At 44.1% G+C, this 53,140-nt stretch carries 41 protein-coding genes; 17 read left to right on the top strand and 24 right to left on the bottom strand.

Annotated elements, in window-relative coordinates; translation table 11 throughout:
- Positions 1–174: 174 nt before the first annotated feature.
- Entirely contained in the window at positions 175–2,844 is a 2,670-nt protein-coding gene (locus PSE7429_RS01230) for a DUF3536 domain-containing protein (RefSeq protein WP_009625212.1), read from the bottom strand.
- A gap of 402 nt (positions 2,845–3,246) precedes the next feature.
- Between PSE7429_RS01230 and PSE7429_RS01225 the strand changes: the two genes are divergently transcribed.
- Entirely contained in the window at positions 3,247–4,113 is an 867-nt protein-coding gene (locus tag PSE7429_RS01225; RefSeq protein ID WP_009625211.1) for a shikimate dehydrogenase, read from the top strand.
- 36 nt (positions 4,114–4,149) lie between these two features.
- On the opposite strand, the gene PSE7429_RS01220 is transcribed toward PSE7429_RS01225, so the two are convergent.
- The 4 genes from PSE7429_RS01220 to PSE7429_RS01205 all read right to left on the bottom strand — a co-directional run bounded on the left by PSE7429_RS01220 (position 4,150) and on the right by PSE7429_RS01205 (position 10,838).
- On the bottom strand, positions 4,150–5,424 hold the full coding sequence (locus tag PSE7429_RS01220; RefSeq protein WP_009625210.1) for an FHA domain-containing protein: 1,275 nt from the start codon (positions 5,422–5,424) through the stop codon (positions 4,150–4,152).
- Positions 5,425–5,718: 294 nt separating this feature from the next.
- Complete coding sequence (locus PSE7429_RS23205) at positions 5,719–8,178, bottom strand: ATP-binding protein (protein ID WP_009625209.1); 2,460 nt, start codon at positions 8,176–8,178, stop codon at positions 5,719–5,721.
- Between the two features lie 144 nt (positions 8,179–8,322).
- On the bottom strand, positions 8,323–8,790 hold the full coding sequence (locus PSE7429_RS01210) for a GGDEF domain-containing protein (protein ID WP_144052474.1): 468 nt from the start codon (positions 8,788–8,790) through the stop codon (positions 8,323–8,325).
- 101 nt (positions 8,791–8,891) lie between these two features.
- Positions 8,892–10,838, bottom strand: a complete 1,947-nt coding sequence (locus PSE7429_RS01205) for a response regulator (protein WP_009625207.1) — start codon at positions 10,836–10,838, stop codon at positions 8,892–8,894.
- 439 nt (positions 10,839–11,277) lie between these two features.
- Between PSE7429_RS01205 and PSE7429_RS23200 the strand changes: the two genes are divergently transcribed.
- The 4 genes from PSE7429_RS23200 to PSE7429_RS01185 all read left to right on the top strand — a co-directional run bounded on the left by PSE7429_RS23200 (position 11,278) and on the right by PSE7429_RS01185 (position 16,327).
- Positions 11,278–12,717: a serine/threonine-protein kinase gene (locus tag PSE7429_RS23200; RefSeq protein ID WP_009625205.1), complete on the top strand. Its 1,440-nt coding sequence runs from the start codon at positions 11,278–11,280 to the stop codon at positions 12,715–12,717.
- A 193-nt stretch (positions 12,718–12,910) separates the two neighbouring features.
- Positions 12,911–13,741, top strand: a complete 831-nt coding sequence (gene ntrB / locus PSE7429_RS01195; RefSeq protein WP_407681150.1) for a nitrate ABC transporter permease — start codon at positions 12,911–12,913, stop codon at positions 13,739–13,741.
- Positions 13,742–14,048: 307 nt separating this feature from the next.
- Complete coding sequence (locus PSE7429_RS01190; protein ID WP_009625203.1) at positions 14,049–15,470, top strand: CmpA/NrtA family ABC transporter substrate-binding protein; 1,422 nt, start codon at positions 14,049–14,051, stop codon at positions 15,468–15,470.
- Between the two features lie 41 nt (positions 15,471–15,511).
- Positions 15,512–16,327 carry an ABC transporter ATP-binding protein gene (locus PSE7429_RS01185; protein WP_009625202.1) on the top strand — a complete coding sequence of 272 codons (816 nt, stop codon included), beginning with the start codon at positions 15,512–15,514 and terminating at the stop codon, positions 16,325–16,327.
- A 96-nt stretch (positions 16,328–16,423) separates the two neighbouring features.
- Here PSE7429_RS01185 and PSE7429_RS01180 read toward each other — a convergent pair whose 3' ends face one another.
- Positions 16,424–16,882 (bottom strand): fasciclin domain-containing protein, encoded by a 459-nt coding sequence (locus tag PSE7429_RS01180; RefSeq protein WP_009625201.1) that lies wholly within the window; start codon positions 16,880–16,882, stop codon positions 16,424–16,426.
- A gap of 481 nt (positions 16,883–17,363) precedes the next feature.
- Between PSE7429_RS01180 and PSE7429_RS01175 the strand changes: the two genes are divergently transcribed.
- A complete protein-coding gene (locus PSE7429_RS01175) occupies positions 17,364–18,287 on the top strand; it encodes a peptidoglycan DD-metalloendopeptidase family protein (protein WP_009625200.1) in 924 nt (307 codons plus the stop codon).
- Positions 18,288–18,435: 148 nt separating this feature from the next.
- Here the strand turns inward: PSE7429_RS01175 and PSE7429_RS01170 are convergent, their stop codons facing one another.
- The 7 genes from PSE7429_RS01170 to PSE7429_RS01140 form a co-directional block, all read right to left on the bottom strand.
- Positions 18,436–19,002 (bottom strand): NUDIX hydrolase, encoded by a 567-nt coding sequence (locus PSE7429_RS01170; protein WP_009625199.1) that lies wholly within the window; start codon positions 19,000–19,002, stop codon positions 18,436–18,438.
- A gap of 137 nt (positions 19,003–19,139) precedes the next feature.
- Positions 19,140–20,558: an aminotransferase class I/II-fold pyridoxal phosphate-dependent enzyme gene (locus PSE7429_RS01165; protein WP_100228857.1), complete on the bottom strand. Its 1,419-nt coding sequence runs from the start codon at positions 20,556–20,558 to the stop codon at positions 19,140–19,142.
- Between the two features lie 73 nt (positions 20,559–20,631).
- Entirely contained in the window at positions 20,632–21,975 is a 1,344-nt protein-coding gene (locus PSE7429_RS01160; protein WP_009625197.1) for a methylglyoxal synthase, read from the bottom strand.
- 72 nt (positions 21,976–22,047) lie between these two features.
- Positions 22,048–22,782, bottom strand: coding sequence for a nucleotide exchange factor GrpE (grpE, locus tag PSE7429_RS01155; protein WP_009625196.1), 735 nt, complete (start codon positions 22,780–22,782; stop codon positions 22,048–22,050).
- A 253-nt stretch (positions 22,783–23,035) separates the two neighbouring features.
- Positions 23,036–23,905 carry an acetylglutamate kinase gene (gene argB, locus PSE7429_RS01150; protein WP_009625195.1) on the bottom strand — a complete coding sequence of 290 codons (870 nt, stop codon included), beginning with the start codon at positions 23,903–23,905 and terminating at the stop codon, positions 23,036–23,038.
- A gap of 150 nt (positions 23,906–24,055) precedes the next feature.
- Positions 24,056–25,204: a glycosyltransferase family 4 protein gene (locus PSE7429_RS01145; RefSeq protein ID WP_009625194.1), complete on the bottom strand. Its 1,149-nt coding sequence runs from the start codon at positions 25,202–25,204 to the stop codon at positions 24,056–24,058.
- Positions 25,201–26,217, bottom strand: a complete 1,017-nt coding sequence (locus PSE7429_RS01140) for a DUF928 domain-containing protein (RefSeq protein ID WP_009625193.1) — start codon at positions 26,215–26,217, stop codon at positions 25,201–25,203. The genes PSE7429_RS01145 and PSE7429_RS01140 overlap by 4 nt, the downstream gene beginning before the upstream one ends.
- Positions 26,218–26,283: 66 nt before the next feature.
- Between PSE7429_RS01140 and PSE7429_RS01135 the strand changes: the two genes are divergently transcribed.
- The 3 genes from PSE7429_RS01135 to PSE7429_RS01125 all read left to right on the top strand — a co-directional run bounded on the left by PSE7429_RS01135 (position 26,284) and on the right by PSE7429_RS01125 (position 27,575).
- Positions 26,284–26,877, top strand: coding sequence for a Uma2 family endonuclease (locus tag PSE7429_RS01135; RefSeq protein WP_009625192.1), 594 nt, complete (start codon positions 26,284–26,286; stop codon positions 26,875–26,877).
- 181 nt (positions 26,878–27,058) lie between these two features.
- Positions 27,059–27,328 (top strand): BrnT family toxin, encoded by a 270-nt coding sequence (locus PSE7429_RS01130; protein ID WP_009625191.1) that lies wholly within the window; start codon positions 27,059–27,061, stop codon positions 27,326–27,328.
- A complete protein-coding gene (locus PSE7429_RS01125) occupies positions 27,318–27,575 on the top strand; it encodes a hypothetical protein (protein ID WP_009625190.1) in 258 nt (85 codons plus the stop codon). Before PSE7429_RS01130 ends, PSE7429_RS01125 begins: the two co-directional genes overlap by 11 nt.
- Before the next feature lie 251 nt (positions 27,576–27,826).
- On the opposite strand, the gene PSE7429_RS01120 is transcribed toward PSE7429_RS01125, so the two are convergent.
- The gene (locus PSE7429_RS01120) at positions 27,827–28,393 is read right to left on the bottom strand and encodes a hypothetical protein (protein WP_144052473.1); all 567 of its coding nucleotides are present in this window, start codon (positions 28,391–28,393) and stop codon (positions 27,827–27,829) included.
- Between the two features lie 28 nt (positions 28,394–28,421).
- A complete protein-coding gene (locus tag PSE7429_RS01115) occupies positions 28,422–29,285 on the bottom strand; it encodes a DUF6429 family protein (protein ID WP_009625188.1) in 864 nt (287 codons plus the stop codon).
- Between the two features lie 302 nt (positions 29,286–29,587).
- Here PSE7429_RS01115 and PSE7429_RS01110 point away from each other — a divergent pair, with 302 nt between their 5' ends.
- The 5 genes from PSE7429_RS01110 (at position 29,588) to PSE7429_RS01095 (ending at position 33,725) form a co-directional block, all read left to right on the top strand.
- Positions 29,588–30,484, top strand: a complete 897-nt coding sequence (locus PSE7429_RS01110) for a substrate-binding periplasmic protein (protein WP_009625187.1) — start codon at positions 29,588–29,590, stop codon at positions 30,482–30,484.
- Positions 30,397–31,278, top strand: coding sequence for a J domain-containing protein (locus PSE7429_RS01105; RefSeq protein ID WP_071590095.1), 882 nt, complete (start codon positions 30,397–30,399; stop codon positions 31,276–31,278). The genes PSE7429_RS01110 and PSE7429_RS01105 overlap by 88 nt, the downstream gene beginning before the upstream one ends.
- Positions 31,279–31,383: 105 nt before the next feature.
- The gene (locus PSE7429_RS01100; protein ID WP_009625185.1) at positions 31,384–32,355 is read left to right on the top strand and encodes a GGDEF domain-containing response regulator; all 972 of its coding nucleotides are present in this window, start codon (positions 31,384–31,386) and stop codon (positions 32,353–32,355) included.
- A gap of 52 nt (positions 32,356–32,407) precedes the next feature.
- Positions 32,408–32,575 (top strand): hypothetical protein, encoded by a 168-nt coding sequence (locus PSE7429_RS26140; protein WP_158467600.1) that lies wholly within the window; start codon positions 32,408–32,410, stop codon positions 32,573–32,575.
- A gap of 52 nt (positions 32,576–32,627) precedes the next feature.
- Entirely contained in the window at positions 32,628–33,725 is a 1,098-nt protein-coding gene (locus tag PSE7429_RS01095) for a DUF1517 domain-containing protein (protein ID WP_009625184.1), read from the top strand.
- Between the two features lie 49 nt (positions 33,726–33,774).
- On the opposite strand, the gene PSE7429_RS01090 is transcribed toward PSE7429_RS01095, so the two are convergent.
- Entirely contained in the window at positions 33,775–34,746 is a 972-nt protein-coding gene (locus PSE7429_RS01090; RefSeq protein ID WP_009625183.1) for an ABC transporter ATP-binding protein, read from the bottom strand.
- Between the two features lie 340 nt (positions 34,747–35,086).
- On the opposite strand from PSE7429_RS01090, the gene PSE7429_RS01085 reads away from it, so the two are divergent.
- Complete coding sequence (locus PSE7429_RS01085; protein ID WP_009625182.1) at positions 35,087–36,136, top strand: hypothetical protein; 1,050 nt, start codon at positions 35,087–35,089, stop codon at positions 36,134–36,136.
- Between the two features lie 81 nt (positions 36,137–36,217).
- Here the strand turns inward: PSE7429_RS01085 and PSE7429_RS01080 are convergent, their stop codons facing one another.
- A complete protein-coding gene (locus tag PSE7429_RS01080) occupies positions 36,218–37,132 on the bottom strand; it encodes an ABC transporter ATP-binding protein (protein WP_009625181.1) in 915 nt (304 codons plus the stop codon).
- A 280-nt stretch (positions 37,133–37,412) separates the two neighbouring features.
- On the bottom strand, positions 37,413–39,854 hold the full coding sequence (locus tag PSE7429_RS01075) for an NACHT domain-containing protein (protein ID WP_009625180.1): 2,442 nt from the start codon (positions 39,852–39,854) through the stop codon (positions 37,413–37,415).
- A gap of 301 nt (positions 39,855–40,155) precedes the next feature.
- Between PSE7429_RS01075 and PSE7429_RS01070 the strand changes: the two genes are divergently transcribed.
- Complete coding sequence (locus PSE7429_RS01070; RefSeq protein ID WP_009625179.1) at positions 40,156–40,860, top strand: ROK family protein; 705 nt, start codon at positions 40,156–40,158, stop codon at positions 40,858–40,860.
- Positions 40,861–41,107: 247 nt separating this feature from the next.
- On the opposite strand, the gene PSE7429_RS01065 is transcribed toward PSE7429_RS01070, so the two are convergent.
- The 4 genes from PSE7429_RS01065 to PSE7429_RS01050 all read right to left on the bottom strand — a co-directional run bounded on the left by PSE7429_RS01065 (position 41,108) and on the right by PSE7429_RS01050 (position 45,947).
- Complete coding sequence (locus PSE7429_RS01065) at positions 41,108–41,932, bottom strand: Uma2 family endonuclease (protein ID WP_009625178.1); 825 nt, start codon at positions 41,930–41,932, stop codon at positions 41,108–41,110.
- 208 nt (positions 41,933–42,140) lie between these two features.
- Positions 42,141–42,725, bottom strand: a complete 585-nt coding sequence (locus tag PSE7429_RS01060; protein ID WP_009625177.1) for a Uma2 family endonuclease — start codon at positions 42,723–42,725, stop codon at positions 42,141–42,143.
- A gap of 63 nt (positions 42,726–42,788) precedes the next feature.
- A complete protein-coding gene (locus PSE7429_RS01055) occupies positions 42,789–45,074 on the bottom strand; it encodes a RelA/SpoT family protein (protein ID WP_009625176.1) in 2,286 nt (761 codons plus the stop codon).
- 435 nt (positions 45,075–45,509) lie between these two features.
- Positions 45,510–45,947 carry an ATP-binding protein gene (locus PSE7429_RS01050; protein WP_009625175.1) on the bottom strand — a complete coding sequence of 146 codons (438 nt, stop codon included), beginning with the start codon at positions 45,945–45,947 and terminating at the stop codon, positions 45,510–45,512.
- A 168-nt stretch (positions 45,948–46,115) separates the two neighbouring features.
- Between PSE7429_RS01050 and mrdA the strand changes: the two genes are divergently transcribed.
- A complete protein-coding gene (mrdA, locus tag PSE7429_RS01045; RefSeq protein ID WP_009625174.1) occupies positions 46,116–47,945 on the top strand; it encodes a penicillin-binding protein 2 in 1,830 nt (609 codons plus the stop codon).
- 196 nt (positions 47,946–48,141) lie between these two features.
- Here mrdA and ilvC read toward each other — a convergent pair whose 3' ends face one another.
- Both ilvC and smc read right to left on the bottom strand, forming a co-directional pair.
- Positions 48,142–49,137 (bottom strand): ketol-acid reductoisomerase, encoded by a 996-nt coding sequence (gene ilvC, locus PSE7429_RS01040; protein ID WP_009625173.1) that lies wholly within the window; start codon positions 49,135–49,137, stop codon positions 48,142–48,144.
- 194 nt (positions 49,138–49,331) lie between these two features.
- Positions 49,332–52,928 carry a chromosome segregation protein SMC gene (smc, locus tag PSE7429_RS01035; RefSeq protein WP_009625172.1) on the bottom strand — a complete coding sequence of 1,199 codons (3,597 nt, stop codon included), beginning with the start codon at positions 52,926–52,928 and terminating at the stop codon, positions 49,332–49,334.
- Positions 52,929–53,140: the final 212 nt, after the last annotated feature.

Here is a 53,140-nt window from a genome sequence, read left to right as displayed (position 1 = left end):
TTACTGGGTTTGGTTTTCAATTCCCAAAAGTGTAGCCACACTTTTGGGAATTGGTATTATAAGTAGTTTGGCATCATTAAAAAACAAAACCAGAGAGCATACCGCCCGCTACGCGGACGGTATGCTCTCTGGTTTTAAGTTTACTTATGCCTAGCTACTTAGCTGTTACCTAAATTAGGCATGAAGCCAAGCTTCCGTAGCAATTCCTAACTTACCAGCTGTATCAATCAACTGATGCAATTCTAGATTGGAAATACCTTCGCATAGATTTACCTCAATGTGAATAGGCTGTTTGGCAACCGATTCCAAATCGAGAATTTGTCTAGCCAGAACGCATTGGGGCGCAATCCGTTTGAATAGGTAGTTGAGAAAAGCCTCTTGAGCGAGGTTAAGATTGAGTTTGAGGTTGAGGCGATCGCTGATGATTAAAGCCTGCTCGATTTGATTGAGATAACTAAATAAGGACTTTTCATCCATATCTGGCAATTGACCTAGCTCCTGAATCTGTTTCAGAATATAGTTCTCAATAATCTTCGCATTCTCAACATGGGTGAACTTGCAACCAAGATTGATAGCTTCGATCGCCACGGCATCAAGTCCAATATTCGGCAAAGACGCGCCCGTTTCTAATGCCTTCAGTTCCTCAGAGAGTCGATTATTTAAGACAATATCGGCTGCTACCTGTAGCTCGGGCGGTACTGGCAAATCATCGCGACGGAAAGAAATAAGAATTCCGTAATTATCGCGATAAACCTGCTCGTATAGCTGATCGAGCCGAGTCAGGGTTTCATCGGCAAGCATTTGTAAAATGCGATGGCGTTCCTCAGCAAAGAGGTGATGCAAATTAAACTGCTCGCCACTAAAATTGCTCGCCATGGCGAGAATTACCGCCGCCGTATTCGCTTGTTTGAGAACTTTAAACAGGGTGGCTTTGATTTCCTCATATTCGCGCCTGCCCGTAAAGGGTTGAATGCAGCAATGAAAGTCATCGCCGCCCAGATGCAAGACAGCAAAAATATAATTTACGGATTCTTGAGTGATGCCAGAAACCAGTTGAATCTGCCCGATCGCCAAGGACATCGAGCCAATACGTTGGAGTTGATAATCCTGCTGCTGGATCTGATAGCAATAGATCTGTTGCGATCGCGCGTAATTGCCTAAGGTTGAACTCAGAGCATACTGAGCCGCAACTTGGGCGAGGGTAATGCGATTGGTAACCACCTGTTTGCGATACACACCTTTGCCATCTTTAAACTCAGCTAGATTGCTAGGCGCACCAGACATGCGTTGGATAAATTCCTCCTCTAGCAATACTCCTGCCACATCGGCGGCAAGTTCGAGCGCTCTAGCCGCATAGCGCAGGATCTGCACGGTTTCAGGGCGCGATAATTCCTCAAAGAACCAGCCGCAACTGGTAAACATCAGCAAAGCATGGCGCTGCATTTCTAATAGTCGCAGGGCATCAACTCTTTGGGCAGATGTAGATACTTTGTTGCCCGATTGCTGCTCGAAAAATTTCTCTAGCACCAAGGAAGATTCGGTAAGACCATCGCGTAGCGAATATTTGAGGACATCAATGTAGCGATCGCGGGCTTCCCAAGGATCGTTAAAGTATTTACGCCCAATGTCCACATATACAGCCGCAAGGCGATCGCGCAACCAATTTAAACTATCGCGCAATGGTCGCCGCCATAGTTGCTGATAGCCCGAACCTTCGCCGCCGCAGGTGCAACCACCCTGCCAGCGATCGACTCCGTGGGCACAACTCCAAGCCGTTACCGATTTTAGCTCGGTCTCCCATGTCGGGGGAAACAAGCTTAAATAATGGGCGTAATTGGTGACATGCCAACCCCGACGGGGAAATTCCTCAACGAAGGCATAGGAGAGGGTTTTTTCGGTAAAGTGCTTGTGATGTCCGAAGGTTTCGCCATCGGTTGCCACGGACACAATTTGATGCGTACGGTGATCGCTGCGCACAGCTTGACTCAGTCGTTTAGAAAAGTTGTGCGAACTACCGAGGAGATCACCAAAGCCCATGTCGCGAGAAATGGGACCATCGTAGAAAAATACGTCAATATAAGCGTCAGTATTCGCAGGTAAATGGAACTGACCGAGTTCAGAAACATTGCTGCTGCTGGCATTGTGGCGACGCAGGTGGCAACGATAGGCGCGGTTGGGATCGATCTGTGCGCCACCCACTTCTTGCCATGCGGGATTGGGATTCTCATCCGTCGGCATTGGTCGACAGCGCTGAGCCTGCGATGGCGCAAGGACGATAAATTTGATCCCCTCTAAAGCCAAGGCTTCTAGAGTTTCATAGTCAACCGCCGTCTCCGCCAACCACATGCCCTCAGGTTCGCGCCCAAACCGCGATTTGAAATCCTCCTTACCCCAGCGAATCTGCGTCAATTTGTCGCGCCAATTTGCCAAGGGCATGATGATGTGGTTATACACCTGTGCGATCGCATTGCCGTGACCATTGAGGCGTTCGGCACTGCGTTTATCGGCATCAATTATTGCTTGATAGGTATCGCGATCGTGAAATTCCATCCATGAGAGCAACGTTGGCCCCATGTTGAAACTCATGTACTCGTAGTTATTGACAATCTTAACGATTTTGCCATCATGACGCTCAATCCTTGAGAATGCGTTGGGACGATAGCATTCATGGTGAATCCGCGCATTCCAGTCATGAAAAGGAGCAGCACTTTCTTGCCGCTCAATGGCGTTCAGGTAAGGATTTTCACGAGGAGGCTGATAAAAGTGACCGTGAATTGTAATATAAATTCCCGAATCAGTTTGACTCTGGACATCAGACGAGGAGACAGAAGCAGCAACAGTCACGCAAATCTTCCCTTAATAAGGCAAACGAAATATGTCATCCATCTTGGCAGATTTTTCTAATAGTTCGCAAGGAACTATAGAAAAGTTTTAGAAATTAGAGAAGGCTTAACTTCTCTGCTAATTCCCTTGATTTATCAGCTAGACTAGCATTAAGTAAAAGGTTTATAGGCACTTTCGCAAAAATTCCAGATCCCCAAGTAAGTAGTTCCGCATAATTAAAAACCAAAACCTAGAAGGGCATACCGCCCGCTACGCGGGCGGTATGCCCTTCTAGGTTTTAAGACTACTTAATTGTCTTGATATGGGTTAGATCGGCAAAATATATTAGGGATCGCGATATTGCTTACTCTTTAGGCGAAACATTTGTGTCATAGTTTTCTAACTACTTTAAGGTAAGTAACTATGAGTGGGAGAGTCCTCGGGACAACCAAAATTTTAGGTGTGATGGGTTTTCCTGTCAGTCACAGTCTTTCACCTGTGATGCATAATGCGGCGATCGCAGCTATGGCTATGGACTATGTCTATCTACCATTTCCAATCCCTGTAGATGATTTGCCAACAGCGATCGCAGGGATCAAGAAGATTCAATCGGTACAAGGATTTAATCTAACGATTCCCCATAAAATCGAAATACTCCCCCTATTAGACGAAATTACCCCCATTGCCCAATCTGTCGGCGCAGTTAATACGGTTAAACGGATTGGCGATCGCTGGTTTGGCACAAACACTGATGTGGCAGGTTTTTTGGAGCCCCTCAAGCAACTTGATTGTGATTGGAAAAATATGCCAGCCGTAGTTCTAGGCAGTGGGGGAGCAGCAAAGGCTGTAGTTGCGGCTTGTCTAGATCTGGGTTGTCCCGTAATTCATGTAGTAGGGCGCGACCCAAAAAAAATTAAGAAGTTCCACGGGGCAATGACCAGCCAGTTACATGATTACAACCTGCGCGTCCATCCTTGGACATCTATTCCCTCTTTATTAGAAGTGGCGGGGATCGTGATCAATGCCACCCCAATCGGTATGGCAAGCGATCCGCAAACCCCAATTAGCGAAGCTGAAATGGCGCTCCTAAGTGATCGGGCGATCGTCTATGACCTAATTTATACTCCCCGACCCACCAAATTTTTACAAATTGCTGCCGCAAGAGGGCTAAAGACAATTGATGGGTTGGAGATGCTCATTCATCAAGGGGCGATCGCTCTGGAATTTTGGTTAGAGGAAGAAGTACCGATCGACATCATGCGACAGGCTCTCATTCAACATCTAGGTTAATTTTTACGAGCTATTTTTACGAGCTATTTTTACGAGCTATGACGATACTAGGGCGCGAGCTTGATTTTTATAGATGACTTCCTGCAAGCTTTCGGCGTGGTATTGCGCCATGTCAAATCCCATAGTTTCTAACAAGGACTTTGTGCTTTGTATAAAGCTATCGGAACCACACACAAAGGCTGGGCGATCGCGCCAATCGGGCGCGATCATGGTGAGCATTTCGGATGTAAGTTTGCCGCGTAATCCGAGCCAAGCCGAGCGGGACTTCAGGTGAGTGATGTTGATGGCTAGGCGAAACTTTGGCGATCGCGTTGCCATAATTTCTAATTCTTGGCGAAAGATTATTTCCTGTGGACTACGGGCGCAGTGCAAGAAGGTAATATCGCAGTCAGCATGGGTGTCATAAAGCCAACGGGATATCGATAGCATGGGAGCGCTTCCGATGCCCGCCGATAGCAGTAATAATTTTTGAGAGGGATTGTCCGTACAGTTAAAACTCCCCAAAAATCCATAGGAGCGAATTCGACTACCCACCGTCAGATTGTAATGTAACCAATTGGAAATCAATCTCTCAGACATTGTTGCTTCTGTAGCCTGATTATTATTAGTGGTAGGAGGACGCTTAACAGTAATTTCGAGGTCGTAGGGACGGGATGGGGAGGAAGCGATCGGATAGGAACCCATGAGTTCCACTCCATTTATTTCTAAGGAGAGATTGAGAAACTGTCCCGATTGGTATCGAAATAGTCGCATTGGATTAGCGACAAAGGAGAAGGTTTTCACATCTTCGGTTTCGTCAACAATTCTGGTGCATTCAAGGGCGATCGAACCCTCATTCCAATATTCAATCGGCTGCAACTCATGTTGATGCTCGATCGCTACAGAGCGATCGCTGGACTTCTGAATTGTTACAATGGGTTCCTCTAAGTGGGAAACCGATGGCTCAGTCGGATCTTCTTCCTCTTCTAAGATGCTTATGGGTCGGGTAGGAAGCTTAATCTCCTCAACTAAGATAGCAAAGTCACCTAATTGAATCGTATCGTTCACAGAAAGGCGAAATGGTCTAAATTGTGTAAGTACGAGGTTATTAATTTGGGAACCATTAGTACTTCCCAAATCAAGGTAATGATATTGTTCGTCTTCAAAGAAGATCTTACCGTGGTGTCTGCTAACGGTGCTGTTGTCAAGGAAAACATCGCATTGAGGTGCGCGACCAAAAAGAAAATCATTTTTTTGACTTTTTTCTATGGATAATTCAATCGGTTTCAGTTCTTGGGGAATTTGAATATTAAAAATTCTAAGTTTAATCATAGAAGCACCTTAAATTTTTAAGCATGTTTAGGCATTTTTCAAGCAGCCATTAAACTCTTGAGCCATTACAAAATATTCTTACTCCCTTCCCAGTGAATAATTAGCGTTGCGGCGCGAAGCGCCGCAACGTCTAATTCTTCACTGGGAAGGGAGTAAGGAAGAGCATACCGCCCGCTGCGCGGGCGGTATGCTCTCTGGTTTTAGTTTTTAACTGTGAATTAAAAACCAAACCGAGTCAGTCTATACCAAGTTAAGAAATGGCTACGCCATTTCTTAACTTGGTATAGACTGCTCCTAACCAAGGCGATGGGGAATTGTAAATAGAAATGTACTTCCCTCGGATAACACACTTTCCACCCAGATTTTGCCTCCGTGCTGTTGCACGATACTACGGCAAATGGCTAAACCTAAGCCTGTACCTCCTTTTTGACGAGCATCAGAAGCATCCACCTGATTAAATCGCTCAAAAATATTTTCTAAATATTCTTCAGGGATGCCACGACCATGATCGATGATTTTAAATAGAATTTCTTCAAATTGGGATTCCACAGTAAGGTGTACTTCGCTATGGGGCGGTGAGAACTTAATGGCATTACTAAGCAAATTCACTAAGGTTTGGACTAGGCGATCGCCATCAGTCCAAATCTGGATCGATGACAAATCGCATAATACCGAGATTTGACTTTGATCGGAGAGAGCTTCCATAGTAGCGATCGCCTGTCGGCACAAATCGGCAACATCATGCCAATGGCGATCGAGGGTGACGCGGCTAGAGCTTAACCTTTCTAAGTCGAGAATATCATTTACTAACCGTACTAATCTCTCTGTATCCGAAACTGCAATATCAAGCATATGCTTAGCAGTGTCAGGCTTAGTATCTAATACTCCCGACGCAAGCAATCCCAAGGCTCCACGAATTGAGGCTAAGGGAGTCCGCAACTCATGACTGACAATGGAAATAAACTCGCTTTTAATTTTGTCTACTTTTAATTTGTCCGTGATATCTTCGCCAATACTGATCGTTCCTACGATTTTATTATCGGGATCTCGCAAAACTGTATTATTCCAAGCGATGTCTCGTTCTTCTCCTGATTTGGTAATAATGGGATTTTGATAATGGGGACGAAAATCCTCTAAGAAATTTTCTTCAACCAAAGCTTTGTCAAAAATCTGATCGAGTTCTTCTTGGATATATTCAGGCAAAAAATTACTAAACCAATTTTTCCCAATTACCTCTTCAAGTTTGTAACCTGCTGTCTCTAAAAAGAAGGAATTAGCATATTCTACGCTCCCCTCAGTATTGAGTCCCACCACAATTAAGCGGACGTTATCAAGCAAAGATTGCCAACGACGGTTTGCTTCTCTCAGAGCATTTCCACTAAGCACGTTGGAAGTAATATCGCTAAAAACCATGAGCATCGTGGTGATCGCTCCATTAGCGCCATACTCAGGAATGATATTGATTTTGTAATAGGCTAGCCCTCCCTTGGGCGAAGGGAAGTCTATTTCGTACTCTTGCTGCTCTCCTGTCGCCAGTAATTTGCTGACGCGCTCTTCAGCCATGAGAACATTCTTTTCAGGCATTTTCATTTCGCGAAAAGTTTTGCCTAAAAATTCCGAAGGCGGGATACCAGATGCAGCTTCAGTAGCTGAATTGATGTAAAGAATGCGCGATTGTCGATCGAGGCGCACAATTACATTGGGAGAATTCTCGACGAGGGCGATAAATTCCTGCTGGCGTTTAAACAGTTCGGCAGTGCGCTCGTTGACGCGATTTTCTAATTCGGTATTGCTGATCTGGAGATCACGGTAGAGCTCGGCTTGCTGAAGAGCGATCGCAAATTGGACTGACAACTGCTGAAGTAACCGAATATCAGGCTCTTCCCAAGGGCGCGATTCAAAACATTGATAGGTGCATAGCAATCCCCATAGCGGATTATCTTGGTTATTGGAGCGGAGAATCGGTACGATCAGGCTAGCCCTTGTCGGGAAACTTTCCAGCATTTGCAGGTGGCATTCACTGAGATTTGCGGCATACACATCAGGAGCGATAAAAATCCTCCCCTTGCGATATTCTCCGCCCATAGTTTCAGGGAAGTATTCATCGCTAAGCTGTCGGTGCATACAGCTTTCCCAAGGTGGTAACACTGACTCCGCCACTACTCCCCCACTAAAGTCGGGATTGAACTTATAAATTACGGTGCGATCAGCATTTAAAAAGAGGCGGACTTCTCGGACGATCGCTTGAGATACTTCTTCTAAATCAAGATATTGGCGAATATGGAGCGAGATTCTGGCAATTAATAGCTCCTGTTGCTGCGATCGCTGCAATTGACGATTTAATAAAATGCGATCGCCTAATTGCCCAACGCGATTACATAATGATAAGGGGGTAACCTCTCCCTTCTCGATATAGTCCGCCACACCTAGACGCATTAGCTTTAAGATAACCCTTTCGTCACCCGCCTTTCCCGTCAAAACGATCGCATCTAATTTGGGGAGGAGACCGTCTTTCCCCATCTCGGCAAGTAGTTCCCAACCCTCGCCATCAGGCAAGAAATAATCAGCAAGGACAATATCAGGTTGATAGGTCTTCCACAATTCCAAACCCTCTGCTAAGGTTTCGGCCTCCATAATGTTATAGGTATGGGTAGAGTCTGATTGTAGATACCGAATATAGGTATGGCGATCGCTTTCCGAATCATCTACAAGCAAAATATTAATATTGAATGAAGATGAGTTCCAAGTAACCAATGTTTTGTCCTTCCCGTAAGTTATTTAAGTCCATTTTAGAGCGGATTTGAGAGGGCTTGTTTTAGCTAAAACCAAAACCAGAGAGCGTACCGCTCGCTACGTGAGCGGTGCGCTCGTCTAGGTTTTAAGTTTACTTATGTTTAGCTACTTAACAAATTTGTGTGCATTAACTTCTCCAGCCGCAACTATCCGATTTCTACCCATTGTTTTGGCTTGATATAGAGCTGCATCCATACCCTCATATAGCAAATTTATACTATTGCCATGCTTCGGCCATTCCACTAATCCGCCACTAAAGGTTACATTAAAAGCCTCGCTTGCTGACGATACAAATTCTTGTTGTCTCCAGATGGTCAGTAAATTATTGAGGCGGTCAATACCTTGCTGACAATCAGCTCCATATAATCCCACCACAAATTCTTCACCACCCCAACGCATAGTTATATCCTCACTCCGAAAATGCTGCCGTAAGAGCTTCCCAAATTGCTTGAGAACGAAGTCACCCACAATGTGACCATAGCGATCATTGACCTGTTTAAATAAGTCCAGATCTAAAATTGCCAAACAGAAGGTTTGGTGATTGCGCATCGACAAATGGATGAGTTGGTTCAAGCTGTGAATGCCACGACGATGGGGGTAGTCCTAAAAAGGAAAGGATTTAAACAGGTAAGGATGGGCGGCGCTTTGCGCCGCCCATCCTTACCTGTTTAGCACTACCGACGATGGGTATATAAGCCCGTGAGCCCGTCAAAATCTGCCGCCTGACGAGATACCAGACTGCGTTCTAAACGACTGAGAATCCTTGTTTGTAAATCTTCCTCCACAATAGGTTTGCTGAGATAGTCATCTGCGCCAGCCGCAAATACTTGGTGAATAGTATCGCGATCGCTAGAAGATGAGAGAAAGACGATCGGTAAATATTGCCATAGAGAATCAGTTCTGACCGCACGGCATAGGTCAATACCGTTATAGTCGGGCATACTCAAATCCAGCAGCAGCAGATCGGGAGCAGTCGATTCTAAAACTTGCCAAAATTGCTTGCAATCTTGGAGCAGCGTCACTTCTAAATCCCATTGAGCCAACAAAATTTTCAAGACTTCTAATATATGGGGATCATCATCAACAATCATGACTCTAGGGCGATCGTGCCTCTGGCGATGGATTAATTGCGAAATCACACCTAGGATTTCCTCGGTCAAGGCAGGCTTTTCGATAAAGATATGTCCTCCTTTCTTTGCTGTCATAACGCGATCGCTCAAGTTACCTTTAGCAGTGGTAATCAATGTCGGAATATCCATCTGTCTCCGCGACAGTTCATCTAAGAGCCGCAAGCCATCGCTACTATCAGCGCGACTTTCAGCGTTACTTTCAGCGAGTAAGATATCCAATAGAATTATGTCAGGAGCTTCTTGTTCGAGTTTTGCTTTGGCAGTAGCAAGACTATGAGCTGTTTCTACAACTATGCCCCAAGCTTCGGCATCCCGCTGCATCTCTTGGACGAACTCCACATCGCTATCCACAATCAGCAGCTTAGGGAAACGAGCAAAGTCTATGGGTTTCTGTACCTTAGTAATGTAGTTCTTGGATATCTTGAGAGGTTCGTTAGCACTAGTTTCTAAATCATCGATCAATGTATGGAACTGTCCAACATCGTTATGAGATGGAGAAAAATCATGCTGTAAAAGCTGCTCGATCTGAAGAGCGATCGCTGATCCTTGGGGAAATCCTAGGGTTCCAAGGGAACCTACCAGTCGATGCGCTTCCATACAACCCCGATCACGCATTTTCGGATCCAAACTTCCTGCCTCCAAAGCGATCGCCACTTGCCGAAAAAAAGGAATTAATTTAGCGAGACTCTCTCGAAGTTTTTCGGTAATTTCGGCGATCGCAGCTTTTAATTTGGCTTCAGCAATTTGCTCAGATACTGACTTTACTGGACTATGCCAATCTAGATGCCGATCTGGAGATCGATCTGGAGAAGGCTCATGTCTAAGGCGATAGCCCAAACCATATAAAGTCTCAATGGGATCAGCGCTCATGCCCGCTGTCTTTAATTTTTGACGCAATCCCTTAATATGGGTAGTTACTGACTCCTCACTGGGGAAATCTCCTGCCGCCCATACCAAGTCTAGTATAGAGCTACGACTAAAGATCTGTTGCGGATGCCTGAGAAGTAGTTCTAATATTCCATATTCTTTTTGGGTTAAATGCAAGGGTTTCTGGTTATAGCTAATCGTATTATTACCGAAATCTAAACACAGATTCTCCCAAGTCAATGTTTGTCGCAGTGAATCGCGGTTGTGAGCGCGGCGCAATAACGCCCGAATTCGGGCAATTAGTTCTTGAAATTCGTAGGGTTTCACCACATAGTCATCGGCTCCAGCTTCGAGTCCCATCACGCGATCGCTCATACTATCCTTAGCGGTAAGCAGCAATACTGGAATCATGTAGCCTGAGGTTCTTAACTTGGCACATAAATCTATTCCATTGCTATCGGGTAGCATGATATCGAGAACCATCAAGTCATAGGTATAGGTTTCGATATATTGCCATGCAGCTTTTGCATCAGGAGCAATATCAATGGTGTAGGGAAATTCAGCGAGTAGTTGCACTAGTCTTGCTGCCGAAAAGCCATCATCCTCGACTATTAGAATCTTCAAATCTTTCTCCTCTAAGATACCGATTAGCTAGAGATAAATATCTAAGTAAATTTAGCTATATCGATCCACTTATGCACCTAAAATTATGCACCTAAAACTCAGATTTTTATTTTAGTTTATCGCTTTGCACCTTACTATCCAAAAACATAATGAGGAAATAATGAGGAAACGAATCTTTCAATCACAATATCGTTCCCACAAATACCCACAAATAATAGTCTTACAACGCATTGCGCTCAAACCCAAACCAAAGAAATTTTTGAAAGCGTTGCTTCGCAACGCTTTCAAAAATTTCTTTGTGGTTCGTTTGATCGATAATTGCTGTAATACCAAAGCTCAAAATGGCTACGCCATTTTGAGCTTTGAAATATCGTTGAAATTGGTTAGTTTTTGCGATAATAGCCCTAGAGAATTTCGATAAATTACCCCTTGAGCCAATGTGCTAAACACCATACTTAGAGGACATTACAAAATCATTAGTCACCTTGGTGGCGGCGGTTTTGGGCAAACCTACTTGGCTGAAGACATTGATTTACCTAAACATCCTATCTGTGTGGTCAAGCAACTCAAACCCACCTCAAAAGAGCCGTTTCTTCTGGAAACATCCAAACGCCTCTTCGATCAAGAGGCAGAGGTTCTTTATTCCTTGGGTACTCACGATCGCATTCCACGTTTGCTTGCCCACTTTCAAGAAGGTGAAGAATTTTATTTAGTCCAAGAATTTGCTGATGGCAAAGATCTTACTCAAGAACTGGGTAAGGGGATCAGACTGCCAGAATCGATGGCGATCGCTTTACTTAAAGAGGTTTTAGAAATCTTAGTTTTCGTTCACGGTCATGGTGTGGTTCATCGGGATATCAAACCAGCTAATCTGATTAGGCGGAAGTCCGATCGCAAAATTATACTCATCGATTTTGGGGCAGTTAAAGAAATTGGTGGTCTTGTGGTTGATTCGCAAGGTAACACGAATTTAACGATCTCCATCGGCTCCCCAGGCTATATGCCCACCGAGCAGCTCAATGGCAAACCTCGATTTTGTAGCGATATTTATGCAGTCGGGATGATGGGCATCCAAGCCATCACGGGGGGCGAACCCAGACTATTTCCTGAAAATCCTGATACTGCCGAACTGCAATGGCGAGATCGCTTGCCCGAAGGTGTTTATTCTAGTGAGTTTCTCGACCTTCTCGATCAAATGGTACGTTACGATTTCCGCCAGCGCTATCAGTCAGCATCGCAAGTGCTTGAGGCGATCGCCCAAATACCCAGCATCACCAATCATGAGTTAAATACTGTAGTAAGCAATGCCACGCAACAGCAACCAATAGCAACCCTGCAAAGCAATCCTTCAGGCGATCCTTTAAGCAATCCTCCACCCTCACCTTGGACAAATCCCTTCATTATTGCTGGAAGCGTAATTAGTATTTTAGCGATCGCTTTTGTGGTATTTTCCCAGTTACATCAGCCCAGTCCAGACCCATTGACTAGTGGCTTACCCAAGCCCCCAACTTCTCCCGAATCTCTGATTCCACCAAAGCCTTCAATACCTTTAATCCCAGCACCACCATCGCCTAGCGCCTCAGAAAGTCCTACTCGTAACTCACCCGATGAAAAGCTGATTCAAGAATCGAGAATTCTCGCTACCCTCGGTAAATTCTCCGAAGCTCTCAGTAAGACCGAAGCAGCTATCAAGTTAGATCCCAAAAATCCCAATGCTTGGGAGGCAAAAGGGCGAGTCCTTAGTAGATTGCATCGTGATGAGGAAGCGATCGCCGCTTTTGATAAAACCATCGAATTAAGACCTAATTCACCTATGGCAAAACAATTTCGTGATGCCTTGCTGTCAACCAATCCCAAACTCAAACCCAAAAAAACATAGATTAACAAAGAGCATACTGCCCACATATAGCTGTCGCCAAGTGTATATTGAGTGGCGGCGCGAAGCGCCGCCACTCAATTCTTGGGTTTTATGTTCTAGTACAATTGGCGACAGCTTTAGTTGTTTCGCTAAAAAGTGCTAGGTGCAAACCGCTATATCCCATAGGCGTAGGGAGGAATCTATCTTGCTCAAAATTAATCTAAAGGCGATCGCCAAGTCCGCTTGGCAAATTATCAAAGCGACAATCTTCAGGGATGTGGTGCTATTACCCGCCTTGGGTTTTGTAGGCATTATCCTCCTCTGGTGGTTAGTTGCCCTTTGGCGGAAGGAATTAATGCCTACCCCTATCGAAGCCTTAACCGCCAATTTAGACTATATTCTTAATCCATTTTTTCAACGGGGAGCGGGGAATTTAGGCATAGGATGGCTATTATTAGCTAGTTTGCGAAGAGTTTTGATTGGCTTTGGACTAGGTGCTTTGGTGGCAATTCCCACAGGATTTTTAATCGGGATGTCTCGCCCCGCAATGCTAGCGTTGAATCCGCTCATTCAGATTTTCAAACCAGTTTCTCCTTTAGCTTGGCTCCCAATTGCGTTGGCGATTTTTAACTTAGCCGATCCCTCTGCAATTTTCGTGATTTTTATTACTTCGCTATGGCCGACAATTATCAATACGGCGCTGGGTGTATCCAGCGTTCCCAAAGATTATTTAGAAGTTGCAAGAGTCTTGGAAATGTCGAATTGGCGAAGGATTACGAAGATTATTTTGCCAGCGAGTTTACCCTATATTTTTACGGGATTAAGGATTAGCTTGGGTATTGCTTGGTTAGTAATTGTGGCGGTGGAGATGTTGACAGGAGGAGTGGGGATTGGTTTCTTTGTCTGGGATGAATGGAATCGACTAAACTTGAGTTCGGTGTTTTTGGCAGTGTTGGTAATTGGCGTAACTGGTTTACTGCTCGATTATGGATTAGGTTTGGTGCAAGTTTGGATAACTCGTCGTCCAGCAACAAGAAATCTATAAGCAGTTAAGCATAATTAAAAAACAAAACCAGAGAGCGTAACGCACGCTACACGGGCGTTACGCTCTTCTAGATTTTAAGTTTACTTATGCCTAGCTACTTTGTTGAGAATTACATAATTGAAAAAGTTACTGTAGTCCTAAAAAGGAAAGGATTTAAACAGGTAAGGATGGGCGGCGCTTCGCGCCGCCCATCCTTAACTGTTTAGCACTACCCTCTATGGTTTAGAAATGTTTGGCTTGTCATTGTTAGAATAGAGAGATTGGAACTTCTAACTACTTATTACAATAATTTGAAAAATTATTAGCTATGAATTTACCTCAAGACTGGAGTCGGCGAAAATTTTTGCAAACTACAGGTACTAGCATATTGGGTACTGTGGTTTCTGGTTGCGCGATCGCTGATCGTCAACCCCGCCAACTCTCGGCTGAGGCTTTAGCGATGGAACCTGTGGTTGATTCTAAGACCCTTGAGAAGCCTAACTTAACAGTTGGTTTTGTTCCCGTTAACGACTGCGCTCCTTTTGCGATCGCATGGCAAAAAGGATTCTTTCGCAAATATGGACTTAATGTTTCCCTCAACCGTGAAGCCAGTTGGGCAACCTCTCGCGACGGTGTAATTTTTGGTCGCTTGGATGCTTCTCCCGTCGTTTCTGGAGCCGTAGTCAATGCGCGTACTGGGGCAGAAGGAGCGAGGCACGCTCCCTTATGTGCGGCGATGACTATCCATCGTCATGGTAATGCGATCACAATGAGCCGAGCCATGTGGGAATCGGGTATACGCCCTTGGCAAGAATATAATGGCAATCTATCCGCATTGGGAAAGGATCTGCGCCGCTTTTTTGAAAATTTACCACTGGAGCAAAGAGTTTGGGCAGTTGTGCTTAGCTCGTCAATTTACGAATACTTCGTGCGTTACCTGACGGCAGCAGCGGGGATTAGCCCCGATGAAGATTTTCGATTAATTGTCATCCCACCACCGCAGATGGTTAATAATATGCGAATTGGGGCAATGCAGGCTTACATGGTTGCGGAGCCTTGGAATACGAGAGCAATTACGGGCAATGAAAATATTGGGTTTACCTTTGCACAAGGACGAGAGATTTGGCGTGGACATCCCGATCGCTTGCTAGGAGTGATGGAATCCTTTATTGAATCAAATCCTAAAACATACCGTTCTCTCGTGAAAGCGATGATTGAAGCCTGCCAATATTGTAGCAATCCTAATAATCGGGAAGAAGTAGCTAAACTAATTACCGATCGCGCTTTTACGGGGGCAAAACCAAAACAAGGAGCCATTGATAAGTATACCCGTCCAGGCATTGTGGGAGAATATAACTACGGTGGTTTTGATCGGCAGCAACGCATCGTTAAGAGTTTAGAAACGACTCTATTTTTCGATCTTCCATCAGAATTACAAAGCCAAGCCAACGACCATTCCACTTTCCTATGGCAGTCGGAATGTCTATGGCTGATGACGCAAGCAGCTCGTTGGGGACAAATTAAGGAAATCCCCCAAAATGCCGAACAGATTGCTCGACAAGCATGGAAAACGGATTTGTATCGACAGATTGCGGCGGAGATGAATATTAGTTGCCCCAAAGAAGATTACAAGCTAGAACCTGCGGAGATGTTTATCGATCGCAAAGCCTTTGATCCTAGCGATCCCGTGGGATACCTCAATAGTTTTGAAATTCGCTCAAATCGCCCCCGTTCGTTTGCTTTCCGTTAAGAACTATCACCTTTTTCCTACTCATATTATTGATTAATCCTATGATGCATCCCGAAACCGATCCATCGATAACTAACTTCCTCGAAATTAAGGATCTATACAAATCCTATCGCAAATCTAACGGAGAAGAATATGTGGCTTTGAATGGGATTAACTTATCCGTGAGGGCAAGGGAGTATATATCCATCATTGGACATTCTGGCTGTGGTAAATCTACGCTCTTGCGAATTGTGGCAGGTTTAGAGAGACTAACCAATGGTTCCGTATGTCTAGATGGTCGAGAAATTCGCAAACCGAGCGCTGAGAGAATGATGGTTTTTCAGCAATATTCTTTACTGCCTTGGCTCACGGTACGCGAAAATATTCAACTTGCTGTCGATGAAGTCATGAAAACCGCATCTGCACAAGAGAAAAAGAATATTGTAAGCGAACATTTAGGTATGGTTAACCTTACGGCGGCGGCGGACAAATATCCCGATGAATTATCGGGCGGGATGAAACAACGGGTAGGAATTGCCAGAGCTTTATCAATTCGTCCGAAAATGTTACTGATGGATGAACCCTTTGGCGCGTTAGATGCCTTAACTCGTTACAAGTTACAGCAGCAAGTACTTAATATTTGGGAATTACAAAGGCAGGCGGTGATTATGATTACCCATGATGTGGATGAAGCTATTTTTATGTCCGATCGCATAGTGATGATGACCAATGGTCCCGCTGCTAATATCGGTGAAATTCTATCTATACCTTTTCCGCATCCACGCGATCGCCTTGCGATTCGCGAAAGTACCGAATATTTTGAGCTCCGCAATCATATCCTTGGCTTTTTAGATCGCTACTTTACCCATGATGAATAACTCAAAGCCCAAGAAGATAATGGCGGCGCAAAGCGCCGCCATTATCTTCTTGGGTTACCTGTGCCGATCGCGTAGCAATCGGCACAGGCTTTTAGATTAGCCACTTACTATACCCGTTTTGCCAGATTCCATAATTGGATATACCCAATGGGGACGCATCAGCATGACGGTATCGATTACGTGGATGATTCCATTATCGGCTTCGATGTCTGCGGCAATGACCGTCGCATTATTTGCCTCAAAGCTCTCATGGGAAATATCCAGATCGATTTGAGAACCCTCTAACGAAATGAGAGACTTAACGCCAATTAGATCTTCTCTTTTATATTTGCCTGACACAACATGGTAGGTCAGAATACGGGAGAGTTGAGGAATATTCTGGACTAGCGTTTTAATCGTACCATCGGGAAGCTTGGCAAAGGCTGCATCATTGGGAGCAAAAACCGTAAAAGGTCCTGGGCTTTGTAGGGCTTCGACTAAGTTTGCCACTGATACGGCGGTGACAAGGGTCGAAAATCCTTCATTACTAACGGCAATATCAACAATTGTGGTCATGGTTGTCTTGTGGCGGTGTGGATGTTGCTTGAATGGGGATGAAGTGCCGTGTGCTGAGCGACACTCCCTGAACTCTTTAGGACTGCCCAAAAGGTTAACAATTAAGGTTAATACCAATTCACGAAAGTGTGACAACACTTTTGTGAATTAAAAACTAAACCCAGTAAGGGTTTTCAAAGCTCAAAATGGCGTAGCCATTTTGAGCTTTGGTATTATCTTTTGGGGTTTGCTTATAGGTTCAGAAAATAGCTTTGCTATTTTCTGAACGGGTATTAATTGCTAGCAAAAACAATTTTTTAGCAGATTAATCGTCGCTAGTTGTCACATTTCATCAAAATTGATGTAGAATCTCACTCGTTCTCGTTACGGAAATTTTCAGAGCATCATCCCAGCCTTCTACAAGTCTTCTTACAGGGCTTCTTGTGCATTTATGTACGGCTTGTAGCTTGCTCTCAACCGTCCTACAGCGCATACAAACTTTATGTCTCGCTCCCACCAGTTATTTAATTTGTTTAGTCATCGTCGATTATTCAACAAATCGAGAGCCTTAAATTTTCGTCTATTAGGGCTTACTCTATGTGGATTGACTAGTAGTTTGGCGATCGCTGCTCCCATTGCTCAGGCAAATCGGTTGGAAACTTTTGTATACGATCTGAACGACAGCAAGATCGAATTTTCACTCAAAAATGACATTGAGCCCAAGGGAACGGTAATTAGCAATCCCACTCGCATCGTCATCGATCTTCCAGGCATTATCTATCAAGGACCCACGGTTAGGCGGCGCGTAGGTCGTGGAGTACAGGCGGTTAGAGTCGGACAGGTTGATGCCAATACCACCAGAATGGTAGTCGAACTGTCGCCTGAAATTACGCTCAATCCTCAGGATTTACGCCTAAAATCCTCACAGCCTGGTCGATGGACAATGCAACTTCCTCAAAATATTGCGGCGATCGATCTTAACAGTGTTGCTAATTTCACTCTACCTATCACTGGGGCTGCCATTAGTTCTGGGTTTGGTTGGCGCGTACATCCGATTACTGGCGAAAGAAAGCTCCATAAAGGAGTTGATTTTGCCGCGCCATCGGGCACACCTATTTTTGCTGCTGCCGATGGCGTAGTTAGTGATGCGGGATGGACGGATGGCGGCTATGGCAATATTGTCGAGTTGCAGCATAACAATGGGGCGGTAACCCTTTATGCTCACACCAATCGGGTTTATGTCGCCAAAGGGCAAGTAGTCCGCAAGGGACAAGCGATCGCGGAAGTAGGCTCGACAGGATTTAGCACGGGACCGCATTTACACTTTGAAGTACAGCCCGACGGTAAAACCGCAGTCGATCCGATGGACTATCTACAACTTCGTCAAGTGACGTTAGATCTAGCTTCTAACAGTTTCAAGGATTAGAAAAAACAGCGTTTAGAAAAACAGCGCAAAATGCTGTTTTTTCTAAACCTATAGTTACAGTCACTTGACCTAGGACAAATCAAACCCCAAGAATTGATTGGCGGCGCGGAGCGCCGCCAATCAATTCTTGGGGTTTATGTCCTTCCTATTACATTTGGCGACAGCTATAAATTGCTTGTAGGGCTAGATAAAAAGCCGTGATGGACTTGGCATCAAGTCTTGCGTCAGCACTGGGCGATCGCAATAGAGCCTCGATTTCTTCGCGACTGAGTAAGACCACTTCTATTTCTTCATCTTCATCTTGCGCGGGAGGATGCTCTAGCTTCTCTAAATCTTGGGCTAGATAGGCATGAATGATCTCATCGGAATAACCTGGACAGATGTAAAAACCGCCAAGATATTGCCATTGATTAGCTTTATATCCTGTTTCCTCTTCTATTTCGCGTGCGATCGTGATATCACTATCTTCGCCAATTTCCAAGGTTCCCGCAGGAAATTCTAATAGATAGCGTTGAATCGCAAATCGATATTGCTTGACTAAGACAAATTTGCCATCGGCAGTGATTGGTACTGCCAAACCAGCCCCAGGGTGCTTGATATAGGAATATTCCCCCGTTACACCATTGGGTAGTTTAAGGCGATCGACATGGAAGGAAAACTTACTGCCTTGGTAACTGAGACGGTTTTGCAGGATTTGGGCTGGGGTAGATGACATGAAATTTTTTGTAATCTAAAATCACAACTCATTTTATACCAATTCACAAAATGTCATGGCTATTTTGTGGGTCTTAAAGCTCAAAAGAGAGATGCGGCGCTTCTCGCCGCATCTCTCTTTAAAATAGCGATAGCCACTTACTTAACAACTCTAATTGTGGCAAGACTGGCATCACTTGCTCCATTAACTATCCCGCCCGATCGCGCGATCGCTTGCAAAAGATTTACCGTCTCCGCCGTGATTTCTTCGCCAATGCAAATCAAGGGAATTCCAGGAGGATAAGGGCAGAGAGATTCCGCACTAATTCGCCCGATCGCTTGCGGGAGATCAAGGCGTTCACTTTGAGCAAAATAGGCGACGCGAGGGGTGAGTCTTGGGATTGGCATAGAAATTGGCGAAAATTGGCGATCGGTTCTGAAGGAAGGCTCCTTGATGTGACTGGGCAGTTGCTGAAAAGCAAGTACAAGGCGATCGACATCGGCTTGATGATTGCCTAAACTGAGAATAAAAACTAGTTGGCTTAGGGTCGGCATTTCCGCCATCACCCCTAGCTGAGAATGGAAAAGTGCATCAGCTTCAAAACCCGTAATACCAAGGCGATCGACCATCACGGTTAATCGCGTCGGATCGAGGGTTGATACTTCGGCTTGACTGAGGGTACGTAGGCTAGGCAGTTTACTTAGTTGCGATCGTGCTTCGTTAGATAAGCGCAAGGTTTCTGTTAGCAATTCTCGTCCCTCGATCGCCATCTGTCGCCGCGCTACATCGAGGGAAATCATCAGGAATAGATTGGGACTGCTAGATCGTAATATTTGTAAAGCGCGATCGATGCGATCAATGGCAATGCGATCGCCTTTGACATGCAACATCGAAGATTGGGTAAGACTGCCAGCAACCTTATGGGTGGATTGCACCACCAGATCGGCTCCTGCTTGCAGGGCTGAAATCGGCAGATCGCCATGAAATCCTAAATGCGCTCCATGGGCAGCATCGACTAAGAGGGGAATATTCTTAGCATGGACAATCGCCGCCATTTTTGCCAATTCGCCACAGACCCCAAAATAGTTGGGACTGACCAATAGCACCGCTTTGGTATCGGGATGCTTTTGTAAGAATAGATCTAGGGTTGTAGGACTCACACCCAAGTCCAGATCGAATTCTGGCAAATATTCCGTCGGCAAATAAATAGGCTCAGCTCCCGTTAAAACTAAGGCGGCGATCGCTGATTTATGACAGTTACGCCCAATTAACACCTTGTCTCCCTCCTGACAAGTCGCTAACAGCATCGCTTGCACACCACAGGTAGAGCCATTGGTCAAGAACCAAGTGCGATCGCTCCCGTAGGCTGTGGCAGCCAATATTTCGGCATCAGCGATCGCCTCTTCTATCTCTGGCAGCTCGGGTAAATCCAATTGAAAAACAGACTTACCGAATAGTTCGAGCAATTCGTGGTTAATCCCCCGACTGCGTTTATGTCCTGGGGTATAAAAAGCAGCGTGATCGATGGATAAATATCGTCGCGCTGCCTCTAGTAATGGAACAGAATTTTGATTCAAGGGATTTTGATTCAAGAACTAATACCAAATTAAGAAATGGCTATGCCATTTCTTATACCAAATCACAAAATGGCTACGCCATTTTGTGATTTGGTATTACTAGGCTGTTAAGCAATGGAGCAAAAAGAGTTAATCCATCGGGAATACATACTATTTCCACTGGAGTTGTGCCAATTATCTCGCCATCAACTACCACTTTTTGAGGTGGAGTCGCCGTTACCTTGATTTTGTTCGTTCTAAAACAGGCTAGAACTTCATTCTCAATCGGCGTTTTCACTAATGCAGAAGTAAATAGCTTACCAATAACATCGATCGCTAATAGGCGATCGGAAAGGGTGAGACTTTCGTTTTTGGAAACTGCGATCGTCACATCCAATAATCCATCATTGGGAATCACTTCTCCCAAACCTTGAGCCAATACTGAGGTCGGCGGGGCAGCATTGGCAATAGTCATCGCGCCGCAATGAAACTCAGTAACGGAACCATCAATTTCCACCTCAACTGCAAAGAGTTTTTGTTCCAACAGTTGTTGCGCTCCCGCAATGAGATAGGCAAGAGGCCCTAAGAGATTCTTCATCTCTCGATCAGCACGTTCGACCGTTTCTGCTTCAAAGCCAATACCAGCCAGCAGAATCATGGGAAAACTATTGCAACGAGCCGCATCCACAATGCAAGTATTGCCCGTAAGGATCGTTTCGCAAGCCTGCTTTACCCCTGTGGGAATGCCCAAAGCGACGGAAAAAGCATTAGCAGTACCTCTAGGAATAATCCCAAGGGGAATCCCCGTCCCAATTAGAGCATTGGCAACGGCGGAGATCGTCCCATCGCCACCAGAGGCAATGACAAAATTAGTGTCGGAAATTAGCGATCGCCGCCTTTGAATCGAAGCGATCGCCGCTTTTGCCTGATCGGTCGGATTCAAATCAGGTTTTGTAAAAATAACGTTCAATTGGATCTGCGGCTCCAATATCTGCCGAATCAGAGCCAAATCTGCATCAGGATTCCCCTGTCCAGCCACGGGATTAAATATCAGATGCGCGACGCGACTTTTTTGGAGAGATTGCAACAAAGCGTTAGCGGTCGAGAGATTTGTAGCGAGCGGAACGTTATAGATTTGGCATATCCGCAATAGATTAAGAAGACTAGCAGCGATCGTTTGCAGTTGATCGGGATCGCAGAGCCAAAGAACACAAGCAATCTCCCCCGCAATCACGCGAGCCGTAATTTGAATATCTCCACCATCCCGCTGCGATTTTATTAGTTCTATCGGTAGTCCAGTTGCGGCTTGAACCTGTTTACCAGTATTGGCGGTAGCAATGGTGTGATAACGCGATAAGGTCGTTTGGTACTTTTGGGCTAACGCCATCATGTCAGCTTTTTGGGAGTCATGAGCGATGAGAGCAATGGAAGTTGGCATTGTTTTATGATATTTAAAATTCTTGAGAATCGAGTCAAAAGTCTAGATTTATTCACAACTCATGCATTATTTCTATATCTCACCCCTTGGAGACAATTCTGTGATGATTGCAACCCTAGCTCGATATAGCAATTTCTCACCTTTCCGATAGCCCACATAACGAACGATCGCCAGATCCCCTTCCTCAATACGCTCGCTTCCTTCCATTAATTGATGGTTTTGAGGATCGTAGGCAACCTCTGCCCCAACAGCACCAATTGCCGTAATCCCCCATTTCTGCAATAGCTGCTCTAGAGGTCGCCAGAGAGGCAAAATATTTTTAGCAAGCATATTGGGATTGTTTTGAGCGGCATAAGCTGCTGATGGCAGTTGTAACAGTAACGATTCCAATTGGTAAAAAGTTTCCCTCTCAAACTGCGATCGCAATTCTTGGGTTTGATGCTCTAATTTTTGCTGTAGCCGCTGATATTCAGTCCGTAAATTAGCAATTGTGGAACTAGATGCATCGGCATTATCATTGGGAGCTTGTAGATCTAGATTTAGATTTAGATCTGGATTTCGATCTGGATCTGAACTTAGATCTGACGGAATAAACTGGGCAATCAATTCAGTTACTTCAATGTTTAAAATCTCTGCTAACTTAGCTAAATTGCTATACTTCAAGGTCGCGGCATTGCCTTTACGTAGAGTATCGATCGCTCTCCGAGATACCCCCGCGCGATCGCTGAGGATTTGAAAGCTCGATATATTCGCTAACTTCATGAATTGACGTAATATTTCCGTGCGATCTTCCATAGCTCCGCTCATTTTTATCTGCTCATTTTTGTCCGCTCGTTTTTATTTTATAGCTATATTCACTTAAGTCAGGACATCAAACCCCATAGAGAGTTGCGGCGCTTCGCGCCGCAACTCTCTATTGGGTTTGATTTTTGTCCTAACATTACTGACTATGGCTATACCAGTTTTAATTTTTGGTATTAAGTGGCTGGGCATAATTAAAACCCAGAATCAAAAGCTGTAGCGCACGCTGCGCGTGCGCCGCAGGTTTTATATCTAGATTTTAAAGCAATGTTTCCGAAGCAACGATCATCGAGCCAACGCCACTGTTTGTAAAGATTTCCAATAGAAGTGAGTGCGGTACTCTACCATCAACGATATGAGCTGCTCTTACCCCTTGAGCTAGCGATCGCACGCAGCACTGTACTTTGGGAATCATGCCACCACTAACCACATTACTATTCATGAGCTCTCTTGCTTTTTGGATAGTTAAACTGCGATAGAGAGTACTGGGATCCTTGTAATTATGCAAAATGCCCGCAATATCAGTGAGTAGAATCAATTTTTCAGCTCCTAGCGCCGCCGCGAGTTCACCTGCGACGGTATCCGCATTAATATTGTAGGATTGACCTGTTTCATCGGTGGCAACGCTGGATACAACGGGAATATGTCCTGCCTCTAGTAATGTGGAGAGTAGCCCAATATTAATGCCACTGACTTCGCCGACAAAGCCGATCGCATCATTGCCTTGGGGACGGGCGCGGATCAGGTTGCCATCCTTACCGCATAGTCCCACGCCAGAACCGCCAGCAAGGTTGATCATTTCCACAATTTGCTTGTTAACACGTCCTACTAGTACCATTTCCACAACTTCCATCGTGGCGGCATCGGTAACGCGCAACCCATTAATAAACTGTGGTTCAATATTGAGCTTAGTCAGCCATGTATTGATTTCAGGTCCCCCCCCATGCACTAGCACTGGGCGCAGTCCCATGAATGACATCGTAACGACATCACGAATCACATCCTGTCGCAGATTTTCTTCTTTCATGGCTGCACCACCATATTTAACGACAATAGTGCGTCCTGCAAATTGCTGCATGTAAGGCAGTGCTTCACTGAGAATCTGAACGCGATCGCTGTCTGTGATCATTTAACGCCTCGACTATTCTTAAAAAATACTTTGATTAACCTTACAACCTCAATTACACCAATAGATAAGCGAATCTAGGTATTTATTAATATTTGACAACTTTTACGAAACTCTCCGTAAACCCCAAAGCTGATTACGGGCTGTCGCTACTTATATGCCTGTGATCGCCATTTCAAAAGCTTGGCATACGGAGGGAATCGAAAACTTAGTTTGGGCTTGGATATAGGCTGCCTCAACCATCGCCTTCGTAAATTCGCGATCGCTAAAAATTTTTTGCATCGCCTTGGTAAGTAGATGGGGATCGTTCGGAGGGATCAATAGCCCTGTCACACCATCATCAATAATTTCTCCCGTGCCACCACCCATAGTAGCGATCGCTGGTCTTTTGGCTAACTGAGCCTCGACGATTACTCTTCCAAAGGGTTCGGGGGCGGTCGAGCAATGGGCGATCGCATCACATGCCTTCATTAAGGCAGGAATATCTTGGCGAAAGCCGAGCCAATGGACGCGCCCTTTTAGACTTGGTTGGGCAGCAATATTCTTCAGCTTCTCCGTATATTCTGCTTCACCGAAGAGCGCGTCACCCACCAATAAAACATGGACATCAGGCAATTCACGGACAGCTTCCAGCAAAATATGTTGTCCTTTCCAATAGGACAGACGGCTAAACATCCCCACTAAAGGTCGATCGCGCGGAATGCCCAATTCTTCACGGAGCGTTGCTTGCCGATCATTAATGCGATCGAATTTTGCGCAATCAAAACCGTTATAAACCGTACGGAGCAGTTGCCGCTTACCACCACAGGCGATAAATGCGTCGCCCGTAGCTTGGGAATTAACAATTACTCTGCTAGCAAACCAATTCGCTAACGTAACGGCAATTTTGCGATTGGTCGGACTAAAAATATTCGCGGTCAAAATATCGTGTAAGTGCCAAACGACGGGCGCACCACCGAATAATCTTGCGATCGCTGACACCACAAATCCCTTTTGGTTATTGGCATGAATCAAATCAAAATCTTGACTTTTTTGAGCTATTTGCCTGCCCAATCGCCATAGATCGCCGATGGATTTCCAAGAGGCTAGCCCGCTTGATACTTTTACATCTGCCAGCGATCGCGAAGATGGTAAGACTTCAACCTTCACGCCTAACTCTTCCAGCCGCGTTTTTAAAACACCGTCAGTTAGCAGTACTACCTCACTACTATCGCGATAGGCATGGGCAAAATCGAGTAAGCAAAGCTCTCCACCACCCAAAACTGCGGTATAGCTTACAAATAAAATCCGTTTTTCTATCATGGGTTATTGCTAGGCAAGGAAGTCTCATCGATCTCAAGTTGCTTACTAAAAGACTCAAAGTCCAAATTTTGATTATTAGCCAGCCCTGCCTTTAAAAGTTCACCTGCTTCTCTTAGAGCTTGAATATCATTGGGCTTAAATTTTAACCAACGGGCATAGCCATCGATCGCCTCAAACCAATATCCTGACCGAGCGTAAACCTTGGCGCGATCGCGATCGGTTAAAGCCAGATTCAAGGATCGCTTGAGGTTTTCTTCGGTTGGTGTATACATAATCCAACCGCTGACAGTAACTTTTTGGCAAAGGCGATCTTCCACTACAATCTGCCAATTATAGGGCTGATCTGGCTTTAAAGAAGCAGATTGCGGTAATTTAAAGCTAGACAAACCACCATGCATTTCTATCTCAATTTGAAAAACTGCGATCGGTTCGGAATCGTCCGTAAATAAGGTAAGCTGCCCGTTCAAATCAGCTTTATTAGGCGAATTTGGCGAATCCTTGGCTTCACTGGGATCTTCAGAAATATTCCCATCATTTAAATACCAATACAGCGTCGGTTGAGGACTTGCGGTTTTTGCCCCATCTTCTGGCGTAATCAAGATGATGAAAGGTAATTTTGAAGACGGACTCGTTTCGCTCGGCTTTGGAGAGTTTCCATCTCTAATCGCGTTGGGATTGCAAGGGCGTTTACCTCCACCACTATGCACAGAGGGAAGTCCACGGCTAGGATGGGAGAAGGAGCCATTTTTGATCGTGGTGGCATCGAACAGGCGCGTGCCGCCGCCCGTACTTGCCGTTTTTGGTAGTCCCAATCCATAATTACTTCCGCTAAACTGCGCCAATAACCAAGTTTGAGCGATCGCATCTAATTGCAGTAAGTCGCTAGGTACTACCAAACTCGACAAAGAACAGATCAAGATTGTAAAGGCACTACTGAGACAAGTATGAAAAGTTAGCTTGTTAGTTACAGCAGTCAAAGAATTACTTTGAGGAATAGATTCTTTACATCTCATAAATTTTCAGAGCCATGCGCGTAAAATGGCTAGTAAGTATTTGCTAAGTAATAGCAGTCATAGCATATGAGCATCACTTTATCTAAATCAACTCATATTGAGCTAGAGCAAAAATTACTATTGCCAAGGATCTATAGTTGGCAAGAATTCGAGGTGTTAGAAAACCTGTTAGCCACAGGTGGCTTTCGCATTACTTATCTTGATGGCTGGATTGAGCTAATGACTGTTGGTGAACCCCACGAATTGATTAAGAAATCTCTAGCGATTTTGTTGGAAGCCTATTTCATTATTCAAGGAATTGAGTTTATACCTGTGGGCAGCGCAACTCGTCGTGGTGAAGAAAAGGGGACATCCTTTGAGCCTGATGAGTCTTATTATTTGGGGGAAAAGAAAGCTAATCCTGATCTAGCGATCGAGGTGATCTTGACTAGCGGCAGCTTGAAAAAACTAGAGAAATATCGTCGCTTTGAGATTCCTGAGGTCTGGCTTTGGGAAAATAACCAACTGCAAGTGTATGCTTTCATTTCTTCGGAATACCATCTTGTCCCCCGTAGCCAACTTTTACCTGATCTCGATATTGATCTGTTAGTACGTTGTGTGCAGATGCCATCAAGATTAGAAGCAATGAGAGCTTTTCGGCATGGACTACACCATGAGTGATGGAGATATTGCTATATTTATAGCGATCGCTTGATTAAAGAATAAATGTTTAAGTTTGCTCACAGGCTTGCTGGCTTAGCAATTTATACATGACTATGTCTAGGATTCTTTACCACAATAACGCCCATCACATCATCCGCATTTGCTGAAGATAGGAGTCTATTTATCTTCTAGAAATTACATGAAATTTGATTTCGATCCAGTTAAAGCAACTTCTAACCTACAAAAACATGGTGTATCCTTTGAAGAAGGCGTGACTGTGTTTAGCGATCCTTTAGCATTGACAATTAACGATCCTGTCCATTCAGAGCGAGAGTTTCGTTTTTTGACTATTGGCATGAGCGATCGCTATCGACTTGTTGTTGTATCCCATACAGAGAGAGATGGACAAATTAGATTAATTAGTGTGCGATTAGCAACTCGCCAAGAGAGGAAAGAATATGAATCCTGAAACTCAAATAGACAATGATGAAATGCTTCCTGAATATGATTTCTCAGGAGGTGTTCGAGGTAAATATTATGAGGCATACAAACAAGCTCAAAATATTTCTCAAAACACCATTGTTCTCGATCCAGATGTCGCAAGTGTATTTCGCGATTCTGCCTCTGTTAATGAAGCTCTGCGAATGTTGCTGAAGATCGCTAGTTCTATGAAAACAATTCCAATTAACCAAGATCCACCTCTTGTTAATTCTTAGTGGAAAATCCCGATCGCATATCATAATTACCTTGTCACTAAGCAACACCAGCGAAGATTACTGTGATAGGTCAAAACTTCCACATTTAGTTCATCAGCAAGTCTCTTAGAAATTGCTAAACATTGATCGCTTTATCTCTCATCCAAACATTCGGCGATCGCATTCAACTCGGCTATCCCTTTGACTAAGCGATCTCAACCGTGGGGGCGCTTCCGATGAAGTGGCATGGTCTTAATTATTTTTCGATATATTTACGATTTAGATATTTGTTCTTCTAACCAATTTGGTGAATTCCATTGTTCTGTCCAAAGAATATTTTGCTCACTTTCATATTTGTTTAAACCTAACTTTGACCAGTACTTTTTCATAATTAACTTACCTCTATTATCAGTATATTTGTCTTTTAAATCTTCAATAGGTGAAGGAAAACAACCAACTGTTTCTCCTGCTGCAAATAGTTTTAGAAATATTGACAAAGCCTTTAATCCATAGTCTTTACCTCGGTATTCAGGTTGAATAAAAGCTCTATCTAGATAGAATAAATAAAAAGAAAACTCTATCAAATGTGGATTTTCTTGCAAGAAGAAATTAGCAAAATAATATACGTCTTGCGTTATGTGATCGGCTGCAAGGGTTAAATCTAAGTAGTTGTAAGACAAGTCAAATCTATATGCTTTGATATGTCCAATTTCTAAGCTTTTATATTCTTCAAGATCGTCTTGTTCTAGATATATTTTTATCGATCCTGAAAATGGCGTAATCATTAAATTATTACTATCTGAATACTGTGCTGTAAACTCAAGTTCTAAATCTTTCATGTACTTATGATTTTGTTGAATATGCAAATTACTGATCATTGTCTATTTCTCTATTAAGATCGAGATTTGTTTTATGTTTTATATATTCTTCGTGATAAGTTCTTTCTAAAAGCAATGCATCAACTCCATCTAAATTAATATTCTGTAGATTTTTCCTAGCTTCTTTTATGCCATTTTTAGTTAGTTCTACATATGTTACTTTTTTGGGGTTAGGAGATTTTCTTTGGGGTTGTTCTAGCAGTCCTTCTTTTTCTAGTCGATCTAATATGTCCCATTGCAAACTGATCCAACTACGAACTCCTGTAAATGTTTCTTTACATCTCTCTTTCTCAAAATATTCATCCGAACCTGATAGATAAAGAAACATTAAATAAATAGGTTTAAGAACTCGATAATATTTCGTAAAAAGAACTTCTTTTTCATTTTTGTTATCAAATTGATCGATTAAAGAAAATATATTTTGTTCTGCTTTATGCACCGTATCAAAGAAAGATGAAGTAAGTGGTGTGTTATCTAAGCTAGTTGCCTCTGCGAAATATTTGCCAAACATCTTTGATTCGGGAGATTCAAATAACTTGATAGTCCAAGACTGCCTAGTTTTTTCATACAGCAACCTTTTATTCTCTAAGAGCCTCACTATTTCTGATTGTCTTTCAGTTGCTAGGTTGGCTTCGTGTATTTTTAGTTCTTCTTGCTTTGCGATCAACATTTGCTCATATGCATTATTTGGGATGTTCAGATAACAGTTAACCTCTAGCCAAAAAATATCATCTTTAGCATAAATATGACGAGCCGTTAGAGTGTCTATAAATTCTTGTCCGCAGACTTGAGTAGCATTCTTCTTTAATGGCTGTAAATTAGTCACAGCTTGAAAATTCTTCCTGTTATCCATAATTTAATCTCCTCTAAATAATCTTCATTTCATTAGCCATCAGCCCTACACATGAACTATATCAGATACTTTTCAGTTTTTGTGTAGCAAAAAAGTAATGTTTATGAGGTTGTATAAAGGGATAGGTCACTAACTCGTGCAAAGAGCATAAGGCTTTGAATCACAACCATTTCGATTTTTTCGCCTTTATTTACCCTTACTCATAGTCGAAAGTCTTTAACAATGGACTGCAATTATTGATCAAGATCCAAGAATGATGGAGATATTGCTATATTTATAGCGATCGCTTGATTAAAAAATTAATGTTTAAGTTTGTCAACAAACTTGCTTGTTTAGCAATTTATACAGGGCTAAGTCTAGGTATAGCTAGCACAATATCGCCAGTATTTGCTGAAGACAGCAGCCTTGGCATCGTCATGCGTCGCGGGCAATTACGAGTGGGAATTGATGCCGCGATCGGTGGTCCCTATATGTTTTGGAATGCCAAGACGCAGTTTTATGATGGGTTTGAGCTAGAAATCATTCAAGAAATTGCCGCAAAATTAAACATTGAACCCCGTCCCATTAATATTCCTTGGTCTACCCAGCCTGACAATTTAGCTTCGCGACAGGTCGATGTACTTCTAAGTGCGCGGGAAGAGGGAGCCCTAGAAACGGGCGATACCAAGGGCAAATTCATTGAAACCATTCCCTATTACCGTAGCGCTCAAAGGCTGCTAATCCGTGCCGATGGTACCCAAATCAAATCCCTCCGCGATATGATCGGCAAGCGAGTTGGGGTTGTGGCAAATAGCGGAGGCGCAGCGATCGCAGAAACCTATAATAAAAATAGGGGTAATGCTATCCGCCTGTTCTCCTCACGGGATCTCGATCGGATGGTCATCCAACTGCGCGATCGCCAGCTTGATGCGATGATCCTTGATGAACCAGTAGCCGTATGGCAAGCACGCAACAATCCCAACTTTATAATTGTTGGGGAACCCTTAATTCCGATTCGTCTAGTGGCGATCGTCAATAAGGACGATGTATCCCTGAAAAATGCCGTAGATCGGGCTTTAACAGAGATGCGTCAAGAGGGTAAACTCGAACAGATACTTAAGAGGTGGAACCTGTGGGAAAGCCAGAAAACTTTAAAATCAACAACGGTCTTGCCAGTTACGGTATTAGCGATCATTACGCCGTACTCGGTTTACCAATAACCAGTGATGCGCTCCAAATTCGCAAAAAATTTCTCAAGCTTGCAAAGATTTTGCATCCTGATGTATTTGGTCGAACTCCCGAAGAAAAAGAGTTAGCCACTAAATATTTCTCAAAAATGGTCAGCCCAGCCTACCAAATTCTCAATAGCGATCGCGAACGGGGAGAGTATTTAGCCACCTTAAGAATTTTTGCCCAGAACACCAAGCAAAAAGAACAGATACCGACGATCAGTTCCGAAATTGCCCAAAAACTCTATCGGATGCCCCACGAAATCACCTATCAGCAATATGTAGAACAAATTGCTCCAAAACAATATGAAAGCTTAGATGCCATCTTGGAATACACCACAACTCTCAGCGAGTTAAATTTGGTATATGTCTTGACTCAGCAGACCTTGAGTTTTACCAGCAGCAGCAATGCTTACGCTCCTGCTCCCAGTCAAACCAATAACCCTGAACCTGTAGCTGCCAAACTAGCCCAGTCTCCCGCACTGCGAAATCTCAATATGGCGGAGTTATTTATCAGTAAAAAGCAATGGACTGACGCTCTTAAGGAGTTACTAGGAGCGGAGAAACTCGATCCTAATAACGCTAAAGTCTATGCGCTTAAGGGGTTAGTGCAAATGAATCAAAATGCGGCCGTGATCGCGAAGGCAAGCTTTCAAAAAGCTCTCAAGCTCGATCCGAAAGAGCCTATAGCCCTCAAATATATCAATCAGGTGACTACTGCTAGCAAACCACCAGAAAAAACGCCAGAAAAAAAAGGCGGGTTATTTGGCTGGGGCAAAAAGTAATCTCGTATATTTCTCGCTAGGACTGGATTTCCGCAGACTCAAAAATATGGCGAGGCAACCATCTTGGATTTCCGCAGACTAAAGTATTACCGCCATAATGCGCTCATGCTGATCGTTAGTGCCGATCAGCATATTTTGACGACAATTACCCAATATTTAGGCTCAGAACGTTACAGTTTCATCACGGAAACCAGTGGCGAAAAAGCTTGGGAAATCATTCTTCACAAAAAACCTGCGATCGTTTTAGCTGATTGGCATATCCCCGATGTCTCTGGTGTAGCACTTTGCCATCGGGTCAAGGTAAATCTCGAACATCCCGACCTCATGACGACGTATTTTGTCTTGATTGTCGATGATTTGAACAATCAACAACGTCAAATTGGTTTAGATGCGGGTGTTGATGAATTTCTCAGCAACTCCATTGATAGTTCTGAGCTAAGGGTAAGATTGCGGACGGGGCTAAAGGTCAGTGCGTTAACGCAGTCTTTGATCTGGACTAACCAGAAATTACTCGCTCAAAATGACTTGCTGGATACATTGAACTTAGTCGATCCTTTGACAAAGGCTTTAAGCGAGCAGGCTTTTGTTGAGATCGTGCCAAAAATGATGCAACTGTTTAAGGGCTATGGCCCTTATAAAAGTTATAGTTTTTTGAGCTTGTTGATCATTAATATCGATCGCTTTCAACCGATTGTCGAGTCCTATGGCGAGCAGGTTGGCAATGAGACGCTTAAGGCGATCGTCGGGCGTTTGAGCAATAACTGTGAGGCTAACAGTTTAATTTATCGTTATGGTTTAGATGAGTTTGCTTGCATTACGCCCCATAATGATGCCGCAAGTGGCAAACAACTCTCTCAAAATTTACTGGCAAGCATTAGCAGCCATCCGATTTCTGTCTCTTCGGCATTGTTATTCCCACTGACGATTAGTGTCGGTGGAGTGGTAACAACTTTAGCAAGCCTAAGCCAACAAAATCTTGATCGGAGTTTTGGCAAACTTGTAGCTTTAGCAGAACACTCACTACATCAAGCTCAATGTGCGGGTGGCAATCAGGACTATATCAAAGAACTTATCTAACGTGATGGCACTTATAAAAGTTATAGTTTCTTGAGCTTAAGGCGATCGTCGTGTGTTTGAGCAATATTTGAGCCATAACTGTGAGGCTAACAGTTTAATTTATCGTTATGGTTTAGATGAGTTTGCTTGCATTACGCTCCATAATGATGCTGCAAGTGGCAAACAACTCTCTCAAAATTTACTGACAAGCATTAGCAGCCATCCGATATTTGTAATTTGATATCTGTAATTTGATATTTGTAATTTGATATTTGTAATTTGATATTTGTAATATGTACAAGAAAAAACTTCAGTTCTTTACAACCACATTACTGACCTTCTCCATGATTCAAGCGATCGCTTTGAGCTTTAGCGATCGGCAATACAATCTAGCGATTTTGCAAGATCGGCAAGCCTATGCCAAAAGTAGCGGAGCTCGAAGCGGGGGTGGCTCCTTTAAATCATCACCATCATCGGGTTCTAGCAGTTCTAGCAGCTCTAGTAGCTCTTCTACCAAATCGCCATCAAAATCTACACCCACAAGCACATCTAGCCCTTCTAGCAACGATCGCGACTCCTTAACTAGCCCCAGTCAAACGCAAAAGAATCCAGCCATTGTCCCAGTACCGATTATTATCAATAATTCGTCGAATTATCCCAATTCTCCGTCAAATTCTTTCCGCAGCAGCGACGCGAATAGAGGTTCTTCGGACATGTCGTGGCTGGTTTGGTTGATAATTTTGCTAATCGGTGGAACGATTGTCTATTTCATCATTCGCTCAATTATGATTCCTAGCAAATCAGGGGGAAAAGCTGGAGAGCTTGGGAATGAAACCTTTACCGTCACCAAGTTACAGGTTGCCCTGCTTGCTGAAGCGCGTCAGGTGCAAGCCCAATTAACAGAATTAAGCCTTGAAGTGGATACGGATACGTCAGAAGGTTTAATGACGCTGATGCAAGAGTCTGCATTAGCTTTGATGCGTACCCCCGAAAACTGGACCCATGTTTCATCTAGTTCGCAATCAGTAAATCGCGATCGCGCTGAGTCCCTTTTTAACGAACTATCCCTAGAAGAACGCACTAAGTTTAGTGAAGAAACCTTAGTAAATGTCAAAGGGCGAGTTGTTCAACGTTCAACGGCGATCGCTTCTCCTGACAAGGATCCTTCAGCCTATATTGTCGTAACACTCTTAATTGGCACCGAGCATGACAAGCCAATATTTGGCGAAATCCACAATACCGAGCAATTACAGACAGCCTTAAAGGCGATCGCCGCAATTCCATCTAGCCATTTATTAGTGTTTGAACTGCTGTGGAGTCCGCAGGCAGACACCGATAGCCTCACCTATGACGAGCTACTGACGGAGTATACCCACATGACTCAGATCTAGCCAAAGAGAGGGTTAGAGCAAAGCTCTAACCCTCTCTTTGGCATCGCGATTAGTCCTTGTGCCGCGAAGCTTTGATTTGATCGATAAAAAATTCCTCAAGGGTCTGGCGTGCTAACTCGATTGCGATCGCCTTTGCCCCAATACTAGCAATATAGGTCAAGAATTCAGGTAGATCCTTGGCTAGTTGACCATGCCAAGTATCATTTTGGAAAATGAGATGTTGGAGCCAAGGCTGTAATTCTAGCTCAGTACCACCATGCCCGCTGACTTGATAGGACTGTTCCGTACCTAGTAACTCATTGAGAGTCCCCATCGCGACCAATTCCCCTTTATTGAGAATGCCAATGCGATCGCAGATTAGCTCTACATCCGACAAAATATGACTGTTAAAAAATACCGTTTTGCCTTGATTTTTGAGCATTAAAATAATTTCGCGGACTTGATAGCGACCCACGGGATCTAGTCCTGACATCGGCTCATCGAGAAATACCACTTCGGGATCGTTGATCAAGGCTTGAGCAACACCAATTCTCTGCACCATTCCCTTAGAATATTGGCGCAGTTGCTTTTTCCTCGCTACAGATTGGGACAGTCCGACCAGATCCAATAAATCCGCAATACGCTGGCGGCGCAGTGATGGGGCAACACCAAATAAACTACCGATAAAATCCAGCAATTCCCATCCCGTCAAGTAGTCATAATAATAAGCATTTTCAGGTAAGTACCCAATGGACTGTTTCGCCGTGCGATCGCCAAGAGGGTAACCTAAGATCTCACCCGTACCAGAGGTTGGCTGGACAATACCGAGCAAGATTTTTAATAGAGTCGTTTTACCAGCTCCATTAGGTCCTAACACACCAAAGGTTTCACCCTTGCGAATGGTTAACGAAAAATCCTGTAAAGAACTAATTTTTTGATTTAACCAAAAGCCAGTACGATAGGTTTTGCTCAAGCCACTCGCCACAATAGCGTTGCTGGCAATAATCTGTTGCTGGGGTTCGCTAGTCAAGACTTCTACCATAGTTGCGATCGAAGTTGCAAAATTCATTCTTTAAAACAATATTTTAAAGCACTCGCTACCATACTCAAGCAAACATACTCAAGCAAATAAGTAGCTAGGCATAATTAATTACAAACCAAAAGCCGTAAAGTTGCGCCCCTAAGGGGTGCAACTTTACGGCTTTTGGCAATTTATCAAGTCAGGAAAACAAAAACAATAGAGAGTTGCGGCGCTTAGCGCCGCAACTCTCTATTGTTTTTGTGACTTTTCGACTAGATATTCTTTGCCAGATAAACTATACCCAGATAAACTATACAATGTAGCGACAATGTAGCGAAATGAGGCTAGATAGCGCCCAGCTATGAGTAATATTTTCTTGCTGCCACCAAACCTAGACAAGAGAGAGCGTTTTGCTGCTTCTTGGGAATATTTGCTGAAAAATGTTCATAGTTTAGGTCAAGATTTCGTTAGTTTTCTGACTCAGCGATCGGGAAAGCCCCGTTCAACATTTATTAAAGCGGTTAGCTATCCTTTTTTCTCGTCGGACATCCAGCCCGATATTCTTTTAGAATGCCAAGATTTTGATATCATCTGTGACCATCGTATCGAAAGCGAGTTGAGTGAGTACTCGCTCGCGAGCTTTTTGGCGATCGCTAAGCTTCAAGCCAAACCAACCTATGTAGCGGTGATTAGCAATAGTTACTGCTTGTTCGAGCCCGAAATTTTAGATAGTGAGGAAGCCAAGCTTTACTATCTGCAACCTCACGGTGATATTAATTCCTCAATGCCCTATTTCTGCTGGCAGGATATCTATGCTTTAGTAGCCCAAAAGGAACATCATCTCGCCCATGAGTTTGTGGAATACATGCATTTCATGGACATGCAACCTTGGCAACATCGCATGTGGGGGGATCTATTCCTCAATCCCGATGTGGCAAAATCCTTTAGCGAACAATGGGGGCAAACTATAGATTATTTTGAAGGAATAGCGATCGCCAAACAGAGTGGTTATAGCGCTTTAGAGATTATTTATCCTCTGCCTTGGCTACAATTGCTTTATGTATATGCAGCGAGATCAGTACCTCATCAGGATCTTCAATCTGTAAGCCCCTATCTAGTCGCGACGGTTTGGCTCAAGGGGGATGCTCGGAAGCAAATTCGCGCTTTTCAGGGCATCAATCAGAGCTTTGCCATACCTGAAAATAACGATCTTATTGTCGAAGTCCGCGCCAGTGTTGCCGATGGTCTATGGATAATGAAAGCTGATAGCCGTCCGAAGTTAGCTGCCACCTACTACACCTCACTTGATCGCCTTGTATCTAAAGATATTCCCCAAGTTCAAGCCAATCTGTTAGCTTTTACCAAGGCAGTATTTGCCCATGTAAAAAGTATCGTAAGTAGTTCAGTTTAGACGTTGCGGCGCAAAGCGCCACAACGTCTAATTCTTCTCTGGAACCAATAATTAGACGTTGCGGTGCTTCGCGCCGCAACGCTAATTATTCACTGGGAAGGAAGTAATATTTTGGGTGACTTCGACATAGATATTTTCAAGGCGGACTGGCTGACGCATAATTGAGTCAATTTTGATCCCTTCAAAACATTCCAAAATTTCTTTTAGCTCCATCGCCCTAGGTAGCCAAAAAGCAAGATCTCGCCCATAGTGGCGATAATCAAAGCCGAGTTCGATCGCTCTAGCGATCGCCAAATTCTCGGTTGGCGTACAGATAATGGCAATTTCCTGTGCAGGAATATATTTGCGGAGTTCATCAAGACTCCCTTCAGCCAATAAATTCCCCTTCTTGATAATACCAATCCGCTGACAGAGGCGTTCAGCTTCTTCTAGCATATGAGTAGTCAGTAAAATGGCAGTATCCTGACTACTCAGTTTGCGAATTAATTCCCAAACTTCATAACGGGCTTCGATATCCAGTCCTGTGGTTGGCTCATCTAGTACGACTAATTGCGGCTGATGGACGAGCGCAAGAGCCATACTTAATCGACGCTGCATCCCTCCGCTGAGTGTCTCCGCAATACTTTGAGCGCGATCGCTTAATCCCACTAATTCCAAACAATAATGAGCTTGTTTCTGACAGGCTTGGTTATTCAATCCGTAAAGCTGCCCAAAAAAACGCAGATTTTCTTCACAGGTTAAGCTCTTATAAAAAATATTATCCTGTGGGGCGACTCCGATGAGCGATCGAGTCGATACCGATGGTTTTTGACCATTCATCGTTACCAATCCGCGATCGGCGGCGATCAGCCCACATAAAATACTAATCATAGTAGTTTTGCCAGCTCCATTGGGTCCCAGCAAACCATAGACTTCCCCCGACTGAATAGCAAAGCTTAAGTCATGCAAAACTTGCTTCTTTCCATAAGATTTACAGATTTTGCGAACTTCTAGCACGGAATATCGATCTCTTTAAAGTAATGCCTAAAAGTATAGCAATCGGCATTGATAAGTATCAGTAAACTTACAAACTAAAAGTCATTGTCTGTAGACTATTGCCAAAGTTGATTAAGGAATTGCCAGTGCTTTGCACTGGCAATTCCTTAATCAACTAAATAATTTGAGAGAGGCTTCGACTTTGCTCAGATAAAGTATCCCGCTGGCTGAGCGTGAAGGGTTTGCGTAGCAAACTCTTTACGCTCAGCCAGTTTCAAATTAACCCGAACTCACGTTGAAATTAGTAATGCAACAGGTTGTACTCACCCTGCGGCAGTAGCAAAGTGGACTCAATTTGGTTTTTGATTAAGGGACTGACGTATTCGGCATTATTTAAACATTCGATCAATAACTTGTTCGCATCGTGATAGGTTCGCAATACCTTCAACTGAGTATCGCTAAATTGCCACTCCTGAGAACTTTTCCGATGCTGAACGATTAAATTACGGAGCTTTTTCGACCAATCTAAACCCTTAGCTTGCCACCACTTTGCAAAAACATCTCGGTTTTTGTAAGGATCGGGAAACTTCTGGCGCAAAAATTGTAGGGCTCTAGATAGATCGGGTTCGAGAACGCAGGCTAGCTCTAAAATGGGGTGATTGGCAAAGTATAAGGCTAAGTCAAGATTGAGCGCGAGATTAATGGTGTAATCGATATCAACCTGCGTCTCTGTAATGCTATTGTCAGCCCCCATTGCTTTTGCTAAAGCCCGTTCTAAGGATCGGGAATGGGCAATATCTAAGGCCCGAGCGCGATCGAGGGAACGTGCATTTTCTAGATCGACATCCAAATACAAGGCTCGAATCGTTACTGGCTTGTATGGAGTTTGAATTTGAATCGACTGTTGATTAACCCATGTTAGAAATGACTGCAAGTGTGGGTCTTTACTCACTATCTCGTCAATTTTTCGCTTCATCATCTGTAGGATGTGATCGGCTTGTTGGGAGATGCTAATGGTCATCACGATCACACCATGCCAGCGTCTGAGGTATATCCGTTCTAGCAGGTAGTTTTGCGCGGCACTGGGGGCACTATTGGCGAGTCGATAGGCCGCGAGGTAATCGTGCAAGGTGGTGTAGTTTAAGGAATGAAAACCTTTCGCACATTCAATCAATAAACTATGTTGCCACTTAAAGGACTGCAAGAGCCGATCGCGATCAATGGGAACAGCTAGGCTGCGACTGGTACTAATACAGGCTTGAAAATCATCCTCAAGTTCGTTATTTTGCCATACATAACCATGACGATCGAGGGAGACAATGGCTATATGGGAAAGTAAATCTTGTTTTTGTGAAGTTGATAGTTCGCGATCGCTTTGGATGGGAAAGCATTTAGTCTGATTCCATTTCGTTAGTAGCAGATCGAGAATTTCTTGGTAGAAGTTGGGCTTAAGATATTCGCAACTGTTGAATACATTACAGAGATAGGTTAGTAGTAGGGGATTGCGGGCAATTTCTGCTAGGGGTTTATTGGTTGCTAAAAGCTGTTGAAATTTTTCATTTTTTTTCGGCTTTTCCGAGCAAGTAACTTGAAACCATTTACTGGCAAAGGTGCTAATTTGTAAATCTTGGAAAGGGGCGATCGCAAAGGCGGAAAATGATTCGAGGATATGCCCGTAGATTGGGTTACGAGAAGAGAAGACCATCCGATTTTTGGGATAGCGATCGCTAAAGTTTGTAATTTGTTGTACGATTTCCCCACGGTTGGCTTCTGGCAAGTCATCAATCCCATCCCAAAACAGTAATAGACGACCTTTAATAAGTAACTGTTCTAATAATTGGTTATCAGAGGATTCATCTAGCAATCCATAGATCGTGATTTGTTTCTTTAACCATGTAAAAGGATTACTGTCATTAGGTGACACGAGCGATCGCAATGGCAAAAATACAGGTAGATATTTCGGTAATATTTTGCCCGCAACGCAAGCCATTGCCAAATATTTGAGTAGGGTCGTCTTGCCAGAGCCCAGTCCGCCAACGAGTAAAATTAGCTTAAATTCTTCTAAAGCTCTACTAGCAGGAATTATCGGCGGATGTAGCTTATCTAAATAAAAGCGATCGTATTGTTCGGGAGGGATATTTGCAAAGGTCTCATTGAGATCCAGATATTGACTGCTGGGCAAATTAGTAAAAACACTCAGCTCGGTATATAAATCATGCAGACAGACTGGTACACTCACATCAATTATTTTGAGGCGATCGCATTGACGGATTAGAGCAGCTGAGATTCTTTGCCGTAGGCTATGTACTGATAGGTCAATATTTTCCAGCAAATTTAGAGCGATATTATCACTGGGGTTTTGATTAACGTTTTGCGAAATACGATCCTTACTATCACCGTCAGATAACAACTCGCTCACATTCGCGACATGGCGATTACTTCTACTCGCATTCGTAAATATCGTGGGAGTTTCCATATTTGCATCATCGCTAGGCTCGGACAAATTCTCGCCTGACAATTCCCCTTCTTCCTGCAAAGTTGTTAATGAAATACCTAATTTTTCACAAACCAGATTGTAGGTATGGCGATCAACGATTTCTCCATTCAAAAAATTGTCAACTAGTTGAACGGCAATACTAAGTTCACTTGCCAGATCTAATGGCGTAAAACCCTGACGGGAAATTTCATCTCTTGCTTTACTAAGGATATCTGCTGGAGCTCTTAGCATTAAGGATGCAACCATAGTTCTTATGCCTCTATCGCCGATTTCATTAAAATATAATAAACCTTAATATTTTCATTTAAGGTGTCATTTATTAATACAGTCAATTTAACACTGCTAGTGAAAATATTGGTTTTCTTACAATGCAAAGCACTGTATAGTGCGATCGCAAACTAACTTATACCAAAACACAAAATGGCTACGCCATTTTGTGTTTTTAAAAACCTTACTAGGTTTGGTTTTCAATTCACAAAAGTGTTATTACACTTTTGTGAACTGGTATTAACTTAGTTCTATTATCTAATACAAGAAGTCTATTCCAGTGAGTTTATTAACATTAGCAATCGATGTAGGTGGTAGTACCATCAAGGCGATCATCTTAAAAGATGATGGTACGGCAATCTCTGATCGGTCACTTATTCATACACCACACCCCGCAACGCCAGATGTGATTGTAGCGACATTAATCGATCTGATTTGGACGCAGGGAGAATTTGATCGCCTTTCTATCGGATTTCCAAGTGTTGTCGAAAATGGCATTACAAGAGGAGCCATTAACTTACATCCCGATTGGGATGGATTTCCTTTAGCCGAAGTATTGAGTCAGAAGTTAGGCAAACCCTTTAGGATCGCCAACGATGCCGATGTACAGGGTTGTGGCGCGATCGCGGGTTATGGGGTGGAGTTGGTAATCACGCTAGGCACTGGCTTTGGCTCGTCCCTCTTTCTGAATGGCAAATTATTACCCAACCTTGAAATCGGTCAGCATATTTGGCGCGATCGCCACACCTACGAAGATCTCTTAGGACAAGCGGCTCTCGATCAAGTTGGCGTAGAAATGTGGAATAGCCGATTATCAGAGGCGATCGCTACGCTCTATAAATTATTTAATTTTGACAAAATATATCTCGGTGGTGGCAATTCTCGCTTAGTTAACCTTAGTTTACCCCCCCATTTATTAACTAAAGTAGCGATCGTCTCCAATGATTTAGGGCTAATTGGCGGACTATATTTGTGGAAATCATAGTGGAAATCATAATAAATTAATTTGGGCGATCGCCCCAAGGTCAACAACTTATACCAAAGCTCAAAATGGCATAGCCATTTTGAGCTTTGAAAACCCTTACTAGGTTTGGTTTTTAATTCACAAAAGTGTTGTCACACTTTCGTGAATTGGTATTACTGAAAAATCTGAATTTATCGCAATTTTTTGAGGACTGCAAAATTAGGTGGGTTTCGTGTTTGTGAAGTTAGGCTTTTGGGCTAACACAAGACTAAATTGCTTCAGGGTCAACGCCGATAGACCGCAAATAATTCGCTAATTTCTCTTTTTGTTGACGTTCTTGATCAGCGATCGCCATTTGTTGATCGGCGATCGCTCGTTGTTGATCGGCGATCGCCTCAGCTTGTAAAGCCCGTTCATCACCCGTTAACAACAAATTTCCAGACTCATCCCACCAGCGCAACCAAGATACACCATTCTCTAATATCAATCCCAGTTCTACACCCATCGGCGCGATCGCAAAATGTCCGCGATCATTGGGCTGCATTTTGACATAGCGACCATCAACCAAGTGATAAGCCTCAAGCTCATCTTTCCATGCATCAAAAATCACATAAAAAGGAATCCGAATGGCCTGTTCGTAAACCCAGAATTTACCAGCTTTTTCGGTTTCACTAGGCGGCGTTGTGTCTCTTTCTTCACTCCCATTACCAGAAACAAATTCAATTGCAATTAAGGGGGCAACAAATTCTTTCCACAATACATAGGAACGGCGATATTCACCATCGAGAAGCGGCGATACATTAGGAACGTAAAACCAGTCAGGCGCTTCAGCTCCTTTTTCGGGTGGTTCCATTAGCCGCCAGTAAATGCCGCTATCTTGCCCAATGCAGTAGCGTCCATCGGGATGTAATTTTTCTAAAATAGGGCTGATCGAACTAGTTAAAACAATACTTTGTGGATGTTCCTGAAAATTTTTCACAAAGGTTCCGTCTGAATCTGGCAGTTGCTTATGATCGGGGAGGCTAATTGGTGCGGAGGGAATATTAGAAGGTGGTGAACCAGTAGTTTTGATTGGCGCTTGCGTGGTTTGCATAGTAACTCTAGGAGATACGTTGGTTCGATCTTAACATCAATTTTTAGCTTGCTGTAAGTAGCTGGAGACAATTGAATAAATCCCAAAACTAAAAATGGCGTAGCCATTCTTAGTTTTAAAACCCTTACTGGATCTAGTTTTTAATTCCTGAAAGTGTGACAACACTTTCAGGAATTAAAAACTAGATCCTTAATAGCGATAAAATGCTTTAGCCCCAATTCACTATACGACTAACTTCTAAAACAAAGTTTGGCAATACATTCTCACCCGATAAAGTTTTAGGATTATCTAAAATCTCAACAGACTGACCTTGGCGATAAATAGCTACGCGCCTGTGTTTCGGATCAATTAACCATCCCAACAAACAGCCATTGTCCATATATTCCTCCATCTTGGCTTGTCCCTGCTTCCATGAATCACTAGGTGACAAAAGTTCAACTAGGAATTCAGGACAGAGTGGCAAAAAACCTTGGCGTTGATCAGGAGTAAGCGATTCCCATTTTGCTAAAGAGATCCATGCTGCATCGGGAGAGCGATCGCTACCCTTCGGCAAACTAAACCCAGTCGATGAATCAAAGGTTTTACCTCGTTTGCATGAGTGATTCCATACATAGAGTTCACCGTTGAGGTCAGAATTAAAACTACCAGTCTCACCACCCGTTGGGGACATAACGATTAATTCTCCTTTAGCAGTACGCTCTAGTTTCATTTCAGGATTTGCCGCGCAGAGCTTGATGAACTCTTCGCGAGTCAGTGAGATCACTGGACTAAGATCGATGGTTTGAAAGTTCATAATTTTTTCCCATGAAATCCTAAAGAGAGATCCTAAAGGGAGAGCGAAACGGCTCCTTTAACTTTATTCTCCAACAAGTCGAGAAACAGAAAGGGTATCACACATTTTCTTAATTTGATTGCAAACGCGATCGAATTGGTGGCGATCGCTGATATCGATACTTAGATCAATAATTGCTGCTTTGCCTTTTTTGGTCTGTACATTCGCCCTACGGACGTTAATTTTATTGTCCGATAGGCGGGTTAAGATGTCCCGTAATACGCCAACGCGATCAATCGTTTCCACTCGAATATCAATGGGATAGGTTTGATCGCGATCGCTTTCTTTCTGGTAATTCCAACCCACATGGAGAAGGCGATCGCTAGGAATACTGGCAAGATTATTACAATCGTTACGGTGGATCGTGATCCCGCGATTGCTTCCTAGCGCGACAACTCCTGAAATCGGTTCTCCTGGTAATGGAGCGCAACAACCTGCGATCGAATAGACCATCCCCTCTATGCCCAAAATAGGCGATTTAGAATTGTGGTTATGGGCTGGTTCGTGACGCGATTCAAACTTTTGAGGATTAAAGTAGCGCTCATTATGTTGATTTTCCCGCAGCTTATTAACTACCGCATTAACAGAGGTTTCGCCATAGCCAATACCTGCGATCAGATCCTCGACATTATGATAGTTACATCGCTCTGCTAACTTCTGCATTTGATCGGATTTGAGCAATGCATCCAATCCATTTTTACCTAGTTCGCGTTCTAAAGCATTGCGCCCTAAAGCAAGATTTTCTTCACGACGCGATCGCTTAAACCACTGACGAATCCTGCTTTTTGCCGAATTTGTAGCAACAAAATTAATCCAGTCCGTACTGGGATGGGCATTATTTTGAGTGAGGATAGTAACAATATCACCATGCTTGAGCGGACGCTGCAAAGGAACCATCACATTATTGACCAATGCCCCCGAACAATGATTACCTACTTCCGTATGCACTCGATAGGCAAAGTCTACGGGTGTCGCTCCGCGAGGCAAACAGTACACATCTCCTTTCGGACTAAACACATATACTTCACTATCAAATAAATCTTCCTTGACACTATCAAGATATTCTTGGGGATCTTTCAATTCCCTTTGCCATTCTACTAATTGACGCAGCCAAGTAAACTTTTGATCATCCCCCTTGAGTGGTTTGCTGACCGAATTACTCTCTTTATATTTCCAATGCGCGGCAATTCCATAGTCAGCGATGTGATGCATTTCCCATGTCCGAATCTGCACCTCCACAGGTTGTCCCTTAGGTCCAATCACTGCCGTATGTAGCGATTGGTAGCGATTGGGTTTGGGCAAACCAATATAGTCTTTAAAGCGTCCAGGAATCGGACAAAAATGGTCGTGCACGACGGCAAGGACGCGGTAGCATTCCTCTTTGGTATTGACGATCACCCTCACGGCTTGGATGTCGTAAATCTCGTTGTACTGTTTCTTTTGGCGTTCCATTTTACGGAAGATGCCATACAAATGTTTCGGTCTGCCGCTAATCTCAAAATCATCAATCCCCATAGATGCGAGGCGATCGCCTAACACCTTAGTCACTTCCGTTAGTTGCTCCTGACGGCTCTCATGGGTCTCAGCGACCAGAGATTCCATCATTTGATACTGCTCTGGCTCAATATATTTAAACGCAATATCTTCGAGCTCCCACTTGATCTGCCCTAAACCCAAACGGTTTGCTAAAGGCGCAAAAATCTCGCGGGTTTCTCTGGAAATCAAGACTTGCTTTTCGGAGCGGAGATGTTGCAGCGTTCGCATATTGTGCAAGCGATCGGCCAGCTTGACGATAATTACCCGAATGTCCTGAGCCATAGCCAGAAACATGCGGCGAAAATTTTCGGCTTGACTTTCTGTTTTACTCTCAAAACTAAGTTTCGATAACTTAGTTACTCCTTCCACCAATTGACGAATTTCTTTCCCAAATTTCTCTTCAATTTGATCGCAGGATACATCCGTATCTTCAACCACATCATGCAAAAAACCTGCGGCAATCATGGCATTACTACCACCAAGATCCTTCAAAATTGCTGCCACCGAAATGGGATGCAATATATAGGGCTCTCCCGAAGCTCGGCATTGACCATCATGGAGGCGATAGGCAAAATCTAAGGCACGACAAACAACATCTTCATTCTCTAAAATCTCCCCCCTTTGCGATTTCTCCCATCCACTTCTTAGCCAGTCAGGGATCGATGCATCTACTACCGCAATACATTCCCGCGACTTTCCGCTATCTATTTCAACATCTACCGGCCGACCTAGACGTTCTACTGGAGCTTCAGCTAATAATGTCATCGGAGTCATACTTTTAATTTCGCCTTGGCAAAGATAGTTGTTAAGATTTTCATAACCTTATTTTAAACTTTATGTCAAATACGTCGTTTTGTCTCTAGGGAAACAAACTTTTGTACTTTTTTATGCATCAGCTAGCCATAAGCCAATGCATGAGTAAAGTTAAATTATCGATCTAGCTATGACAGCTAGTTTTAGCCTAAAGTTTTAGCCTAAGTATTTGTCACTATTATAGCGATCGCCACCAGATAAAAGGCATTATCTCGAACTAAATCCGAATCTCTACTCGATCTTTGTGTTCAATATTTAAAAACATGATAATTGCTTTGTAAAGTAAGGCAATTATCATGTTTTTTTAGCTGTTTTACAGATAACCCAGAAGAGCATACTGCCCGCTGCGCGGGCAGTATGCTCTTCTGGGTTTGGTTTTTAATTATGCCTAGCTACTTAAACAATCATTGGTTTGCTCGAACGATCAATTTTTTTGCATAGAGTCAAGCGGTGGGTATCGCAATCCCAATGCACATGCTCAAAAATTTTGCGTAGTATATAGAAACCCCTACCACATTCCAAGTCATGGCAAGGAGTCGGATCGTCTTTGCCTCCACCCGAAGATTGAAGATCATCACCTTGATCGGTGATAATCCACCAGTACATTTGTGAAACTATTGAGAATTTAACAGTAATTTGTTTGCATGGATCGAAGGAATTACCATGCTTAACGGCGTTGACTAGCGCTTCTTGCAATCCCAAGCGTAACTCTGGTTGCCATTCTGAAGGGACTTCGTCTAGCAACAAATCCAGTACTGGGGCAAGATAGAGGGTTGAAGTAAAACTGAGATTACTCCACTTTCGTCCTACTGGACGTACAGGTGTCACAATCACGAACTTTTAACTCCTCTGAAAAACTGCTATAGCCTGCCTTGATATTTTTTGAATAGCCACGCCATTCACTAAACATGCAATGGAATTAATTAAATTCACGATCGCCATACAATAGATCTAGATCTTATTCTAGCGAAAAAATCTTTCCTAAAATCGTTTCTAAGCAATATGACCTTTACTCAACGACAAATTTCGCCCTTTAATCCTACCGAAAATACCCGCACCATGGGAAAGGGGATGCGGGCAGCAGTTTTATTTTTGTTAAGTGTATTGGTACTGATCGGGATTTTAGGCGGACGACTTTTTTATTTACAACTGATCGAAGGCGATCGCAATCAACAATTAGCCGAAAATAATCGGATCAGACTAATTGCCAAGCCTCCCGAAAGAGGACGACTTTTCGATCGCAAGGGGAATATTCTTGCCTCAAGTCGCTTAGCTCATGTGGTGTATCTCTGGCCTATCGCCCAGCCCAAGGATAAATGGCAGCCCACAATTAAGCGCTTAGCTGAGTTGATTGGCGTTTCGGCGCAAACGATTACGGACAAATTGGAGCAAGAAGGCTACAACTCTCCCAATCTAGTCCGCGTCTCAACGGCAATTAGTCCCAAGCTCGTAACAGTGCTCTCCGAGCATAGTCTGGAGCTGCCAGGGGTCAAGGTTGAACCAGAGGCTGTACGCTATTACCCCAATGGCGATGTTGCAGCTCACGTACTAGGTTATACAGGAGAGCTAACCGCCGAAGAATTACCCAAACTACGGGAAAAGGGTTATCGTCCTGGAGATGTGATCGGCAAATCAGGTGTGGAATATGCCTTTGAAAATCAGTTGCGGGGAGAATGGGGCGGACAGCAAGTAGAAGTGGATGCTTTTGGTAAGGTATTACGCATTTTGGGGCAGAAACCACCCAAATCAGGTAATGCGGTCAAAATGACGATTGACTTAGATTTAGAAAAAGCCGTAGAAAAGATTTTAGGCGAGCAACAGGGTGGGATTGTGGCGATGAATCCTAATAATGGCGAGGTATTGGCGATGGTCAGCCATCCCGCCTTCGATCCCAATCTTTTTTCTGGCAAAATTTCCGAAGCAACATGGAAACGCCTGCAAGAAAAAGATCATCCTTTTGTCAATCGGGTACTCCAAGTATATCCCCCAGCCAGTACTTTCAAAGTTGTAACGATGACGGCAGGTTTAGAAACTAATAAGTTTGGCATTAATGATGTTCTGCCCACATATCCCTATCTGGATGTTGGTGGGTTTCAGTTTTGGGATCACAACCATGCGGGATTTGGTACGATTGGGTTTTCCGAGGCTATGGCTTATAGCAGTAATACTTTCTTTGGGCAAGTAGGTATGCGCGTAGGGGAAAAGGATCTAGCGACATGGGCGCGAAAGTATGGCTATGGCGAATATTCTGGATTAGAAATCAAGGAGGAAGAAACTAAAGGCACGGTTCCCGACGAAGAATGGAAGAAACGAGTAATCGGTGAGCCTTGGTATGTTGGCAATACCTTAAATATGTCAATCGGTCAGGGTGACGTACAGGCAAACCTCGTCCAAGTTTCCATGATGACAGCGGCGATCGCTAATGGTGGATTCAAAATCAGACCGCATTTTCTTCTAGAAGATAGTGATGCTAAGGAATGGCGGCAATCTCTAAATATATCGCCAACTAATTTAGCGGCGGTGCAAAAGGCATTGCGATCGGTTTTTGATTTTGGAACGGCGGCAGCACTCAATTCCTCAGAGATTAGCATGGCTGGAAAATCAGGGACAGCCCAAGATCCTCCTCGCCTTAACCATGCTTGGTTTACGGTCTATGCACCCTATGAAAATCCTGAAATTGTGGTGACTGTATTTGCGGAAAATGCAGGTGGTGGTGGTGGTAGTGCGGTTGCCGCACCTTTGGCAGTGCAGACGATTGAAGCCTATATGAAAATTAAATCCATGCCCAATTCCCCCATTAATCCCCCAGTCCCTGCGGTGAATTCCAATTAAAATCCATAGAATGGCGGTGCTACGCGCCACTACTCTATGCAAAAGATAAGTGACGGTGCTACGCGTCACTTGTCTTTTAGGTTCTATGGCTTAAGCAAAACTTTCATTGCTCTTGTTGTGACTTTAACTATAGATAGCATAAAGATGGGCGACGCAAAGCGCCGCCCATCTTTATGCTATCTAGTGGTTAATTGGACTAAATTTTCTTCAACCAGCTAAACATGGCACGAAGATCCTTACCGACAGATTCGATCTGATGCTCGGCTTCTTGGCGGCGCATAGCAGTGAATCCAGGCTTGCCAGCTTGATTTTCGAGAACGAATTCACGAGCAAATTGACCAGACTGAATTTCGGAGAGAATTTTTTTCATTTCGGCTTTGGTCTGCTCGGTAACTACGCGAGGACCGCGAGTGTAATCACCATATTCAGCGGTGTTAGAGATGCTGTAGCGCATATTTGACATGCCGCCTTCAACCACCAAATCGACGATGAGTTTTACTTCGTGCAAGCACTCAAAGTAGGCGAGTTCTGGTTGGTAACCAGCTTCAACAAGGGTCTCAAAGCCAGCTTTGATCAAGGCACACAAACCACCGCAAAGTACGGCTTGTTCGCCAAATAGATCGGTTTCAGTTTCTTCGCGGAAAGTTGTTTCCAAAACGCCGCCACGAGTGCCACCGATACCTTTAGCATAGGCCATAGCGCGATCGCGAGCATTACCCGTTGCATCCTGATACACAGCAAACAATGCAGGAACACCTTGACCTTGGGTATAGGTACGACGTACCAAATGTCCAGGACCTTTAGGTGCGACCATAATCACATCTACATCGGCAGGAGGTACAATTTGCGCGAAGTGAATATTAAAACCATGGGCAAAGGCTAGCGTATTGCCTGCTTTGAGATTGGGTGCAATTTCGGTAGCATAAATTGCTTTTTGAGTTTCATCAGGCAATAGAATCATAATCAGGTCAGCAGCAGCCGATGCATCAGCAACAGTCTTAACAGTAAGACCTTCAGATTCTGCTTTTTGCCATGAGGGACTGCCTTGATATAACCCCACGATGACATCCACGCCGCTATCCTTGAGGTTAAGGGCATGGGCGTGACCCTGAGAACCGTAGCCGATAATTGCGACTGTCTTACCTGCTAGAAATTCAAGATTTGCGTCCGTGTCGTAGTACATCCGAGCCATAGTGTGGTTATCTCCGAGACAAAAGATTGAGTGAGTAGTTTTTAAATGTAGTTTGGAAGATTTATTGTCAATTGCCTTCAAACACTTTTTCTAGTCTAGCAAAAAGCGCCCCCTCTCCAGAAACAAATTTGTCACTACTATCGCGGTCGATTAACTAAAAAGGGGGCGCTTCGCGCCGCCTTTTTGTTTTCGCATCAGCCCGATCGCAGTTCTAAGCCCAATACCTGAGTATGTTCGCCGCGTGCTTGCGTTACCCCGATCGTGCGTTCTGAGGCTTCGATCATGGGGCGACGCAGACTGACCACAATGAATTGCGCGAGGTTAGCTTGCTTGCGTACCATTTTCGACAAGCGTTCGACGTTGGAACCATCTAGAAACATATCGACTTCATCGAAGGCATAGAAGGGCGAAGGACGATAGCGCTGAAGCGCAAAGATGAAACTGAGAGCTGTGAGTGATTTTTCGCCCCCAGACATGGATGCGAGATGTTGGACTTGCTTGCCTTTAGGATGCGCAACTAGGGTAAGCCCACCACTAAGGGGGGCATTAGGATTTTCTAGTTGCAGATAACCATCACCATCGGAGAGCTCGGCAAAAATTTCTTTAAAATGTCCGTTAACGGCATCAAAGGCTTGCATAAAGGCACGCTGGCGCAGCGTGGTGAAGTTCTCAATACGGATTAAGAGTTCGGTCCGCTCTTGATTGAGGGTTTCGAGACGAGTGCTAAGTTCGTCTAGGCGTTGAGATGTGGCTTCGTATTCCGCGATCGCCATCATATTTACGGGTTCCATGGACTGAATCCGCTTGAGCAAGCGCCGCTGCTCTAGCTGCAACTGTTCTAGAGTCATGGTTTCAGGGACTTCAGGGATCGGATCGGGAAGTTCGATCTGACTGAGTTGTTCGGCAAATTGAGCGATTTGCAACTCAAGCTCGGCTTGCCGTTCGTGATTTTTTTGCATCTGCCACTGCATCTGCTGCTGTTGTTGTTGCTGTGCGCGCAGCGATCGCTCGCAGGCATCGCGTTCCTGTTTCGCCGCACCAATTGTCTGTTCGAGAACTTCCAAGCGGGACTGATAGGAGGCGATCGCCGTTTCAGTCTGCTTGAGTTGATGCTGAATTTGTGATGTGCTATTGATCAGTTCCGCTTGAGTACTGCGCAGTTCTTGAAGGCGCGTTTGCCGTTGCGCCATTTTCTCCAAGGCTAACTTATGCTGGTTTTCTAATTCTCCTAACTGTTGCTTGGCGGTACGCAGTTCAATTTCGGCGCTATTTAATAAAGCTTCTTGCCCTTGTAACGCATCTTGCGCTTGCAACCAGCGACTATGGGTACTTGATTTCTCTAGCTCGGTAAGCTCGGCGCGTTTGACCATTAACTGAGCTTCGAGTTCGGCAGCATTACCATCTAGGGAAATTAATTGCGCTTGACCGATTTCGATCGCCGCACGGGTTTGTTGAATTCGATCTTGCAAACGAGAGCGATCGCGGCTGTTACGCTCGATCTGTTCGTAAATGCGATCGCGCTTGAGTTGAGCTTCGCGATGATTAGTTCTTGCGGATTGTAATTGCTCCTCATACTTGGCGATCCCCGTTAAGGCTCCACGCAAACGTTGGTTGAGTCGCGTTAGCATCTGATCGATTTCCATGAGGCGATCGCGCAGTTGCTTAGTTTCGGAAGATTCCGCAGGTTTGGCATTACCAAAATGCAAACTATTTTGCTGAATAACACTGCCGCCAGTCATCGCTCCTGATGTTTCGAGAATCTCGCCCTCAAGGGTCACCATGCGATATTTGCCAATGTGAAATCGCGCTTGATCTAGCGTCTCAAATACGAGCGTATTGCCAAAAACAAAGGAGAAGACATCTTGGTAGCGATCCTCGTAGGTAACAAGATTAAAGGCATAGTCGATCGCCCCTAATTTTTGAGCTTCGATGCGGGAGGGAAATCTCGCCGCTTGCAACTTATTGAGGGGTAAAAACGTGGCTCGACCAGCCCGTTCGCGCTTGAGCAAGGAGATCGCTTCGGCAGCTACTTCATCGTTTTCCACCACAAGGTTACCTAAGCGCCCCCCCGCACAGATCTCAAGGGCTAATTGAAATCTTGGCTCGACCAGCCCCAATTGGGCAACTAAACCATACACGCCAGACATATCGGCTTCAATGACTACTTGCGAGGCTCTAGTTCCCTGTACTTCGCGACTTGCCTGCACCTGTGCTTCCAATTTATCGAGTTGGCGAGTCTTAACTCTCTGCTCTTGAGTCAAGCGCTCGATCGTTTCATTTTGGAGTTGCACTTCTAACTGAGCTTCCGCAAGATTTTTGGCTAAGGTCTGTACTAGGATTTCCGCTCCATTGACCTCAGCCTCTTGCAAGCGCAAGGCATCCTCAAGGGACTGATTAGAGAGCATATCGACAGCATAGCGTCCTTCGCCTGCAAGAATTTCTTGCAGTTCGCGATCTTGGGATTCCAATTGTAACGATCGCTGATTGAGGACTTCTTTCAGTCTAGTTTGCTCTTGCTTTTGCGGATCGAGTTCTCCTTGCAGCTTATCGATGTCGTGGCGTAATTGAGTTTGCTGGCGTACCCAATCCGACGAGGCGGAGGCGATCGCTTGGACTTCCTTCCGATATTGCGAAACGATCGAAGCCTGTTGATCGCGAGCCTTTTCCGTCGTAATGACCGACTCTTCCTTAAATTGCTTTTGCGACTCTAGTTCTTCAGCTTCGCGAAGGAGGCGATCAATTTCCTCTTGGGTCTTGACAATATGGGTTTGATTGTTTTGATAAGAACTAGTCAAAGACTGCTGTTGGCGTTGCAAGCCTCGAAGTTCGGCCTGTTGTGAGGACAAATTACTCGAAACAGATAGATATTCTTCTTCCCCAAGGGTATGGACGCGATCATTTAATTCATTGAGGTGAACTGTACCGACTTCAATTACCTGCGAAAGTTCAGTTAAGGATTTCTCTAAATTGCCGCATTGCTCCTTATTATTGACTAATTCAACATTACGGAGTGATTGGTTATATAAAATCTCGCGCTGTTTAAGTACGGATTCCGCCGCTTCCATCTGCTCATATTCCAAGCGCAGCGCTTTATATTTCTCCGCCTTCACGCGATCGCTTTTTAATTTATCCTTATTAGCAATGAGTTCCTGTTCGACAATCCGAAACCTCTCTTCTTGGGTCTTAACATCGTCTAACTTATCTTTCGCGGTGGAAATTTTGCGATCGAACTCACCCACCCCTGCCAATTCATCAATAATTTCCCGTCTTTCCCGCGAATTCATCGAAATAATGCCTGTTACGTCACCCTGTAAAACTACGTTATAGCCTTCAGGATAAATGCGGAATTTGGCTAACTGTTCGTGCAGTTCGCTTAAATTGCAAGGCGTTCCATTAATATAGTAAGTCGAAGTATAGGTTCCTTGGCTAGTAACCCGTAACTTCCGCATCACCGTCCATTCACCAATTTCCTTTCCCTCCGCCGTAGGAACTTCGATCCCTTCGGTTTGAAAAGCAGCCACCTCAGTTTCATCTAATGCAAAGGTAACGGTAACGATCGCTTCGACCATCCGTCCCTTCTTGCTATGGGCTTGGTTGACTAAGTCGGGCAAGCGATCGGCGCGCATCCCCTTAGAACCTGCTAGCCCCAGCGCAAATAGCAAGGCATCAAGAATATTCGATTTACCCGAACCATTGGGACCAGAAACCACTGTAAAACCCGTCATCAGTGGGATCGATACAGTAGAGCCAAAGGACTTAAATCTGGTGAGTTCTACATTTTTAATGTACATAGGGCGATCGCGGGCTGACCGAGGTTTAACAATCTGAATAATAGACTATGCGCGAGGTCGAGTTTTGACAGCACGAAAGTGCCAATACGTTATCACAAGTTGGACGAAATGGCGTAAGTATCACCGAGGATTTTTGTGGATAAGCCTATAAGCTAAGTGAGCTTAATTAAATATAAAATCCTAAAACCTGCGGCGCACGCACAGCGTGCGCC

The sequence above is a fragment of the Pseudanabaena biceps PCC 7429 genome, assembly GCF_000332215.1.
GTDB classification, from domain to species: Bacteria; Cyanobacteriota; Cyanobacteriia; order Pseudanabaenales; family Pseudanabaenaceae; genus Pseudanabaena; species Pseudanabaena biceps.
Note: the sequence above shows the minus strand (reverse complement) of the source record. Positions and strands in the feature narration are given on the sequence as shown.

Coding starts and splice junctions, on each gene's coding strand:
- PSE7429_RS01225 (WP_009625211.1), top strand. CDS start 3,247: ATGAGTGGGAGAGTCCTCGGGACAACCAAAATTTTAGGTGTGATGGGT.
- PSE7429_RS01220 (WP_009625210.1), bottom strand. CDS start 5,424: ATGATTAAACTTAGAATTTTTAATATTCAAATTCCCCAAGAACTGAAA.
- PSE7429_RS01190 (WP_009625203.1), top strand. CDS start 14,049: ATGAATTTACCTCAAGACTGGAGTCGGCGAAAATTTTTGCAAACTACA.
- PSE7429_RS01185 (WP_009625202.1), top strand. CDS start 15,512: ATGATGCATCCCGAAACCGATCCATCGATAACTAACTTCCTCGAAATT.
- PSE7429_RS01180 (WP_009625201.1), bottom strand. CDS start 16,882: ATGACCACAATTGTTGATATTGCCGTTAGTAATGAAGGATTTTCGACC.
- PSE7429_RS01175 (WP_009625200.1), top strand. CDS start 17,364: ATGTCTCGCTCCCACCAGTTATTTAATTTGTTTAGTCATCGTCGATTA.
- PSE7429_RS01170 (WP_009625199.1), bottom strand. CDS start 19,002: ATGTCATCTACCCCAGCCCAAATCCTGCAAAACCGTCTCAGTTACCAA.
- PSE7429_RS01160 (WP_009625197.1), bottom strand. CDS start 21,975: ATGCCAACTTCCATTGCTCTCATCGCTCATGACTCCCAAAAAGCTGAC.
- grpE (WP_009625196.1), bottom strand. CDS start 22,782: ATGAGCGGAGCTATGGAAGATCGCACGGAAATATTACGTCAATTCATG.
- argB (WP_009625195.1), bottom strand. CDS start 23,905: ATGATCACAGACAGCGATCGCGTTCAGATTCTCAGTGAAGCACTGCCT.
- PSE7429_RS01145 (WP_009625194.1), bottom strand. CDS start 25,204: ATGATAGAAAAACGGATTTTATTTGTAAGCTATACCGCAGTTTTGGGT.
- PSE7429_RS01140 (WP_009625193.1), bottom strand. CDS start 26,217: ATGAGATGTAAAGAATCTATTCCTCAAAGTAATTCTTTGACTGCTGTA.
- PSE7429_RS01135 (WP_009625192.1), top strand. CDS start 26,284: ATGAGCATCACTTTATCTAAATCAACTCATATTGAGCTAGAGCAAAAA.
- PSE7429_RS01130 (WP_009625191.1), top strand. CDS start 27,059: ATGAAATTTGATTTCGATCCAGTTAAAGCAACTTCTAACCTACAAAAA.
- PSE7429_RS01125 (WP_009625190.1), top strand. CDS start 27,318: ATGAATCCTGAAACTCAAATAGACAATGATGAAATGCTTCCTGAATAT.
- PSE7429_RS01120 (WP_144052473.1), bottom strand. CDS start 28,393: ATGAAAGATTTAGAACTTGAGTTTACAGCACAGTATTCAGATAGTAAT.
- PSE7429_RS01115 (WP_009625188.1), bottom strand. CDS start 29,285: ATGGATAACAGGAAGAATTTTCAAGCTGTGACTAATTTACAGCCATTA.
- PSE7429_RS01110 (WP_009625187.1), top strand. CDS start 29,588: ATGTTTAAGTTTGTCAACAAACTTGCTTGTTTAGCAATTTATACAGGG.
- PSE7429_RS01100 (WP_009625185.1), top strand. CDS start 31,384: ATGCTGATCGTTAGTGCCGATCAGCATATTTTGACGACAATTACCCAA.
- PSE7429_RS01095 (WP_009625184.1), top strand. CDS start 32,628: ATGTACAAGAAAAAACTTCAGTTCTTTACAACCACATTACTGACCTTC.
- PSE7429_RS01090 (WP_009625183.1), bottom strand. CDS start 34,746: ATGGTAGAAGTCTTGACTAGCGAACCCCAGCAACAGATTATTGCCAGC.
- PSE7429_RS01085 (WP_009625182.1), top strand. CDS start 35,087: ATGAGTAATATTTTCTTGCTGCCACCAAACCTAGACAAGAGAGAGCGT.
- PSE7429_RS01075 (WP_009625180.1), bottom strand. CDS start 39,854: ATGGTTGCATCCTTAATGCTAAGAGCTCCAGCAGATATCCTTAGTAAA.
- PSE7429_RS01065 (WP_009625178.1), bottom strand. CDS start 41,932: ATGCAAACCACGCAAGCGCCAATCAAAACTACTGGTTCACCACCTTCT.
- PSE7429_RS01060 (WP_009625177.1), bottom strand. CDS start 42,725: ATGAACTTTCAAACCATCGATCTTAGTCCAGTGATCTCACTGACTCGC.
- PSE7429_RS01055 (WP_009625176.1), bottom strand. CDS start 45,074: ATGACTCCGATGACATTATTAGCTGAAGCTCCAGTAGAACGTCTAGGT.
- mrdA (WP_009625174.1), top strand. CDS start 46,116: ATGACCTTTACTCAACGACAAATTTCGCCCTTTAATCCTACCGAAAAT.
- ilvC (WP_009625173.1), bottom strand. CDS start 49,137: ATGGCTCGGATGTACTACGACACGGACGCAAATCTTGAATTTCTAGCA.
- smc (WP_009625172.1), bottom strand. CDS start 52,928: ATGTACATTAAAAATGTAGAACTCACCAGATTTAAGTCCTTTGGCTCT.